Origin of the sequence: Aquimarina addita, from assembly GCF_039539305.1 — a bacterium.
Lineage (GTDB): Bacteria > Bacteroidota > Bacteroidia > Flavobacteriales > Flavobacteriaceae > Aquimarina > Aquimarina addita.
In genome coordinates, this window is the sequence record NZ_BAABCW010000023.1 from 1 (window position 1) to 57,671 (window position 57,671).

44 protein-coding genes and 1 other RNA gene (1 of these 45 running past the window's edge) are annotated in these 57,671 nt (G+C 32.1%); 13 read left to right on the plus strand and 32 right to left on the minus strand.

What is annotated here, in order from left to right; genetic code table 11:
• Positions 1-192 precede the first annotated feature (192 nt).
• Together ABD816_RS19205 and ABD816_RS19210 are read left to right on the plus strand one after the other, a co-directional pair.
• A complete protein-coding gene (locus tag ABD816_RS19205; protein WP_344930165.1) occupies positions 193-351 on the plus strand; it encodes a hypothetical protein in 159 nt (52 codons plus the stop codon).
• Positions 352-435: 84 nt separating this feature from the next.
• Complete coding sequence (locus tag ABD816_RS19210; RefSeq protein ID WP_344930166.1) at positions 436-1,179, plus strand: DUF1266 domain-containing protein; 744 nt, start codon at positions 436-438, stop codon at positions 1,177-1,179.
• A gap of 184 nt (positions 1,180-1,363) precedes the next feature.
• Here ABD816_RS19210 and ABD816_RS19215 read toward each other — a convergent pair whose 3' ends face one another.
• The 13 genes from ABD816_RS19215 to ABD816_RS19275 all read right to left on the minus strand — a co-directional run bounded on the left by ABD816_RS19215 (position 1,364) and on the right by ABD816_RS19275 (position 15,985).
• Positions 1,364-3,310, minus strand: a complete 1,947-nt coding sequence (locus tag ABD816_RS19215) for an endonuclease (protein ID WP_344930168.1) — start codon at positions 3,308-3,310, stop codon at positions 1,364-1,366.
• 184 nt (positions 3,311-3,494) lie between these two features.
• The gene (locus tag ABD816_RS19220; protein WP_344930169.1) at positions 3,495-3,908 is read right to left on the minus strand and encodes a DUF6691 family protein; all 414 of its coding nucleotides are present in this window, start codon (positions 3,906-3,908) and stop codon (positions 3,495-3,497) included.
• 3 nt (positions 3,909-3,911) lie between these two features.
• The gene (locus tag ABD816_RS19225) at positions 3,912-4,469 is read right to left on the minus strand and encodes a YeeE/YedE family protein (protein WP_344930171.1); all 558 of its coding nucleotides are present in this window, start codon (positions 4,467-4,469) and stop codon (positions 3,912-3,914) included.
• A 125-nt stretch (positions 4,470-4,594) separates the two neighbouring features.
• Positions 4,595-5,185 (minus strand): methyltransferase domain-containing protein, encoded by a 591-nt coding sequence (locus ABD816_RS19230; protein WP_344930172.1) that lies wholly within the window; start codon positions 5,183-5,185, stop codon positions 4,595-4,597.
• 54 nt (positions 5,186-5,239) lie between these two features.
• A complete protein-coding gene (locus ABD816_RS19235) occupies positions 5,240-6,649 on the minus strand; it encodes an MBL fold metallo-hydrolase (RefSeq protein ID WP_344930173.1) in 1,410 nt (469 codons plus the stop codon).
• 66 nt (positions 6,650-6,715) lie between these two features.
• Complete coding sequence (locus ABD816_RS19240) at positions 6,716-8,464, minus strand: SulP family inorganic anion transporter (protein WP_344930175.1); 1,749 nt, start codon at positions 8,462-8,464, stop codon at positions 6,716-6,718.
• Between the two features lie 71 nt (positions 8,465-8,535).
• On the minus strand, positions 8,536-9,168 hold the full coding sequence (locus ABD816_RS19245) for a Crp/Fnr family transcriptional regulator (RefSeq protein WP_344930176.1): 633 nt from the start codon (positions 9,166-9,168) through the stop codon (positions 8,536-8,538).
• 116 nt (positions 9,169-9,284) lie between these two features.
• Positions 9,285-10,469: an acetate/propionate family kinase gene (locus ABD816_RS19250; protein WP_344930178.1), complete on the minus strand. Its 1,185-nt coding sequence runs from the start codon at positions 10,467-10,469 to the stop codon at positions 9,285-9,287.
• Positions 10,470-10,745: 276 nt separating this feature from the next.
• Positions 10,746-12,839, minus strand: a complete 2,094-nt coding sequence (gene pta, locus ABD816_RS19255; protein WP_344930180.1) for a phosphate acetyltransferase — start codon at positions 12,837-12,839, stop codon at positions 10,746-10,748.
• Between the two features lie 171 nt (positions 12,840-13,010).
• Positions 13,011-14,240, minus strand: coding sequence for a TlpA family protein disulfide reductase (locus ABD816_RS19260; RefSeq protein ID WP_344930183.1), 1,230 nt, complete (start codon positions 14,238-14,240; stop codon positions 13,011-13,013).
• 90 nt (positions 14,241-14,330) lie between these two features.
• Positions 14,331-14,693, minus strand: coding sequence for a hypothetical protein (locus ABD816_RS19265; RefSeq protein ID WP_344930184.1), 363 nt, complete (start codon positions 14,691-14,693; stop codon positions 14,331-14,333).
• Positions 14,694-14,963: 270 nt separating this feature from the next.
• Positions 14,964-15,701, minus strand: a complete 738-nt coding sequence (locus tag ABD816_RS19270; RefSeq protein WP_344930186.1) for a hypothetical protein — start codon at positions 15,699-15,701, stop codon at positions 14,964-14,966.
• An 80-nt stretch (positions 15,702-15,781) separates the two neighbouring features.
• Positions 15,782-15,985: a hypothetical protein gene (locus ABD816_RS19275; protein ID WP_344930188.1), complete on the minus strand. Its 204-nt coding sequence runs from the start codon at positions 15,983-15,985 to the stop codon at positions 15,782-15,784.
• A gap of 126 nt (positions 15,986-16,111) precedes the next feature.
• On the opposite strand from ABD816_RS19275, the gene pheT reads away from it, so the two are divergent.
• Positions 16,112-18,535: a phenylalanine--tRNA ligase subunit beta gene (gene pheT, locus ABD816_RS19280; RefSeq protein ID WP_344930190.1), complete on the plus strand. Its 2,424-nt coding sequence runs from the start codon at positions 16,112-16,114 to the stop codon at positions 18,533-18,535.
• Positions 18,536-18,641: 106 nt separating this feature from the next.
• Here the strand turns inward: pheT and ABD816_RS19285 are convergent, their stop codons facing one another.
• The 4 genes from ABD816_RS19285 to ABD816_RS19300 all read right to left on the minus strand — a co-directional run bounded on the left by ABD816_RS19285 (position 18,642) and on the right by ABD816_RS19300 (position 22,746).
• Positions 18,642-19,370: a hypothetical protein gene (locus tag ABD816_RS19285; RefSeq protein WP_344930192.1), complete on the minus strand. Its 729-nt coding sequence runs from the start codon at positions 19,368-19,370 to the stop codon at positions 18,642-18,644.
• 1,234 nt (positions 19,371-20,604) lie between these two features.
• Entirely contained in the window at positions 20,605-21,555 is a 951-nt protein-coding gene (locus ABD816_RS19290; RefSeq protein WP_344930194.1) for a Gfo/Idh/MocA family protein, read from the minus strand.
• A gap of 6 nt (positions 21,556-21,561) precedes the next feature.
• Complete coding sequence (locus tag ABD816_RS19295) at positions 21,562-22,137, minus strand: acyltransferase (protein WP_344930196.1); 576 nt, start codon at positions 22,135-22,137, stop codon at positions 21,562-21,564.
• 3 nt (positions 22,138-22,140) lie between these two features.
• Complete coding sequence (locus ABD816_RS19300; protein WP_344930198.1) at positions 22,141-22,746, minus strand: hypothetical protein; 606 nt, start codon at positions 22,744-22,746, stop codon at positions 22,141-22,143.
• Positions 22,747-23,307: 561 nt separating this feature from the next.
• On the opposite strand from ABD816_RS19300, the gene ABD816_RS19305 reads away from it, so the two are divergent.
• The 3 genes from ABD816_RS19305 (at position 23,308) to ABD816_RS19315 (ending at position 27,118) form a co-directional block, all read left to right on the plus strand.
• On the plus strand, positions 23,308-24,027 hold the full coding sequence (locus ABD816_RS19305; protein WP_344930200.1) for a hypothetical protein: 720 nt from the start codon (positions 23,308-23,310) through the stop codon (positions 24,025-24,027).
• 697 nt (positions 24,028-24,724) lie between these two features.
• Positions 24,725-26,584: a PQQ-binding-like beta-propeller repeat protein gene (locus ABD816_RS19310; RefSeq protein WP_344930202.1), complete on the plus strand. Its 1,860-nt coding sequence runs from the start codon at positions 24,725-24,727 to the stop codon at positions 26,582-26,584.
• A gap of 324 nt (positions 26,585-26,908) precedes the next feature.
• The gene (locus ABD816_RS19315; RefSeq protein ID WP_344930204.1) at positions 26,909-27,118 is read left to right on the plus strand and encodes a hypothetical protein; all 210 of its coding nucleotides are present in this window, start codon (positions 26,909-26,911) and stop codon (positions 27,116-27,118) included.
• A gap of 158 nt (positions 27,119-27,276) precedes the next feature.
• On the opposite strand, the gene ABD816_RS19320 is transcribed toward ABD816_RS19315, so the two are convergent.
• Positions 27,277-28,833 carry a GMC oxidoreductase gene (locus ABD816_RS19320; protein ID WP_344930207.1) on the minus strand — a complete coding sequence of 519 codons (1,557 nt, stop codon included), beginning with the start codon at positions 28,831-28,833 and terminating at the stop codon, positions 27,277-27,279.
• Positions 28,834-28,946: 113 nt separating this feature from the next.
• Between ABD816_RS19320 and ABD816_RS19325 the strand changes: the two genes are divergently transcribed.
• Positions 28,947-29,543, plus strand: a complete 597-nt coding sequence (locus tag ABD816_RS19325) for a TetR/AcrR family transcriptional regulator (protein ID WP_344930208.1) — start codon at positions 28,947-28,949, stop codon at positions 29,541-29,543.
• Between the two features lie 90 nt (positions 29,544-29,633).
• On the opposite strand, the gene ABD816_RS19330 is transcribed toward ABD816_RS19325, so the two are convergent.
• The 3 genes from ABD816_RS19330 to ABD816_RS19340 form a co-directional block, all read right to left on the minus strand.
• Positions 29,634-33,116 carry a T9SS type A sorting domain-containing protein gene (locus tag ABD816_RS19330; RefSeq protein WP_344930209.1) on the minus strand — a complete coding sequence of 1,161 codons (3,483 nt, stop codon included), beginning with the start codon at positions 33,114-33,116 and terminating at the stop codon, positions 29,634-29,636.
• Between the two features lie 3 nt (positions 33,117-33,119).
• Positions 33,120-33,566, minus strand: coding sequence for a hypothetical protein (locus ABD816_RS19335; RefSeq protein WP_344930210.1), 447 nt, complete (start codon positions 33,564-33,566; stop codon positions 33,120-33,122).
• A 555-nt stretch (positions 33,567-34,121) separates the two neighbouring features.
• Positions 34,122-35,756: an ABC-F family ATP-binding cassette domain-containing protein gene (locus tag ABD816_RS19340; RefSeq protein WP_344930212.1), complete on the minus strand. Its 1,635-nt coding sequence runs from the start codon at positions 35,754-35,756 to the stop codon at positions 34,122-34,124.
• A 267-nt stretch (positions 35,757-36,023) separates the two neighbouring features.
• Here ABD816_RS19340 and ABD816_RS19345 point away from each other — a divergent pair, with 267 nt between their 5' ends.
• A complete protein-coding gene (locus ABD816_RS19345; RefSeq protein ID WP_344930213.1) occupies positions 36,024-37,475 on the plus strand; it encodes a TlpA family protein disulfide reductase in 1,452 nt (483 codons plus the stop codon).
• A 107-nt stretch (positions 37,476-37,582) separates the two neighbouring features.
• Here the strand turns inward: ABD816_RS19345 and fsa are convergent, their stop codons facing one another.
• Positions 37,583-38,236 (minus strand): fructose-6-phosphate aldolase, encoded by a 654-nt coding sequence (gene fsa, locus ABD816_RS19350; RefSeq protein WP_344930215.1) that lies wholly within the window; start codon positions 38,234-38,236, stop codon positions 37,583-37,585.
• Positions 38,237-38,660: 424 nt separating this feature from the next.
• Here fsa and ABD816_RS19355 point away from each other — a divergent pair, with 424 nt between their 5' ends.
• A complete protein-coding gene (locus ABD816_RS19355) occupies positions 38,661-39,119 on the plus strand; it encodes a hypothetical protein (protein ID WP_344930217.1) in 459 nt (152 codons plus the stop codon).
• A 296-nt stretch (positions 39,120-39,415) separates the two neighbouring features.
• On the opposite strand, the gene ABD816_RS19360 is transcribed toward ABD816_RS19355, so the two are convergent.
• From ABD816_RS19360 to ffs, 3 genes are all read right to left on the minus strand, one after another.
• Positions 39,416-40,237 carry an SDR family oxidoreductase gene (locus tag ABD816_RS19360; protein ID WP_344930220.1) on the minus strand — a complete coding sequence of 274 codons (822 nt, stop codon included), beginning with the start codon at positions 40,235-40,237 and terminating at the stop codon, positions 39,416-39,418.
• A 492-nt stretch (positions 40,238-40,729) separates the two neighbouring features.
• The gene (locus tag ABD816_RS19365; RefSeq protein WP_344930221.1) at positions 40,730-41,608 is read right to left on the minus strand and encodes an MBL fold metallo-hydrolase; all 879 of its coding nucleotides are present in this window, start codon (positions 41,606-41,608) and stop codon (positions 40,730-40,732) included.
• Between the two features lie 41 nt (positions 41,609-41,649).
• Positions 41,650-41,748, minus strand: an RNA gene (gene ffs, locus ABD816_RS19370) — signal recognition particle sRNA small type.
• Positions 41,749-41,836: 88 nt separating this feature from the next.
• Between ffs and ABD816_RS19375 the strand changes: the two genes are divergently transcribed.
• The 3 genes from ABD816_RS19375 to ABD816_RS19385 all read left to right on the plus strand — a co-directional run bounded on the left by ABD816_RS19375 (position 41,837) and on the right by ABD816_RS19385 (position 46,031).
• On the plus strand, positions 41,837-42,892 hold the full coding sequence (locus tag ABD816_RS19375; protein WP_344930222.1) for a glutaminyl-peptide cyclotransferase: 1,056 nt from the start codon (positions 41,837-41,839) through the stop codon (positions 42,890-42,892).
• 336 nt (positions 42,893-43,228) lie between these two features.
• Positions 43,229-45,007, plus strand: coding sequence for a DEAD/DEAH box helicase (locus tag ABD816_RS19380; protein WP_344930224.1), 1,779 nt, complete (start codon positions 43,229-43,231; stop codon positions 45,005-45,007).
• A 247-nt stretch (positions 45,008-45,254) separates the two neighbouring features.
• On the plus strand, positions 45,255-46,031 hold the full coding sequence (locus tag ABD816_RS19385; protein ID WP_344930226.1) for a carboxypeptidase-like regulatory domain-containing protein: 777 nt from the start codon (positions 45,255-45,257) through the stop codon (positions 46,029-46,031).
• Between the two features lie 154 nt (positions 46,032-46,185).
• Here ABD816_RS19385 and ABD816_RS19390 read toward each other — a convergent pair whose 3' ends face one another.
• From ABD816_RS19390 to ABD816_RS19405, 4 genes are all read right to left on the minus strand, one after another.
• A complete protein-coding gene (locus tag ABD816_RS19390; RefSeq protein WP_344930228.1) occupies positions 46,186-46,848 on the minus strand; it encodes a TrmH family RNA methyltransferase in 663 nt (220 codons plus the stop codon).
• Between the two features lie 1,927 nt (positions 46,849-48,775).
• A complete protein-coding gene (locus ABD816_RS19395; protein ID WP_344930229.1) occupies positions 48,776-49,444 on the minus strand; it encodes a response regulator in 669 nt (222 codons plus the stop codon).
• Between the two features lie 11 nt (positions 49,445-49,455).
• Positions 49,456-51,393: a tetratricopeptide repeat-containing sensor histidine kinase gene (locus ABD816_RS19400; RefSeq protein ID WP_344930232.1), complete on the minus strand. Its 1,938-nt coding sequence runs from the start codon at positions 51,391-51,393 to the stop codon at positions 49,456-49,458.
• A 93-nt stretch (positions 51,394-51,486) separates the two neighbouring features.
• The gene (locus ABD816_RS19405; RefSeq protein ID WP_344930233.1) at positions 51,487-51,648 is read right to left on the minus strand and encodes a hypothetical protein; all 162 of its coding nucleotides are present in this window, start codon (positions 51,646-51,648) and stop codon (positions 51,487-51,489) included.
• A gap of 332 nt (positions 51,649-51,980) precedes the next feature.
• Here ABD816_RS19405 and ABD816_RS19410 point away from each other — a divergent pair, with 332 nt between their 5' ends.
• Complete coding sequence (locus tag ABD816_RS19410; protein ID WP_344930235.1) at positions 51,981-52,538, plus strand: hypothetical protein; 558 nt, start codon at positions 51,981-51,983, stop codon at positions 52,536-52,538.
• A 398-nt stretch (positions 52,539-52,936) separates the two neighbouring features.
• On the opposite strand, the gene ABD816_RS19415 is transcribed toward ABD816_RS19410, so the two are convergent.
• The 3 genes from ABD816_RS19415 to ABD816_RS19425 all read right to left on the minus strand — a co-directional run.
• On the minus strand, positions 52,937-54,904 hold the full coding sequence (locus ABD816_RS19415; protein ID WP_344930236.1) for an OmpA family protein: 1,968 nt from the start codon (positions 54,902-54,904) through the stop codon (positions 52,937-52,939).
• A gap of 164 nt (positions 54,905-55,068) precedes the next feature.
• Positions 55,069-56,031 (minus strand): PorP/SprF family type IX secretion system membrane protein, encoded by a 963-nt coding sequence (locus ABD816_RS19420; RefSeq protein WP_344930238.1) that lies wholly within the window; start codon positions 56,029-56,031, stop codon positions 55,069-55,071.
• Between the two features lie 61 nt (positions 56,032-56,092).
• Positions 56,093-57,671: part of a DUF7507 domain-containing protein coding region (locus ABD816_RS19425; protein WP_344930239.1), annotated on the minus strand (this coding region is incomplete at its 5' end). 1,330 nt of the annotated region lie beyond the right edge of the window; the window shows 1,579 of its 2,909 annotated nt.

Genomic DNA, 57,671 nt, shown 5'->3' on the forward strand with positions numbered 1-57,671 from the left:
CAACACCAAAAGAAGACATACTGAAATCGGAAAAGTACCTCCAAATCAAATATTTTATCAAAAACAAATGGCTTCTTAGAAATTAAAAATATCTTTATCCTGTCCTAAGCATTGGGAGTATCATATTCGTTGTAAAACAGTAAATTATTAAATTACTTATTATCCACGATCTAAAATCATAAAAATGATACCATGGCTTTAAAACAAACACACCAAGTATTACTATCTATCGCAACCATTATCAAAGGATGGCTTTCTGGAAGAATAGGTTTTATGTCCCAAATGGGTGCTATAATTAGTGGTATATTATTTTTTGGTGGTTTACTTAGTGGAGGTGGAATTCGGTTTTAATTGTAGTTTTTAAAAATTAATTAATATAATGATAGTTTACTGTACCATAGCAAAGTCTATACTAATCTAACTACATAGAAAATTATGATCAAATTTTTTAAAGAACTAGTATCTTCTTTTAAAGAAGGAATTGCAGAAGCAAAAGAAGAGATTGCTACTGAAGCTACTGAAATTAAAAATTCTAAAAAAAACGACAAGGAACGTATTGAAAAAATAGGATATATTGAGAGTTTTGGAACTGCACTTGGAGCTCCATTTAGAATCATAATTTTTGGAGATTGGTTCACCTTATTTAATAATTCGGATGATGATGACTCATACCCTATTCATCTATATACATTTGGAGCGTATCCAAAATTAGAAGACCATAAAAAAGATTTTACAAAATTTTTAAAACGAGATTTTGGAATTATCGATAATGAAAGTTGTGTAGTAACATTGTCTACATTTTTCAGAATAGGTGTTATAAGTACCGATGAAACTATTTTAAAAAATGTAGCTGTCACTGAAAATATAGATGCAAAAATGTGGGATATGAACAAAAACGGATCAAAAGCCGTTTTAGCAGTAGTTTTGTCTCATATTATTTCTGCATCAACTGATGTCGGTTTCTTGCAAAAAACAGATGCACTTGATCTTATGAAATCTATTATCTTTTTTGTAAAAGAACATTATTCTGATTGGGATAGCTATGCATATGACTTTGCTATAGGAGAATCAAATATTGGATTAAACAATAAAATAGGCAAATCGTATTTAACTAAATATTTAGGTTACTTAAAAGATAAGAAAGGAAGTCCAAGGAAAAATATTATATGGTCAACCTAAAGAAAATTAAAAAAGTATCAAACAAAAAACGATGATGTTAGTTTACTGTGCAGCACAGCACTGATATTCATATAATAGTAGTACAAACAAACCCTCAAATCATCAAGAAAAGAGGGTCTGTTTATTTTTGTATTAAAACATTTCAGTGAAACGGTCTAATATTTTTCACTAATATGATCTGCTTTTATTTTTTAGCAAATTTTTTGGTACTTGTTTTTGTTCCGGTTTTAATCTGTAGAAAGTACATTCCAGAGGCTATATTATCTAATTGTATTGCTTCTTTACTTACAAAACCGCTTTTTACAATTTGCCCCACATGATTTATAATAGTATAACTAGCTTCATCCATAGGCTCTACCATTTGTATTGTAATCACATCAGTCGCTGGGCTAGGATACAATGTGAAATCAAAACCTCTTGAGACAGCTATCTTTGTATCTGTAGTTGCCTGAGTAAATTCTCTAGCTCCAGTACCGATGCAGAAATTTTTACTGTCCTGAGACCCAAAACTTCCACCAGAAGTCAATACGGTACCTGTAGAAGTATCAGATAGCACATACGATCCATTACCATGACTACAGCAAATACCATCACCATAACTATCTCTAAAAACTAACGTATAGCATCCAGCATCCAATGGGCCTGACAAATCGATCGAGGATCCATTAGTCTGATCATCATAACTATCTCCAGAATAAACAACCTGATTGCTATCATCAAGAATTTCCCAACTTGTTTCTGATGCGTACTGATCAAAGGTAATACTAAGTGTAATATTTCCTGGAGTTGATCCACCACCAGTATTTCCGCTAGTAGATAAACTTATATTATCTATAGCCATATCACCTTGCCAGGTGGTACCTGTTACTCCGTTAAAACGTAACTGTATCGTTTCACCAAGATAAGCACCTAAATTAACAGAAGCTGTTTGCCAGGAATTTCCTTTATTTCCAGAAGCGCTCCAGATAGATGTCCAGCTAGTTCCGTTAAGGCTAACCTCTAATGCTAGACTTCCCATCGTAGTAGCGCCATACATATGATAATTAAAAGAAAATGTTGCCTGATTAGCACTTGATAAATTATAACAAGGCGAGTATAAAATTGCTCTTTTACTCGAGTAATTAGGACTGGAAGATTCCATATAGATATAATACGAACCTGCTTCCGCAGCACTAGGTCCTGTGCTAGAAGAAGGGGTACTGCCAGAACGCGTAGCCCAGTTAAAATCATCACCAGAAGAAGCTTGTTTCCATGAACCAAAGGTATTTTCAAAACTTTGACTATAAGGAAACGAACTAATTGTTGTACTACAAAGAGTATTGTTTCCTCCTCCTCCACCAGTGTCTCCAAAAAGATCTTCTGCCTGTGGTCCTCCCCAGATCTGAGTGGCGAATGCAGGATTATCGATAAATGGATTTCTATTACCTTGTATGTTTTCTATAATTGGATTGCGCTGTATTTCTAATGCTGATACAGGATCTTCTGCATTCCATTCTAAAAATAAATCAATCATATCACTATCAGTAGATACAGAACTTCCTACCCCAACATCAATAGGCAAGCAACGGGATCCATATCGTACATACATAAACATCATCATACGTGCAACATCACCTTTCCATTCATCTCCAGGATACCAATATCCTTGTGAAGTAGTACCAGAATTACCGGAACCATCCGCAAATTTACGACTGCCACGAGAAGAATTACGCTGTACATCAGTAGGTCTTAAATGATGAGCATCAGAACCTGGCCCTGTTTCTCCTAAATTGGGATTTCCCAAGGATTTTGGGAAACTATGTTCTCTGTTCCAATCACCATTACTACCACCATTACTGTCTTTATCTCTGCTTCTATCATTGGTGAGATCACTATCTGAACCACCTTCCCAACCATAAAGAAGTATTACATTATTAGCATTAGCAGGATCTGCGTCTGCCACTTTTAATGCATCCCAGACTCCTGGGGTATACGATAGAATTGTAGTTTGTGTATTTGTTACTAATGTGGTTAATTCATTTTTTAACGATTGTCCTGATAAACTTAGATTCGTATCATCATAATAGGAAGGGATTTGTCCGTAACCGATAACAGCGAATCCCATTATCAGTAGTAGTACTAATTTTTTCATGTTGTGAGTTTGTGTAGTTAGTATTATAAACCTCGAAGCTAAAAATTATTTATTAAACTTACTAACGTAAAATGTTATCAAATCATTATTCAATATGTTGATAATCTTAACTTTACACAAAAAAAACATATAAAAAACTGATAAACAGCAATTAACACAAACTATTTGTTGTTAATAAGTTATACTAATGTGGTAACTTACTCTTTAACAAACCATATAGAAAGGTTCCTAGTATAGAAAAGCCTATAACGATAAGAATAGGCAAATATCCTGCGCCTATCAATGTAAACATGGGGCCAGGACAAGCTCCCGCCAATGCCCAACCTAAACCAAAAATAATCCCTCCATACATATATCGGCTAAAACCTTTCATTTTTGGAGTAAACTGGATTTTCTCTCCATAAAAAGATTTTATTTTAAACCTTTTTATCAGTTGTATAATTACTACCCCGATGACTAAGGCAGAACCAATAATTCCATACATATGGAATGCATCAAACTTAAACATTTCATAAATTCGAAACCAGGAGGCTGCTTCTGACTTATACATGGTTATACCAAAAAGTATTCCTATTATTAAATATATAACGGTCCTCATAGTCTAAAAAATTAAAGGAAAAATAAAATGAATCATAGTAAGTCCACCAATAAAAAACCCAATCACAGCGATTAAGGATGGTAGTTGTAGATTGCTTAATCCAGATATGGCATGTCCAGAAGTACATCCTCCTGCATACCTTGCACCAAAACCAACTAAAAGACCACCAATCGCCAAAATAATAATACTTTTAATATCCATAAACGAGCTAGTGTCAAAAAGTTCTGTAGGTAGATATGTACGACCAGCACTAATAAATCCAAGCTTACGTAAGTCTGTTATAGTATCCGATGCAATGGCAACTTCAGTATTAGATGACAAAAACTGAGATCCGATATAACCTCCAATAATTGCTCCGGTAATGACTACCATGTTCCATTTTTGAGATTTCCAGTCAAACTTAAAAAAATCCACTTTAGAACCTGCACCGCACATAGCACACATAGTTCTAAGATTAGAAGACATTCCAAAATTTTTCCCCACCATTATCAATAAAAACATGATAAATGCAATCATAGGACCAGCTATATACCAAGGCCAGGGTTCATATATCCAATTCATTTAATTTATTTTTTAACAAATAAATGACAATAAATAGATATTGTAAGTAACATAAGTTACATAGCATCAGAATATATCAGTATCATTGTTTTTATTATTCATTTTGTAGTAGAAGGTAAATGCACTCATGCTTTTTTAACAAATTGAAAAAAAAGTTCTCTACCCTTTCTACTCGCTATAGAATTAGCAGTTACACTCATTTCTTCTATATTAAAAAATGGAAGAAACAAAGAACGATACACCTCTTCACTACCACCAAAAGGGGGTTTATCTATATTAAGGGGTACATTAAACAGGAGTCCTGCTAATTTCCCGTTTGGATGTAATAAATCATGCATTTTGTGTACATAATTCTCTCTTAATTTTGGATGTAGTGCACAAAAAAAAGTTTGTTCAATAATCAGATCAAAAGAATCATTTAAATTAAAAAAATCTCCTTTTATAAGTTGTTCTGGCGGAAAATCCGGAACTCTTTTTAACAAATTAGCTAAAGGAGTTGGGGCTAAATCTATTACCCATGTATTTTTAAACCCTTGATGATATAGGTATTCTGCTTCGTATGAATTACCTCCTCCCGGTATGAGTATTTTTAATTCTTTATTTTCAATCATATCAATATAGGATCGAATAGGTGGAGATACTTCTCCTAGATCCCATTTACTTGTGTTTTCTATATATCTGTTTTCCCAGTAGTCAGTATCTAGTTTTGTATTCATAATGTACCTTTACTCTATTTTTTCTAATGACATGTTTGCTATGACTTTCCTTTTTTACAAAGTAGTAGGGCAAACAAATGCTGAAACCGGTATTGCTGTTTCCTTAATATCCTTAAAACCTCCCTGGACATCAACAAGATTATGTATACCCCGACTTTTTAAGATAGACGCGGCGATCATACTTCTGTATCCTCCTGCACAGTGTACAAAAAATGGTTCATCATCAGGAAAAGCTCCCAGATGATCATTTAAGAAATCTAAAGGTGTATTAGTCGCACCTATTATATGTTCTGAAAGATATTCACTTTCTTTACGGACATCAAAAACAACTTTTTTTTCTGCATCAAATTCGTTTTCAAATTTAATGGCACTTACAGAACTTACTGTATCATACTCGTTCATCATTTGTTTCCAAGCCTGAAATCCTCCTTCTAAATATCCTAATGTATGATCAAATCCTACTCTGGACAACCTTGTTACTGCTTCTTCCTCTCGTCCCGGGTCTGCTACTAATAAAATTGGTTGTTTAACATCTGCAATCAATGCTCCTACCCAAGGAGCAAAACTACCATCTAGTCCAATAAATATAGATCTGGGAATATGACCCTTTGCAAAATCATCCTGATGACGCACATCAAGAACTACAGCACCAGATTCTGTAGCTACTGCTTCAAATGCCTTTGGGGATAAAGCTCTGGTACCTTTTTTTAATACCTCATCAATATCCTCATACCCTTCTTTATTCATTTTAACATTGAGTGGAAAATATTGAGGTGGTGGCAGTAATCCATCTATTACCTCTGCAACAAACTCATCTTTAGTCATATCAGCGCGTAGCGCATAATTCATTTGTTTTTGATTGCCAAGGCTATCAACCGTTTCTTTCATCATATTTTTACCACAGGCAGATCCTGCTCCATGTGCCGGATATACAATCACATCATCGGCTAGTGGCATTATTTTAGTTCGTAAGCTATCATATAAGTATCCTGCCAAATCTTTTTCTGTCAAAACACCCATTTTCTGAGCTAAATCTGGTCTCCCTACATCTCCAAGAAACAGTGTGTCTCCACTAAAAATAGCATGATCCTTACCGTTTTCATCTCTTAATAGATATGTGGTACTTTCCATCGTGTGGCCTGGTGTGTGCAGTGCTAAAATAGTTACTTTGCCTAACGTAAATTCTTGCTCATCTTCTGCTATAATCGCATCAAAAGATGGGTTAGCATTTGGTCCAAAAATTATAGGAGCTCCCGTTTCTTTTCCTAATGTTACGTGACCACTTACAAAATCCGCGTGAAAATGTGTTTCAAAAATATATTTGATTGTTGCATCATCTCTTTTTGCTCTATCAATATAAGGTTTTATCTCTCTTAATGGGTCAATGATTGCTACTTCGCCTTCGCTTTCTATATAATATGCACCTTGTGCAAGGCAACCCGTATAGATTTGTTCAATGTTCATGTTCGCTTTTTTTAAATTTATTAGTACAAAGATATTCAGAGATCGTTCTATAAACAGTAACTTTTGTTACATAGTCCCTAAATTATTACTATTATTTTTTGATTCTAATGTTATAATTTTTTGCATCTCTGTTTTCTCACCAAAGATACGTGAATACTCATATGCCTCCTCTGTACGTACAAAGAGATTATGAACACCTATACTATCAATCAATCCGCTACTAAATAAAATATCTCTCACCGGACCAATGGCTTCTGCTATCAAAAAACGGAATCCTTTACTTTTTAATTCTTCAATACTTCTTCTCAACATATAAGCACCACTACTATCTATATAATTGATAGATGATGCATTTAGAATAATTGTTTCTAATTTTGTTCCTTTAGCATCAATAAGTTTGTACAACTCTTTTTTGAAAAAGTCTTTGTTTCCAAAAAATAACTGTGCATCAAAACGAATGATCAATACAGTATCATCTGTTTCTACAGTAGCTCTAAATCGTTCCTTGTTTTTAAAATAACTTGTACCACTGATGTTTCCTAATTCAGCTATATGAGGTAAGGATGTTCTATAAATCATTAAAATAATCGAAATTAAAACCCCTATTAAAATTCCTTCTTTAATTCCTATACTAAGTGTAATTATCCAAGTAAACAAAAGTAAAAAAAATTCATCTTTTCTATTTTTATAAAGCTGAATAGGATACTCAATATCTACTAAATTAAAAACAGCTACCATAATGATTGCGGCTAAAACAGCATTTGGTAAATAATAAAATAAAGGTGTTAAGAATAATAAGGTTAAACCTACTAAGATTGCACTAATAATTGGAGCAACTCCAGTTCTTGCACCTGCTTGATCATTAATAGCTGTTCTGGAAAAACCTCCGGTAGTCGGATATGATTGAAATAATGATCCAATAATATTAGATATACCTAGTGCAATTAGTTCCTGATTAGCATCAACTATATAATCATTATGATTCTCTTCTACTGCTTTTGCAACAGAAATTGCCTCCATAAATGCTATAAGAGCTAATGTCAACACAATAGGAACCAATTCTGAAACTCTATCATAAGAAATTGTAGGAATAACAAAACCTGGTAATCCTTTAGGAACAAAACCTACTATTGCAACTCCTGCCTCGTGTATTTCTGTAAAATATACACCTGTTATCCCCAAAATCACAACAACCAATGCCGACGGTATTTTAGAACTTACTTTTTTCAATCCTTTAATTAGAATGATAGCAACCATACCTATCACAACTGTGTAGCTATTGATCTGATCTATACCTGTTAATATATGGCGCAAAAGAACGTGAATCTGATTACTAGATTCAACTTCATAACCCAATACATGTTTTAACTGACTCAAACCAATGATAATTGCAGCTGCAGAAGTAAATCCACTAATCACAGGTTTAGACAAAAAATTAACTAAAAATCCCATTCTAAATATACCCAGTAACAATTGAATACTTCCCATAAAAAGGGCTAAAAAAATAGCCATTAAGATATATTCTTCTATACCTGATATTACTAATGCTCCTAATCCAGATGCAACCAGTAAAGAATCCATTGCTACCGGTCCGACTGCTAATTGTCTTGAGGTACCCATCATTGCATAAACCACCTGCGGTATTAATGATGCGTACAGACCAAAAACGGGAGGCAATCCAGCAATCATAGCATATGCCATACCCTGCGGAATTAGCATAACGCCAACGGTTATTCCTGCCGAAAGATCACCTTGAAAATAAATTTTTTTATAGTCTTTTAACCAACTAAATATAGGGAAATACTGTTTTAACATAGCTTCCTGAATTATTATTGGTAAAGGTATAATTCAATAAAGTAGGAATACGTAACAAGAGTTACACAAACTCATAATTTAATAATACTGATATGGTTTCTATGCAAAGCTATACTTCCAATATTTTCCAATTTTTTAAGTAATCTCGAAATTACGACCCTGGAACTATGTAACTCATCTGCTATTTCCTGATGTGTACTGTAAATAGTATTTTGATTTGTAATTCTTGCTTTCTCCTTTAGATAATTTAAGAGACGTTCATCCATATTACTGAATGCGATACTATCTAGCGTAATAAGTAATTCATTAAAACGATTGTGATAGCTCTCAAACACGAAATTTCGCCAAGTTTTGTATTTAGACGTCCATTCTTCCATTTTTTGGATAGGTACCATGATTAATTTTGTATCCATTTCGGCAATTGCTCTTATTTCACTTTGCGTTTGTCCAAGACAACAAGTTAACGTTACAGAACAAGTTTCTCCTTTTTCTAAATAATATAGAAGAAGTTCATTCCCCTCTTTGTCTTCTCTTAAAACTTTTACGACACCAGAAATTAATAATGGCATACTTCTTACATATGCTCCTATATCTATTAACTTAAACCCAGATGGCACATCTTTATAAATACCTACCTGTACAATTTCATTGATTAAAGCTTCTTCAAAAAGATGCCCGTAAATTAATTTTAGTTCCTGAATCATTTTTTTCTATTTTTATCATCAACAAATAGATTCATCCAAATAGTATTATTTATTATAGCATTATATTATATGAATATAAAATTAATATCAGTAGTTATAATATTACAGAGAGCAACTTATGCTAGTAATTCATAAGATTGTTTTGCTATTTCTAATTCTTCATTAGTAGGAATCACTAAAATTTTCACTTTTGAAGAAGGTATTTCTATAGATCTCATCTCCTTAGTGCGTATACTATTTTTGTGGCTATCTAGTTCTATTCCCATAAATTCTAAATCTTTACAAACCAGTGTTCGCATAGTATCAGAATTCTCTCCTATCCCTGCCGTGAATACGATTGCATCCAGACCGTTCATAATGGCAGCATAAGATCCTATAAATTTCTTGATTCGATATGCATTCATTGCTAGTGCTGATTGGCAATCTTTGTTTCCTTTTTCAGCTTCGGATTCTATGTCACGTAAATCGCTAAATCCAGTCAGTCCCAGCATACCACTTTCTTTTTGTAACAAAGAATTTACTTCGTCTAGAGAATAACCTAAAGATTTTACCATATAAAAAATGACTGCCGGATCTATATCTCCACATCTTGTTCCCATAATGAGTCCATTCATAGGCGCAAAACCTAAACTATGCTCTATACTCCTGCCGTCTTTTACTGCGGTCATACTACAACCATTACCCAAATGAATTGTAATAATTTTAGTCTTTTGTTTTCCTAAAAATTCGATCGCTTTTTCTGAGACATATTTATGACTTGTTCCATGAAAACCATACGCTCTGATATTATTATCTTCCAGAAATGAATTAGCAATAGCATACTTATATGCCTCAACCGGCATAGTCTGATGAAAAGCAGTATCAAAAACTGCTACTTGCCTGGCTTCTGAAAAAATTTCCTCAGATACCAGAATGCCTTGTAGATTAGCTGGGTTGTGTAATGGCGCAAGTGCAGCAAGTTTGTCAATCTTTTCCTTTACTTCTTTATTAATTTCTACAGTAGCGGCAAAAGTACTGCCTCCATGTACCACTCTATGACCAACTACTTCAATCTCTGTAGCGGATTGTATCACTCCTGTAGTAGTATCTAACAGGTACGAAGCGATCAATTGTAATCCTTCTTTATGAGTAGGGATCGCTTCTATTTTTTCAATGTCTTGAGAAGCTGTTTTATAATTTATTTTTGCATTATCTAAACCAATTCGTTCCACCAATCCAGAGCATATCACTTTAGCTTCTGGCATGGTAAATAATTGAAATTTTATAGATGAACTCCCTGAGTTTAATACTAATATTTGCATATTCTATTATATTTTAATGTAGCGTATCGAGTTGTTAGCACAAAACAATGAGTACTGTATAAAAATCTGATACTCAATTCATACAATGTACATTTTTGATATGTATTATTTTTTACGCTGTTTTTTCCTGAACCAGTAAATCTTTCACTTACACTGTTCCTTTATTTCCTATATTCAATTATGAACTATATACTGATTAATTTTTAGATCTGTCTTTTCCTTCCACCACCAGAAACTAATTTCTATCATACTTAGTATTTAAGACTTCATTTTACCTTAAAGTCCTTGTGCCTGTATTGCTGTAATAATTACAGTATTGTATACATCATCTACGGTACATCCTCTACTAAGATCATTTACTGGCTTATTTAATCCTTGTAACATAGGACCTATTGCCAGTGCTCCTGTTTCTCTTTGAACTGCTTTGTAGGTGTTATTTCCCGTATTTAAATCCGGAAAAATCAATACGCTCGCCTGTCCTGCTACATCAGAATCAGGAAGTTTACTTTTGCCTACTCTCATATCTACGGCAGCATCGTATTGTATAGGACCTTCTATTTTAAGTTCAGGGTGTTTCGTTTTTACGATGGTAGTTGCTTCTCTTACAATTTCTACATCTTCACCTTTTCCAGATGTTCCAGAGGAATAGGATAGCATTGCTATTTTAGGTTCAATTCCGAAAGCTGCAGCAGAGGCAGCCGAAGAAATTGCAATCTCTGCTAATTGTGTAGCATTAGGATTAGGGTTAATAGCGCAATCTCCAAACACCGAAACACGGTCGTCCAGACACATAAAAAACACTGAAGATACTACCTTTACTCCTGGTTTGGTTTTAATAAACTGTAATGCGGGTCTTATGGTATGTTGGGTTGTATGTATAGCTCCAGACACCATTCCATCTGCGTGTCCTTTATAAATCATCATGGTTCCAAAATAAGATACATCAGCCATCATATCTCTAGCCATATCCATATTCACATTTTTATGTTTTCTTAATTCATAAAAAGTAGTAACGTAATCTTCATAAAAAGGCGATTCTATTGGTGAAACAACATTCACTTTATCAAAATCAATTAATATACCTAGTTTAGTCGCTTTATTAATAATTTTCTTTTTATCTCCTATTAATGTGATATCAACAACATCAGAGGCTAACAATCTGGAAGTGGCACGTAAAATCCTTTCATCATATCCTTCTGGAAGCACAATATGCTTTTTATGTTCTAAGGCCCTTTTTAATAAGTTATATTGAAACATACTAGGAGTTAGACTATCTGATTTAAAGGTAATCAGTGGATCTAACAGACGATCTTCATTCACATAGTGTTCAAAAGTACTTATTGATGTATTGATTTTCTGAAAATTGTCAGCATAAATTTTTGATTTTATGGCTCCAATCATGTTAACCGCAGCAAATGTTCCTTGTGATACTGATATGATGGGAACAGATAAATAAGCGCCTTCTATTAATTTTAATATTGGCTTTTCTGGTATAATTCCTCCGGTAAGTATAATTCCTGAAATTTTTGGATAATTATCAGATACACTGGCTTGTAATGCACCCAGAATGATATCAGAACGATCTCCTGGTGTAATCACGAGGCTATCATCTTTAAGATGTGTGAGGTAATTATGTAATTGCATAGCACCCACTCCAAAACTTCCAGCCTGATTATTTATAAATTCTTTACCAAAAAGTATTTTACCATCTAATTGCTTTACTATTTCCTTAATAGTAGGATGGATTAAAGAACCTATTTTTGGAATGACAATTTGTTCTACTTTTGTACCAAATTCTTTGGCTAATGTTAGTTTGAGTTCTTTTTCAGCATTGTTTTCTACTTTATTTGCTACGATAGCAACTACTTCTGCATCTCTGCTATAAAATGTATCATAAGCTAACTTTAGATTCCCAGCTAATTCTTCGTTAGTTTTATCAATTCCGCTGGCTACTATAATGGAAGGAATCCCTAAATTTTTAGCGATAATCACATTAATATCAAACTCAATAATACTTCCCTCATCAGAAAAATCTGTTCCTTCTATAAGAATAAAATCAAATTTCTCTTCCAGATTTTTAAATTTTTTGATAATCCCATCAATAATATCTCCTGATCGTCCCTGATTATATTTTTGTAACACTTCACTTCTGGTAAAAGCATAGGTGTTTTTATAGTTTATATCCAGTTCAAAATGTGAGACTACCGTATTAATATGATTATCAATTTTTCCATCTCGTGGATCGTCAATAATTGGTCTAAAGTATCCTACTCTGGCAACTTTACCAAGTAGCATACGCATTAATCCTAAAACAACAATAGACTTACCACTATTAGGTTCGATAGTAGCAATAAAAACAGCTTTACTCATATTTAATAAATATAATAGATTTGGTTTTTAAAAAGTATATGAACTTAATCAATTTAATAATTCATATGCATAGAATGTGCCTCTAATATACAAAGCTTTAAAAAACGAACTACCTTGTTTTTGTAAAAAATCCAAGGAATGTTTTAGAAAATAAGAATATAGTCTAACATCTTATTCTGCAACTAACATAGCTACAAAAGATTCGAATTCTTCTTTGTAATCGATATATTTTTGGCCTGTTGCAGGTCCGTTAAAACCAGTATGAATTTTACGCACTTTTCCTTTTTTATCAATAAAAATAGTAGTGGGATACGATAAAACGTGGTTTAGCATTGGTAATTTTTCTTGTGCTTTTTTCTTATTAGAAGTTCCGTACTGAGCCAGAATTATGGGATACTGTATCTCTAATTTGGATCGTAACTTGTCAATCGCTTTAAAAGCTTTTTCTGGCGTTTTGGCGTATTCAAAAGCAAGGGCTACGAATTCTACATCTGAGGGTTTATTTTTATAATACTCTGTAAAATACTTGGTTTCATCCATGCAATTAGGACACCAGGTTCCCATAACCTGAACAACACATACTTTATTTTTGAATTGGTCATCACTAAGCGATATCAAATCACCTTTTTCGTTCGGAAAACTAAAGGCTAATGAATCATATCCTTTTTTAAGAAAGGTAAGAGAATCTTCTGATGGCAGCTTAAAATTTTCATTACGAACTGCGGTAAAAGGCTCTTTCCAGTGATTCCCAGAATAAAAATTTCCACTCATCGTACTATCGGTTACTGTAGCCTCAAACAAAAATGCGTGGGCACCATCAAAAGTAGATAATTGCAGTTGATTCTTATTCAATACTCCTTCCAGGTATCGATAATCTCCTGTAGTTGTTCTAAAAGTTCCTGTAATTATATTACCATTTTGTTTAAATATACCCTTAGCTATATATCTATCATCATCTGTATCTTCACTAAAAACCGCCTCCCAGTTTCCAGTAATATCAGTAATTGGTTTCGAAATTACATTAAATCTATCCTGCACTCCGTAAGAAGCTGTAAATGGCACCTTGCGATCTACGCTTTCTTTAATAAAACTACCAGAAAAAGTCATTGAATCTTTAAAAGTAGCCGCAATATATCCCTCAAAAACAGGGAAGTGAATAAAAATTGAATCGCCTACAACCCTCACTTGGTCAACATCTATTACTTCTTCTGCATTAAAAACTTTGATGGTTTGATCATCAAAAGCTTCAAATAAAAATGGTAATTCTTCACCATCTTGTAATGCTAACGAAGCTTTCCAAGGACCACTTTTTAAAAATTGTGGAGCTACTTTTGTTTTATTTTCTTTTTTACAAGCTATACATAAGACAAGGCTTATAATAATTATTAGGTATCGTGTCATAATTTGTGCATATAAAAAACTGCTTAGAAGTTTTTTAAACTTACTAAACAGTAATATTCTTTATCGTATTATTTTCACAAACAATATTATTTAATTCTCTGTGACTTTCTTACTTTTTTCGTTTTCTTTTTTATTTGCATAGTTAGCTTTTATTTTTTGCATTCGCTGTGCTCTCTGTCTTTTTGCCTCATCAATTGACATAGAAGCTTTTGCACTACTATTACTCTTATTTCTACTTGTAGCTTTACTATTACTTTGATTTTTTCTTAATACTTCTGATTGGGTGTCCATTTCTGATACCTTAGGGTCAATTTTTACTGCATTAGAAACCTGAGTATTTTGTGCAGTAACCGTAGTGTTATTGGAGTCTTTATATTGCTGAGCATTTAGATTACTAATCATTGCACTCCCTATACAAAAGACGATTAGGAAGGTGTAATATTTTATTTTCATTGGGGTGAAATTTAAATGGTTTTTTCAAAAATACGTAATAATCTTATGAAAGTAGTTTTTTTATGGATTCTATCTATCAATCAAGCCATTTTTAAGAATGAACTACCTCTGCCTAAGGGTACGAGATATTAAAAACAAGACTTCTTCGCTGTAAGAGTCAGGAGACAAGACTTCTTGTACCCAGATTCTATGCCCTATACTCAAGGCTGAGCCTTGAGTAATTCTATTGATAAAAAGCAGTTTAATACTTTTGATTATAACAAGTACTATTTATTGTTCCGGAGGATATATTTTTTCTAATTCATTTTTTCCTGCTTCTACTTTTTGTCTTCCTTCATTTAAAGATGTTTCCATTGATGTAAGTTTTGCCTCTGCTCTTGCTATTTTACCTTCTTTTTCTGCAATCTGTTCTGGAGTAAGCGCATCTTTACCTTGTTTTGCTTTAGCCAATGTCAAACGTTCTTTTGCTGCAGTGATCTTTTCCTTGCTTTTCTTAAGCGTTTGATCTCCTTTATCCAGCCTTGCCTGACTTGCTTGTAATTTAGACTTTGCCTCCACGACTCTCGCTTGTCCATACGCTTTTCCTTCTAGACCATCTTTGTTACTTCCATATGCATTTACTTTTGTATCCTTTTTTAAATTTTCTGCTTTTTCACGACTATTATCTATTGCTTTTTCAACTTTCCCTTCACCTTTAGCCAATCCTTTTTCAGCTTTTTCTTGCGCTTTATCTATCTTATCTACTGCCTTAGTTTGCTCTTTGTTAGCCTTTGTTTCTGCTTTTTCAAGACTTCTTTGAGCTTTATCAGTACCCTTATCTTTCTTGTCTTGTGCTTTTACTTGTAAATCACTAGACTTTTCCTTCGCTTCTTTATGCTTTTCTTTCCCCTTTTCTTTAGCTTTTACCACTTTGTCTTTTGCCTCTTGAGGTGGAACCTGTGCCAAAATAGCTTGAGTATTGAAGGTGAAAAATATCACTAATACTGTCCCTAATCTAATAAACTTCATATCTTAACTTTTAAATAATTTTTAATTGTTTTTCACTACAATTAATAGTCTACGATAACTATCAATTAATAAACTGAAGTTTAAATACTATCTAAATCTTCTAATGACTTTTCCAACTCTTCTGCTTTAGCGTCTATTTCTTCTGAAATTTGATCTAATTCTGACTCAACAGCTTCAATTTTTTCTACAGCTACCTTAGTTTCTTCTTCTTCCTTCTTTTTATCTGTACAAGATATGGCTCCTATCAAAAACAGAAAAAACAATAATTTAATTAATGATTTCATATTAAAATTTAATTTGTTGGTTATTTATATAAATATACAAATTTTTATTTGGGATAAGCTTGATTTCTTGTTTGTCAACTTTAATCAATATAGTATCTTTATCGCCTAATTTCAGAATTATCATCCATGAAAATTTCATATAACTGGCTTAAACAATTTTTAAAGCTAGACTGGGACGTCGAAAAGACAGGAGAATTGCTTACCGATCTAGGGCTAGAAGTAGAAGGAATTGAAACCTATCAAAGTGTTAAGGGAGGGCTCGAAGGAGTACTTGTAGGACAAGTGTTAAGCTGTGATCAACACCCTAATGCTGATAAATTAAAAATTACGAAAGTAGATATTGGACAAGGAGAACCAGTTCAGATTGTATGCGGAGCGCCAAATGTTGCTCAGGGACAAAAAGTTCCCGTGGCGACTATTGGCACTAAACTGTATGATAATGATAAAGAATGGATTATTAAAAAAGGAAAGATTCGTGGAGAAGAAAGCCATGGGATGATCTGTGCAGAAGATGAATTAGGTCTTGGTCATAGTCATGATGGCATTATGGTACTGGATAAAAATATTCCTGTAGGTACTGCCGCTGCTACCATTTTTGATATTGAAAATGACCATGTATTTGATATTGGTCTCACTCCCAATCGAGCTGATGCTATGAGTCATTGGGGTACCGCCAGAGATTTAAAAGCAGGTTTATTACAACAAGATATTAATCTGGAATTAATTACGCCTTCTGTAAGTAATTTTAAAATAGAAAACAGAACAAATACGATAGAAGTACAAGTAGCAAACTCAGAATTGGCACCAAGATACTGTGGTGTAACTATCTCTGGATTAAAAGTAGCTCCCTCCCCTGCCTGGTTACAACACCGACTAAAAGCTATTGGACTTGCTCCAAAAAATAATATAGTAGATGTTACTAATTATGTTTTACATGAATTAGGACAACCTTTACACGCATTTGACCTAGGACAAGTAGAAGGAAATCAAATTAATGTTACGACTGTAAAATCAGGCACTAAATTCGTTACACTAGACGAGGTAGAACGAGAATTACACGAAGAAGATCTAATGATTTGTGATGCAGAAAAACCTTTATGTATTGCAGGAGTTTTTGGCGGAAAAACTTCTGGTGTTACAGAGAATACGACAGCTATCTTTCTGGAAAGTGCCTACTTTAACCCTGTAAGTATCCGTAAAACAGCAAAACGACACGGATTAAATACCGATGCATCTTTTAGATTCGAAAGAGGTATTGATCCTAATATCACCGAGTATGCATTAAAAAGAGCAGCATTACTGATACAAGAGCTAGCAGGTGGTGTTATCACCAACAATATCATAGATTTATTTCCTAAAAAGATTGAAGATGCTCAGGTATTTTTATCTTTTGACAACGCGGCTAAACTAATAGGTGAAAGACTGCCAGAAGATACCATAAAAAGTATTCTTTCTTCTTTGGAGATCAAAGTAAATAGTATTAATGAAAGTGGCATAGGACTTACTATCCCTGCATATCGTAACGATGTGCAAAGAGAAGCTGATGTTATTGAAGAAATCCTAAGAGTATATGGATACAATAATATTGAATTTACTCAGAAACTCAATGCCTCGATCTCTACTATTGATAAGTTTGCAGATCATACGGTACAGAATACAATTGCCAATCAATTAATAGGCAAGGGTTTTAATGAAATACTGGCTAATTCCCTAACATCGCCGGATTACATTGAATTAACCACTCAATTTACCTCAGCTCATAATGTAGAAATGTTAAACCCTCTTAGTAGCGATTTAGCTGTGATGCGTCAATCTTTATTATTTTCGGGTCTTGAAGCTGTTTCTCATAATATAAATCACAAGCGTACCGATCTTACATTTTTTGAATTTGGAAAAACATATCATAATTATGAAAGCGGAAGAATCGAGGACAAACATTTAAGCCTTATTGTTACAGGAAAAAAATCAACTGAGAATTGGAAAATCGAACAACAAAAAGGAGACTTCTTTTTTGTAAAGAGTATTGTTACTTCTATTTTGGAACGACTAGGTCTAAAAAGCTTTAGAACTTTACCTACTAAAAATGATCTCTTTTCTGAAGGAGTTACTTATAGTCTTGGTAAGTTTAAATTAGTAGAGTTTGGTGTCATAAAAAAATCTATATTAAAACACTTTTCAATTTCTCAGGAAGTTTTACATGCTGATTTTAACTGGGATGTAGTTCTGGAATTTGCAAAGAGAAATAAGGTTAAATTCTCAGATATCCCTAAATTCCCAGAAGCCCGTCGAGATTTTGCTTTGCTACTAGATAATGCTGTCTCTTTTGAAGAAATTCATACTATTGCAAAGCAAACTGAAAAAAAATTACTTAAAAACATTAATCTTTTTGATGTATATCAGGGTAAGAAATTACCTGCTGGCAAAAAATCGTATGCAGTAAGTTTCACTATACAGGATGATCATAAAACGCTTACGGATAAACAAATTGATAAAATTATGAATAAATTACAGCACAATTTTGAAACTAAACTAGGAGCAGAATTAAGGTAATATATAATACCTAAAATAATGAAATTAATGAGGTATTAAATTTGACATGGTTACAGTTAATTTATGATTGGAAGAAAGTCAACATTTTTAAAAACACCGTAAGAGATTAATTTGCTTTTATTACATCACTAATCATAGTTTTCATTCTCTGTGCCTGAGTACCTGTAAAATCCTTTCTTAAATAAGGTCTTACTAAACTCATAATATTACCTTCTTCCGGATAATGAAATAATCCTAATGCGTGACCTATTTCATGTGGCGCAGTCGAAGTAAATAAAAACTCATCAGTAATTAACGCTCGTTGGTTTTTACCAATACCTGCAATTGCAATTGTATTTGACCTTTTAATAATAAAGATTGTTAATCTATCTTTTTTATATGAATTTTCAGTTTCTGATAAAAAAGTCTCTGATTCAACATCTCTATTATCTCTTAAGTCAAATAACTCATCATTTACCATTGTATTAATTTGTCCTAATTCAAAACCGATATCTATTCTATGAAAAAACTTACCATTTAAACTTTTTACAAAATCTTGCTCATCTACATTGTACATAGATTTATTAGGACGGTCAGAAGGTACAACATACGTGATATCAATGATTACTTTCTGTGCTGGATTGTCTACAAATACCATTTCCAAGTCCAAATTAAAATCTTCTTCTTCCTCCGAAACGCAAGAAATTAACGTAAAAAGAACGAAAAGAACTTTAAAAGACATCAATAATTTATTTTTTAATAAATAAGACAACTTAGTAACACCCAAAGGGAAAAATAGATTAAAAGTATGTTTTATTTTATTTAATAGTTCTGATGTAGTAAAGATCACTTTCATGGTATTATTTTTTATAAATTAATTGTTATCCAAATACTACCCTTATTAGCTCGCCAAAGTTTTGTCAGGGTAGCATCTTTTTTATATATTCCTTATTATTAGTATGAACGTTTTTACTGACTATTAAATTACAAGCTTGTAATATGCTAATAATCAGTTTGTTTTTGTTAGTTACAATATAGAGGGGAAACCAAAAATTAAATAACTAAAAATCACCAACAGAGCTACTGCAAAACCGTAATGTTATTTTTTACAAGTACAAAAAATTACACTGAAAATACATAAAACTTTAATAGACAGTCACTTACAACTTAATATAACTTGTTTAGATTTAAAATTGTATTTTTATAAATAAGAATATTCTTACATATTTTTTATAAAAAATCATTATTTAAGCTTAAATGTGTACTTTATCGTGTTTTTTATATATTAAGGCTTTGTTAAAAAAATCCGATTACAGAATTTCATACTAAAAAAATTACATTTTTATAAGCTAAAAACTAATTACAAATTGTTGAAACTAAACAAATGTTAATTATTTTATAATACATTTATATCACCATGAATACTTTTAGAATTTTAGAATTATTAAATCCTTTTATAGGTGATTGTTCTTTTTATTCTAATTTTATAAAGAATTAGAACGCTTTCAACTTTATGACAGATAGATCTACTTCTTTTTTAAATACAGTTTATCATAAATAAACTTCCTTGATCCTAGGGTAAAGAGTTATGAAAGACATGACAATTTTATTACAATAATTAGTAAACGAGACTATTTTATTAAGATTCTATACGCTATACTTGAGGCAACGCCTCATAGAGTTCTATTAATTAAATTATGCGCATTTATTGTGAAGATTATTTTCCTATATAAAAATAAGTATTAATATCGTATTTATATCTGTGATGAAATAATATACTATCTACCTGAATCCTACTAATCTTTGCAAAAAAAACATTAACAAGCTTTTACTAAATTTTAGTACAAGACTGGCTTAGCTATGCAAATAAACCATGCAGAAACAGGATAATTGGAATTTTAGAATCACGACTACATCGTAGGTTATAATTCAAATAGGATTTTTTTGTATTCAATCTTTACCCTTTGTTCTTTTTACAGTTTGAGTATCTAGAACTTCTCCAAAAAGAGCGTCAAGGAACGTTATAGATTATATTGGATTAGAAAGATATTGAAAAAACGAAAGGTTTCCCTTAAATCAAAATCAATAAATTATAATTTTTTAGTAAGCAATGGATGATAATCATTCAGCAGCGGTGAGGTTACAGCGTTTCTAATATCATGTACGATTTGTATAGACTGTCTGGAATCTTTTAATCCATACCCCTCTCCTTTTAGTATAGTTTCATAACTTCTAGTATGTAGTTCTGTAAAACCACCACTAAACTCTATTTCTTCGCCATCTACAGTTATGGACCTATAGGTTCGTTTACCTTCTAGCTTTACTTTCTCTGGAATATTATTATAATCGATTGATAGAAACCATCGTACTCTCGCTTTTTCAAACTCTAGATACCCAGAACCAGTATCATTCGTAAGTTTATGAACCTTATTGGTAGTAATCGCTCCAAATACCCAGGATAACATATCATAAAAATGTACTCCTATATTGGTAGCAATACCACCTGATTTAGCTACATCTCCTTTCCAGGAAGTATGATACCAATTACCTCTGGATGTTAAATATGTCAAATCAACATTATATATTTTGTCTTGAGGACCTTCATCCACTCTCTTCTTTAAAGCTATGATACTTTCATGTAATCGAAGTTGTAAAATTGTATTAACACGACTATTGGATTCTTTTTCTATTTCTATCAATTGATCTACATTCCATGGATTAATCACGATAGGTTTTTCACAAATGGCGTGGGCTCCATTTCTCAAAGCCATTCTAATATGAGAGTCGTGAAGATAATTAGGGGTACAGATACTAACGTAATCAAGAGAAATATTTCTTTTTCTCTTGAGTTTTTCAATATGTCTGTCAAATCGTTCAAATTCTACAAAGAAATCAGCATCTGGGAAATAACTATCCATAATACCTACACTATCAAACTTATCTAGTGCGGCAATCAAATTATTGTCGGTATCCTTTATCGCTTTAAGGTGACGAGGAGCAATGTATCCGCCTACACCAATAATCGCAAAGTTTTTATTCATGTATTTTTAAGATTTAGTCACTGTACTATTTTCTATTTTATATGAATCCTTACTCTCAGGACATCGAGCAATGCCTTTTTCATTAAAATTAAGCCGATGTCCATATTCACTTATCCAACCAATTTGTTTTGCTGGGTTACCGACTACAAGAGCATAAGGCAATATTGATTTCGTTACTACAGAACCAGCTCCTATAAAAGCAAATGCTCCTATATTGTGTCCACAAATAATAGTTGCATTCGCACCAATAGTAGCCCCTTTACCGATATGAGTTGTAGCATATTGTTCTTTTCTATTGATAGCACTCCTCGGATTTATTACGTTAGTAAATACACATGATGGTCCTAAAAATACATCATCATCACAGGTTACACCTGTATAGATAGAAACATTATTTTGAATTTTCACATTATTCCCAATAACTACTCTGGGTGAGATTACTACGTTTTGCCCTATATTGCATCGTTCTCCGATAATGGAATAAGGCATGATGTGCGAAAAATGCCATATTTTGGTTCCATTTCCGATTTTACTACCTTCATCAACACAGGCGGTATTATGTGCAAAATAGTTGTGATCCATCTATCAAATACGTGATTTTTTATAAATCCTGATTATAAAACCTATATTAATCTGAATATAATTACTACCTAATTCATTAGTAATTGCACCCGTAGAAAATTTCGAAGTAACCTGGGTGTTAAGACGAAAAATTTCTGTTACATAATAGTTTACTCCAAACCCAACATTAGCTAAGACTGCCCCCGTTCCGTCATAAAAACTTTTTCCTGCACCCATCGCCATATAACCTTCTATAAAAGATCGATTAACATCCACAAAGAAGTTTGTAAAATAAAATTTTACTGACCCATCAAGTGCTATAAAATCAATGTCATTTTCTAATGACCTCCCATTTACCGTTTTACCTTCTAAAAATCGATTCAAATTAGTAGCTACTTCCAAACCAAAATGATCTGCAAATCTTTTCTCTACTGATATTCTGTAAGGATTACTATAATTATAATTGTCTGAAACATTAAAAAGACCTTTCACTCCTCCTCCAGAATCATTAATCGCATTTAATCCAAATCCCAAAATCCAAGGATTATCAGGATCAGAGAAAGATTGAGATTTTACTAATTGACAAGTAAAAATCATTAGTACATAAATAATATAACGGGTAATCCTCATTGCTCACTTTTTTAAGATAACGTATTTAAAACTCTATCTAGTATAACATTTATTAAACAATTGATAACTTCATCACCCCTAATCATCCATAAAACACAAATACTATATTTGTATTAAATGTCTCATACCTTGATATACCTACAAGAGATAAAAAAACTTATAAAATTAATCAGGGAAAATTAACATTTCTAGCTTTTTACTTACATAAAATTATTCCGTACATTAATCTTAAACAACCATCTGTTTTATTAGGTTTCTTCATTTTAAGGTTTCATATTGTAAAGAAAATTCTTCACAAACTCCTTCTCGTGATTTCAACTTTTTTAAATTTCAAAATAGGTCATCTTATCAGAAATAAAAGTAAGAAACAACAACTTTAATAAAGTAAATGTAGCTGTATTATTTTTATCTTTTAAAATTTTAAACATTAATAAATTAAATAATATGGTATTATTTGACACATACCTGCTTATTTTAAATCATTCTAATTAGAAACAACTTTGGTAACCTCTTGCAATACTAATCCTAATTCCTTAATTTAGTGATGCTAAAGAAAGAAAAATGTTACTACCCAGAACTAATATTGAGAAAAAATTAATTAGCTTAAGGAAGAAAAAATCAGAAACTTTTGATTGGAGGAAACAAATTCAATTAATTTTTGAAGTCGAAGAACAAATAAATGATCAAATAGAACGTACATTAAAACAAGGTGAAGCTTCTGATCAAAACGCTTTTATTTTTGACCATTTAGATACAAATAAAATATATCATATTGATCAAATTAAAAAAATCTGTATTGATTATCGATTACGTTTTTTAGATTCTAGATATTTTAAAGGAAAACTCCCGAAAGAAGCTTATACTAAAATTAAGAATTTAGAAAAAAAGCATGAAACTAAACTGACTGGATTTAAAATAATGGCCCCTTCTAAGTTATTTAAATTAGCTAATGCAGATGACCCCCTATTATTTGCACCGATGGGTAATAATTATTTTTATCTTATTCATAAATGGGGTAATGATTTACATCCACTACGCAGATTCACCATGTGGTTTTTTAAAAGTTTTGAAAATCTTACCCTTCTTACATGTATAATTAGTTTATTAGTAACGTTATTAGTTCCTGATGGACTTTTTAGTAAAGAAAATAATACTGCTACCTTTTTTATGGTATTTCTATTTATGTTCAAATCCATCGCTGCAATTGTACTGTTTTACGGGTTTGCACTCGGTAAAAATTTTAATACTGCGATCTGGAATAGTAAGTTTTTTAATGCTTAACTGCTTTTTAAAATTCAAGTATAAATAATTGAAAGAATATTAGATGTATTCTTCGGTTTTTATTGTAAATCCATTCATAAATTATCATTTAAGTGAATTTATCATAATAAAGACTCTTGTTAGTAAATTCATTCTGCTATAAAAAAAATTGGTATGCTTACATCTATCATCATAACTACAATGTGTAGATTCTGAAAAATAAGCCATTGTTAACGAAGCAAAATAATTGAGAGTATTGTTAAAATTATTTCGTTTACACGAATCAAATAAAAGACAGATTCATTCTCTATAGCCTTATAAGCATACTACTCTTGCGGCCTAAATAATATATTAGTATCCCAATAAACTTATATAATTTTTCATAAGTTCTAGAATCAATTACCTTAACTCAAAAATGTGAAATATCAAAAACAAGAACATTTTGCTATAAGAATCAGAAAACAATACCTCTCTATCCAGATTCTATAGATTATATTCATGGCAAAGTCTTGAATAATTCTCCTAATTAAACAAATAATAAAATCTTATAAATAAAATGTTATAAGAATCTTAAATAAAATACTTACAATTAATTATTAAAAAAATGATTTTTTTCAGAAATAGCTATGTTATTAAGTACTGAGCTCCTATTGTTTTATTGATATTTTAATTGCATTTTTGTAAAAATTTGTTAAATACTATAATCTTAAATCGTACTATGAAAAGAATCTACGCATTAGTCCTATGTTTTATAACGACATTCTATTCTATAAATGCTCAAGAAAAATTATGGCAAGTTGACTTAAAAGAAACACTTTCAACAGTGGGATGGATAAAACAATCCAATGACGGCGTTATCATTGCTTCCGGATCTAAAGGTCTTGTTGGACTCAATAATATGACGGGAGAAACCATCTGGCATAATAAAGAATTAAAGGCTATTAATAAGAATACTTTTTTGACTATTGATGGACTTCCTTTATTTTACGTGGAATATGCACCTGTAGCAGGAAAAACCAGGGGGATTATTATTAATTCAAGTAATGGTGACATCTTATATGATACTAAAGATGACGGGTCTAAGATTAAAAACTTTACAGTAATTGCAGATAAGGGAATCATTCTTTTTGAGCTAATAACTGAGAAGGAACGAAACATCATGTCATTTAGTCTTAAGACCTGGGAGAAGAATTGGGTAGCACCTCTGGGTGAATCAAAAGGACTTATGGAGAAATTTGCAGGTGCTTCTTTTATTAATCACGGACCTTACTTTACTAATGATAATAATATTGTCATCGGATTAAAAGATGAAATTTTTGGAATACATACAGAAACCGGCGAAATACAATGGACGCATAAAGCAGATAAACGAATCAAAGCTTTAGTATATTCTGATATTAATAACAGTCTTTATCTGGGCATTAAAAAATCTAAAGTACTTACTGTTTTAGATCCATCTGATGGTAAGGATATTACGCCAGGAAAATTAAAATTAAAGGGAACCTTAATTGATGTAAGACCTTATAACGGTAATTTAATACTTGTCGAGACCGAAGGTTTTAATATCATTGATCCACAAACTAATGAATTTAAATGGAAAAAAAGTTTCAAAATTGATTTTCTTGACGAAGTTATTCCCAATGAAAAAGGGTATATCGCCATAGGTAAAGATGAAAAAGATGGAACCATTGCTCTTGTGGATAAAGAAGGGCAAAAAATTTGGGATAGTAAGGTTAAAGGATATGCATATTATGTAACACCGACCCCTAAAGGTGTGATCTATATTTCAACAGAAAGATCTAATATATTGGATTTTGAAAAAGGAAAAGACGTTTGGGACAAAGATGTAAAATTCAGATCTATTCCTGCAGTTACCTACGATCAACAAGAAGACAAAGTAGTCTTATTTGAAAATAAAAAAGGATATAAATTTGATCTGAATACAGGAGTTATAGAACTTTTTGCTGAAGATATCCAATTAAAAGAGGTTTCAAAAAAGACACCCTTACTGGCTGAATATGTGGATGGAGCAGGATATTTAATTAATGCTGATCAACACATTTCCTTATTATCACCTGAAGGTTCATTAGTATATACTGAATATTACAATCCCGCTAGCTCTATTGGCGGTCTAATGAGTGTTGCACAACTCGGGTTAAGCATCGCAGGAGTAGATTTAGATATAGCTGGAGCGATGGATAATATTGAAACTCTTTCTGCTTTATCCAGTGGTTCTGGTCTACAGACTTCTCAAGATCAAACTGACGGAACTTCTGAAACAAATATTGCTGCAGGATTGTATGTGGGTACCGCTGATAATATGGCAACCGTTTTTGAAGTTACCAAGACCCGCTATACAAATTCTAAATCCATACGTAGCCATAAATTTATTGTTGCTAAGGTAAAAGGTGGTGATGACGGAACTAAGCATTTCATTTATATGATTAATAAAAAAACCGGAGCAATTGATAAACAAATTGAATTATTAGATAAAACACCAAATTATCTTATAGATGAAATTGATACAATAACTTTTATTAATGAAAAAAATCATATCATATCTGCTCATAAATTTTAAGAAAGTATTTTTATGCCAATAACAAGAAGATAACTAAAAACTCATTCTACTTTTGCATAAAATTTAATTTATTAAATTGTCTAAAGAGGTCAGTATATAATTACTGATCTCTTTATGTATACATAATTATCCTTTATATAATAACTACTTAAGTTTTATAAAATAAATCCCTCAAAGTTCTTTAATTTGATCATTCGGGTAACCCGTTGTTAATGATGTCGTAATCTGGCAAACTACTATCTTTTTTAATTTAAATCCATATGATTAGCAATGAAATGAGGTGAAAATCTCTATTTTTACACAAAAGAAAACTAATCAATATCTATGGAAGATAACAAACCTGCATCGAGAAAAAAATGGGATCTTATGATTGGTATAGCACTTATTATATTTGGTAGTTTTAGACTTTATAACCGATTTCAATTAGGAGAGGATTGGGGTTTTAGATCTATTCTTACCATTGTCTTCATAGGATATGGAGGTTTTTTGATTTACAGATATTTTACAAGCCCTGATAAAAGTCAAGAAGAGTAAAGTAATCCATTAAAATGCTCTGGAAGTAAGTGCATTTTTAATTTTGATATAAGTGATATAAGTTGGATTTTTGGCTTAATTTTAAAAGCGATATAATAGTAACTCTCTAGTTTAATTATTATACTATCAGATAAATTAGAACAATAAGAATAAGTTTTTTACTTCTTTTTATCAGGTATCATACTCATCGCTCTTTCTGTAATTGCAGTAATAGACAGCGATGGATTTACACCTGGATTGGATGATATTGCGGCGCCATCACACACTAACATATTCTCATAACCAAATACCTTATTATCTTTATCAATTACTCCCTCTGAGCTATTTGCTCCCATAATTGCTCCACCGAGAATATGTGCTGTAGAAGGAATTCCTGCTAATGGTTCTAAACCAAAAACGGTTTCTTTTCCCTTTACTAATTGCGCATACCTTCTTGCTAATTTTAAAGATTTTGAGATAAAAGCACTGGGCTTTTTACCCGCTGACATAGATGAATTCATAAATCCAAAAGAATTTATTTTAAACCTAAGCGTACTATCTAGCGTCTGCATAAACAATAAAATAGCCGTACTTTTACTCCAATCTTTTACTGTGTATAATCGAATATAAGCTAAGGGTTGTTTAAACAAACTGACTACCATCATAATTACCCTAATGATCATATTCTTACCGTGTATTAATGGAAGATGTGATAAACGCCAGAATCCAGAACCTTTTGCATAGCGTACTATTTCTAAATGACTATTAGGATCTGTATGAAGTATGGATCCGATAGCAACTCCTTGAGACATATCTTTTGTTCCACTAGTATTAGTGACACTTATAAGGCTTTCATTATTTGTACGTATATCAAAACCTAATTTGTCTGAAAGTTTGGGAAGTGATTTTCTCTTTAATTTTAATAATAGTTTAACCGTGCCTAATACTCCTCCAGAAAAAACAACTCCTTTTGTTCGTACACTCCTCTTTGATTTAAAAAAACCAGTTGCTGATTTGTAAGATACCCTATAACCGTCATCCGTTTTAGCTACATCATAAACTTCATTTTCTGCTATTATTTCTACTCCTAATTTCTGTGCAAAATACAAGTAATTTTTATCTAATGTGTTTTTTGCACCTACCCTACACCCTGTCATGCATCCACCACAAAAATTACATCCGGTTCTTTCTGGTCCCTCTCCATCAAAATAAGGGTCAGAAACCTTTTTTTCCGGAACTCCAAAAAATACTGCTACATCTGTTTCAGAAAAATTATTATCAATTCCCATGAGGGAAGCTAATTCTTGTAAAGCCTTATCTCCTTCAAAAAGTTTTGGGTTTTTCTGTGCTCCTAGCATGCTTAGAGCAGTTTGATAATGAGGAGCTAGTTCTGTTTGCCAATCCATAAGATTCTTCCAACTACCAGAAACAAAAAAATCTCTTTTTGGTATCGGTAACGTATTAGCATATACCAATGAACCTCCACCAACACCAGTACCTGAAAGCACTACCACATGTTTAAAAAAAGATACCTTCATTATACCAAACCATCTTAAAAAAGGAACCCATAACCATTTACGAAGATTCCAATTAGATTTCGGAAAATCTTTTGATTGGTACCATTTTCCTTTTTCAATTACTAACACCTTATACCCTTTTTCAGAAAGCCTTAACGCACTCACAGATCCTCCAAAACCGCTACCCACAATTACATAATCATATTCAGTATCTTTCATGTTTATTAGCGTATAACAGGTATATGGATAGTAATTTACATACTATTTTAAAGATTACTCTAAAAATCGTACTATTTAACCAAAAATAGTTTGATTATATTAAATTAGCAAATATGGGCAGAAAGTCTAATGACAAGAATAGAAAACCAAAGACTATAAAAGTTGAACAATGGACACAAGCTTTGTTACCTAAAATTAGAAAAACGGAACTCAAAAATATCACTATGGATGAGCTCGCTATACTAATGAATAAGAGTAAATCTACAATTTATGAGTACTTTGCTACAAAGGAAGAAATTTTTGAATATATAACCCAGATAAGAATAGATCGACTTAAAGCGTATAAAAAGGAGATGTATGGTAAAACCCTGCCACCTCATAATCATGAAGCATTATCTCTGATTCTTACCGAAGGCGTAAAAGATATTTCGCCATTCTATCTCAAACAACTACAATTATATTATCCTTCTGCCTGGGATATCGTAAAAGCATTTTTGCATGATTTACTGAATGATCTAAGAAATTTCTATGCTTCTGGTATTCATAAAGGTATCTTCAAAAAAACATCACCTGAGCTTCTAACGAAACTCGATGAATATTTTATAATGCAACTAATTACAGATCATCATTTTTTTAACAGTAATCAAAAAACTCTGGCCTCTATAATCAAAGATTATATTGCATTAAGATTTGAAGGTTTATATAAATAATCCTGTGACAAAAAAAAGCTGTCTGAAAAATCAGACAGCTTTACAAAACTTTAATACATAGTAATTCTAAAAAACTACCAGATCATTAGATTATTTAATTATGATTTTCTGCGTTTCTGTTTGCGCATCAAACTCTAGATTTACAAGATACATTCCTTTTCTAAGTGAACCTAAATTAATGCTTTGTTGAGAATTGCTGGCAACATCCATTTTAGTTTCAAAAACTTGTGCTCCATTAAGTGCATATACACTGATAGAAGCATTATTGATCGCTGCACCAGAACTTATATTAATTGTACCATCAGATATCGTTGGATAAATCGAGATTCCAGCTACCTCCAATTCATTATCTTCTATAGATAATGTAGGTGATTCTAGATTAACAGAACGAAGTGCCCACCCAAAAGAATTAAAAACTGGATCAGAAACTAGTCTAAAACGAACCGCTACTACATCCCCTTCATTAAAAAACTCTAATAAATCAATAGTTTGTTCTTTAAACAAATCATCATTGATTGATGGTGCAGGATCAGAATTAAATAGATCAGTCCATTCCGTAAAACGCTCTGCATCATAGGTATCTAGACGAGTCCAGTTCGCCAAGTCTGTAGATGCTTCTACTGCAACAAAATCATAAAACGAACCAGGTGTAGCATCGAATTCTGTAATTGCTACATCCTCATACGTAAAGACTCTAGAAGAAGATGTTATAGTAATAGGCTGCTTTAGTACTGTTCTGTACTCCGTATTATCTAGATATGGGTGATCAGCATTATTCAAAACAGCTTGCCCTACTGTTGCACCAATATCATCAATAAGAAACTCATCACCAAATGTATACACATCTGCTGGTTCAAAAACATCTATAGAAAGGGTAGCTTCAGGTTCATTAAAATCTATAATATCAATAGTAGCTGATGTTACAATAGATTCTTGACCATCAGTAGTTATTAGTTGGAAACCAACTACGTGTTCACCTTCTGGTAAATTCTCAAACACATAAGAAAACTCAGTAGCGGTTGCCACATTATCTGTAATTTGATCAACTTCAGTTTCGTCTAGAAACACATTAATAGTCTCTATATTATCATCGCTATCCTGGACATATGTGATTACTGCATTTTGATTATCTATTGCTTCCTGGAAGGCGCTCACGATTGTTGGTGGAGCAAAATAAGCTGGTGGTTCATATCCTGATAATTCTTCTATAGTAGCGGTCCAAACTCCTCTACCATGTGTTGCCATGACGACTTCATCATTAACAATTTTCATTTGCCATACTGATACCGCTGGCATACCAGCTAATAATGCCCAGTTAAGACCTCCATCAAGAGTTTGAAAAACTCCAATATCAGTACCTACCCAAAGTATATTTTCATCATAGGGCATCTCGATCAAACTGTGAATAGACACATCTGGAAATCCTCTATCTTCTCCTGTAGAAAAACCTGATATATCAACCCAGGTTTGCCCAAGATCTTCAGTTTTAAGAACTTTAGCAGCTCCCTGTCCGGAAAATAAAACATATGCTCTATTTTCATCAATTAAAGAAGTTTCTACACCTGAAATAAAGTAATTATGACTTCCAGGATTTGACTCATCAGTAAAGACAGCAGTAGGAGCATAAGATTGACCGTTATCTTGAGAAACCTGCATAACAAAAGAACCAGACTCTGTCATAGCATTTCCTGCCCAAACAATATCAGGATTTGCAGTCGATACAGAAACATCTAATGCACTGGATGTACCTACAGAAAAATTATCAGGAATTGATGTTAATTCCCAGGTTCTACCAAAATCAATGGATCTCCATACTCCACTAACTGAAGGACTAAAAACAACATCCGGATTGTTATTAGCATTTGCTATTTTAGAATAAAAGGGAGAGGTTCCTGATCCTGACTCACCATGGCGTGCATTATAACCAGCACCATTTTCATAACCAACAAAACCATTATATTGAGATCCTCCGATAAATTTATTTGGATCATCATAGTTCCATAATACTTCAAAACCGTCTCCACCTATAATATAGGTGTATGCTGTTTCTTCTGTGGCATTATCACCGGTTAAAGAAATCCAAGTTCCATTATCCTGTGCACCCGCTGTATAATCATCAACACCATTACGTTTATCTGCTCCATAAAATTGAGTACAATTAAGACCTGAAGCAGCCTCTGACCAATCGTTTAGTGTAGTTCCTGGGTCCGTTAGATAATCGGTAGCGTAGATACCTCCGTCATTTGCCAAGATTAATTTAAAAGTATTATCACTTGTCTGCGAAGTTTCTGGTATAAAAGCTAATCCATGTTGATCCACGTGCACATAATCATTTAATTCACCATTATATCCCGCAGCAATTGGAGTAAAGTTATATTCTAATGCGGCTTCTTCACCTGAGATAACGACTTTATGCATTACAACACCTCCTACATAACAAATATTTTCGTCATAAGGATGTGCCATCATTACATTATCATACCATCCCTGACCCGTTATTAAGTTTCCTGTTCCAGGTTCTCCATTATATCCTACTAAGGTAAATGTAGCTCCTGCATCATTAGAAACGTATAAATCTGTATTCACTTCTGTAGTTGCTGCTCCACCAGCAGTATATACACCTGCAAAAATTCTATTCGAATTTGCTGGAGACACATCTATCTCAAAACGCTGATGATCAGCATTATAATCATCTTTATTAAAAACTAAGTTCCAGGTTAGACCTCCATCTGTACTTTTTATGATACCGATACTATCAACTCCTCCGTATAATATAGAAAAATTAGTTGGATCTTGTTTTAAATCTTGTACATTACCTCCTGTATATGTATTTTGCCATGTAAGACCTCCATCTGTAGTTACATATATACCATTCTCACTAGCTACTATCAAATTATTCTCATCAGCTGGATTTATGGCTAGCCTACCAATACCTCCAAAATCTTTGGTATTATTAAGGTATTCCCAGCTACTTCCTGCATTCGTACTTTTAAGAACTCCAATTCCTCCTATAGCATCAAGATTCCCAAATGGCTCTCCTGTACCTACGTATAAAGTAAGAGGATTATTGGCACTTACAACCACAGTAGATGTAGATAAACTAGGAACCCTAAAATCTGTAAGATTTTCCCAAGTAACACCAGCATCTCTGGTCACCCATATTCCACCACCTACAGTACCCACATACCAGGTATCTTTATCATCTGGCGCTACAGCGATACCACGAATCCTTCCTGGCACATTGACTGGTCCTCTTTCTGTAAACTCAAGAACACTACTACTTCGTTTTTGAGAGCTCGCAGGGTTTTTGATCGCTTTTTGATACTCTGCCATCAAGAAACCATCTTCGTAAGTTGACTTTTCAGCACCAATAGGTTTCATCAAATTAGCCGTATACTCGGCCATAATCTCTATTCCCTTTTTTTTGTTGTGATCTTTCTTAGTTTTTTTCTTTTTTACAACTTCAATGTTTTTAATAGAAGTCGCTTCTTGTTTTACACTATTATCACAGGAGGAGTAAAATACCACCAATGCAATGAATAGTAATTGTTTAAAATAAAAATTGTGTTTCATGAATTAGCCTTTTAATTTAATTATTTGAGTTTGCGTTTGGATTTTTGTTTGTGAAATTTCTTCTGGGTTTTCTGATGTCGGCTTTTGCTCCATACCCACATATGGAATAAGTTTTAACGAAGATTGATCGTTCCATTCTACACCTTCTCCCCTAAAAGAATCTTTTTTAATTATTTCTTTAGTAGCAGTATCGTACACTGTGTACTCAAAATGAGAAGCAGGGTCGCCAACCTTTATAAATCTTTTAAGAACAAGTTCCATTGATTTATCAGCGTTCATCTTTCTTGTAATAGAACTTTTATCTACCATGGGTTGTATTGGATACATTTCTTCTTTTGCTGTACTTACTGTTTCTGCATCTATAGTACTCTTATCTACAGATTTACACTGAATGGATAAAGATATTAAACATATAAAAACAAAAAATACAGTACTTTTTATCTGTAACATTGTATTAAAAATTATTTTAGTTTGGTAAATACTTAGTAGTATGTATACAAACTGGTGACTGTTATAGTAGGTAGGTGTTTTGGGGTAATGATTGATTTAAAAAATCAGGTCGTAAATGTAGCAATTTAATACAATTCAAACGCCATCAAATATATAAAAATGACTATCAAAAAATAGAGTATCAGCAATTTAGCTTTCACAAAAGCGTTAAAAATAAAGTTAAAAATTCATAAAATACTTTATTTTTTTGCGAATAAAAGTGGTGCTTATTTTAAATCATAAAGTTTTTAACCAAAATTGTGTTAAAAAAATAATTTAATCGTAAAACCGTAAATTATAGGTGGTCAACCAATAAAAACACTGCCTAAATTAGATATTTAACGCAAAAAATGAGTTTTATCCCTTTTTGTTACTATACAAAAGAAATAAAACTCAAATAAAAGTGATTTCATTTTATAGCGAAGTATAAATAATAATCTTAAATCACATATTTTTTGTGAGATTTAAAAATAGAATAACATCAGAACAATCATTTAAATACTTTCCAACTTAATCCTATGAAGTTTTGACTGTATACATCTTATCACGAAGTTCTTTAATCTTAGCATCGCTCATATACTCATCAAAAGTAGTATAGCGATCTATCACTCCATTAGGAGTTAATTCAATCACTCGGTTAGCAACCGTTTGTGCGAATTCATGATCGTGTGTGGTAAATAATATGGTTCCTTTAAAATTCTTTAGTGAATTATTAAATGCAGTTATCGATTCCAAATCAAGGTGATTAGTGGGTTCATCTAACATCAACACATTTGCTCTGGTCATCATCATTCTGGATAACATACATCTTACTTTTTCTCCTCCGGACAATACATTGGATTTTTTTAATGCTTCCTCACCACTAAAAATCATTTTACCCAGAAATCCTCTGATATAAACTTCCTCGCGTTCTTCTTCCGTTTTGGCCCATTGGCGTAACCAATCAACCAGGCTTAGCTCGTTCTGAAAATACTCACTATTATCAGCAGGTAAATAAGATTGTGTAGTAGTAATCCCCCAAGCAAATGTACCTGCATCTGCCTTTTTCTTCTCATTAAGGATTTGATAAAAAGCCGTAGTCGCTCTGGAATCTTTTGAAAATACAACTACCTTATCTCCTTTAGCTAAATTAATATCCACATTTCTAAACAATAAATCCCCTTCTTCTTCCTGACTTGCTGCTAGTCCTTCTACATTAAGAATTTGATCTCCCGCTTCTCTATCCCTTTCAAAAATAATAGCAGGATATCTACGACTAGACGGTTTAATATCTTCTATATTAAGCTTTTCTATCATTTTCTTACGAGAAGTTGCTTGTTTTGATTTTGCTACATTAGCGCTAAAACGAGCAATAAACTCCTGTAATTCTTTCTTCTTTTCTTCTGATTTTTTATTCTGCTGTGCACGTTGTTTTGCAGCTAACTGAGAAGACTCATACCAAAAAGTATAATTACCGCTATAATGATTAATTTTAGAAAAATCTATATCAGAAATATGAGTACATACAGAATCTAAAAAGTGTCGGTCATGAGATACTACGATTACAGTATTATCAAAATTTGCAAGGAAATTTTCTAGCCATGAGATTGTTTCATAATCCAAATCGTTGGTAGGCTCATCCATAATAAGCACATCTGGTTTACCAAACAAACACTGAGCGATCAGGACACGTACTCGTTGTTTCGTATCTAAATCAGCCATTTTAGTATAATGAAGATCTTCTTTTATTCCTAAGTTAGAAAGCATAGTTGCGGCTTCGCTATCTGCATTCCACCCATTCATTTCTTCAAATTGTACTTGAAGCTCCCCTATCTTTTCAGCATTTTCATCCGTATAATCAGCATATAATGCATCAATTTCTTTTTTAATCCCATACAAAATTTTATTCCCCATCACTACTGTCTCTAGCACTGTATATTCGTCATATGCATAGTGATCCTGTTCTAATACAGACATTCTCTTACCAGCCTCTAAATGAACATGTCCGGAAGTAGGCTCTAAGTTTCCTGCAAGAATTTTCAGGAATGTTGATTTACCAGCACCATTGGCTCCGATAATACCATAACAATTACCTTGTACAAAACTCGTATTAACGTCATCAAATAGAACGCGTTTACCAAATTGAACAGAAAGATTAGAAACTGATAGCATAACTTAAAAATTGTAGTAATTGAAAATTTCGGCAAAAGTAGAAAAATCGATTCAGAACAAGAAACATTATAATACAATTTTAAGACCCCAATTATTGATTAACTTTTAAAATTTATAGGCATCTGTTGAATTAATATGTTGTAAGCATAAAAGCCTATAATTTCTTCCAATTGACAAAACCCATCATAATTAACATGCCCTTAACAATCCTTATAGTACAATCCTTTTATTTTTGAATCGCTGTACGTTAAATAACAGTTTCCCATAATGTATTACTTTAGAATAAAATTTCTTTTTTTTTGTATACTTATTACACTCTTTAACTCTTGTGATGTTACTAAAAAAAATAAAAATAGAGAAGACACATATTTTGGAGGTGAAATTGTAAACCCAAACACCAATTATGTAGTGCTATCTAAAGGAGATAGTTATGGTGATACTATTTATTTAAATAAAGACAATAAATTCTTATACAAAGTCAAGGGTTTTAAAAATGGACTTTATTCCTTCAGGCATAGTCCGGAGACACAGTTGATACTTTTAGAGAAGGGTGATAGCACATTAATTAGACTCAATACTTTAGAGTTTGATGAATCGTTAGTTTTTACAGGAGAAAGTGCCAGGAAAAATAATTTTCTCATTGATGTTTTTTTACAAAATGAAAAAGAACGAGATCTTTTAGAAAAAGGAGGATTTAATATATCTCCTGATCATTTTGTGAGATCACAAGATTCTTTATTCGATAAAAAATTATTTGATTTCAATAACCTAACTAAGAAATACAAGTTAAGCGATTTAACAAAAAAGATATGTCTTGCCAGTATTAGTTATGATTTTTATGCTCGACGAGAAATGTACGCATACAGATACCAGAATTTTAGAATGTACAAAAAGGAGTTAAACAAAGAGCTACCTACATCTTTTTTTAACTACAGAAATAGTATTAATTTTAATGATGATGACTTAAAAAGATTGTACTCTTATAATAGATTTCTTAATCATTATTTTATCAATACATCATTCACCAATTACAGTAAGAAAGGTTTAAACACTAAAGATCTTATAGGTAATACAATTTTTAAACTTAACCTTATAGACAGCACCATACATCATTCATACATCAAAAATAATTTACTAAGAGGTGTTACTACAAATTTTATATTAGATCATAGAAACGATTATTTATCTCAAAAAATACTAGATCATTATTTATCAATAAGCTCTCATGAAAAATTTCAGCAGGAATTGATCAAACTAGCAAAAGCAACATCCAGATTAAAACCCAAAAATATAATCCCGGATCAGGAACTTATAGCTTCTGATGGAGAAAACCTATACTTATCTACTCTTTTTGAAAAACCTTTTACAGCGTTATATTTTTGGTCTACAGAGAGAAAAGATCATTATGTAAAAGCGCATAAAAAAGCCTCTTATTTAAGTAAACGGTATCCAGAAATTGAATTTATTGCAATCAACACAGATGATAATCAATCCGAAAACTGGATAAAGACCATCAAAAGAAATAAGTATAACCTTAATCGGGAATATGAATTTAAATTTCCTAAATGCTCATCAGAAGAATTAGTATTACAATACAGAAATAAAGTTATATTGATAAATAAAGATGGCGAAATAATAACACCAAACGCTGATCTTTTCTCTCCGGCTTTTGAAAGACAACTTAGAATTTACAATCAGATGATTGAGAAGAAAAACTAAGCTAAAGTTAAAAGTTACAACAGTAAAGTATAAAAAAGAATCAATTAAGAAGAGTACAAAAATGCCTAACCTTTAGCTAGATTCTTATACTCTCCCCGATTACACTTTTAATTACCTTTTTTATAATCAGCCAAAAACTTTGCTAATCCTATATCTGTCAATGGGTGCTTTAATAAGCCCTCAATTGAAGAAAGAGGCCCGGTCATAACATCAGCTCCAATTTTTGCACAATCAATCACGTGCATTGTGTGCCGTACAGATGCTGCTAGAATTTCTGTTTCAAAACCATAGTTATCATAAACCAATCTGATTTCTGCAATTAGATTAAGCCCATTTGTTGATATATCATCTAACCTACCAATAAATGGAGATACATACGTAGCTCCGGCTTTTGCCGCTAACAAAGCTTGCCCTACTGAGAAAACCAACGTACAATTCGTTTTAATCCCTTGATCGCTAAAATACTTTATTGCTTTCACACCCTCTTTAATCATTGGTACTTTTACAATAATTTGGTCATGAAGTTTTGCCAACTCTTCACCCTCTTTTACCATTCCTTCAAAATCCGTAGCAATTACTTCTGCACTTACATCACCTGTTACAATATCGCATATTTTTTTGTAATGCTCGATAATATTATCTTTTCCCGTGATACCTTCTTTAGCCATTAATGATGGATTAGTAGTTACTCCATCCAGTACCCCTAAGTCCTGCGCTTCCTTAATCTGATCAAGGTTAGCAGTATCAATAAAAAATTTCATATGGTTGTGTTTAGATTTATTATTCTTTTTTTGAGATTGCAAATATAAAGAATATAGGTTTGGCGAATACGCCTTACTTACTAAATTAGCAATATGAATTATTTGCAATCACTCCACATCAACAAAATCTAATAAAATCAGAATGAATTACCTCGACCCAAAAGTATGTGGAATAAAAACAAGATCGAATTATTACAAGAATCAGAAAATAAAATTCTTTTATCCTGATGCTATACACTACACTCCAGATAAAGCTTTAATGATTTTTAGTAAATAGAAATATAATAATACAACAACAAGCTCAGAACCAAAAGGTTTAAATAAATATGTAAATTATCTTGTAACGTTTTACTTATACAGGACACATATTTATATAAATACTAATCAACCTAGTGCAAAAGCACTAAAATAAAAACACTGAATTATGAGGAAATCAATTACAATTTTCATTTTACCACTTTTAATTATAGCTTGCAGCGCCTTGACAGGAGAAGAAATTGCCAGACTTTCTATCAACAAATTAAGCTCAGAAAATAACTTAATTATCAAAGAAGCAACTCTAGACCTTAAAAAAGGCGATGAAATTGCAATTTGGTCTGATATGGACTATTCTTATGAAGGAGACTCTTCCTTATTATTTAAAATTGAGATTTTAAAAGATGGTGTATCTCTAGAATCCTTTGTAATTGATCCAACCGATAAGAATATTACGATTAATGAGGTTACAACCTCAGTTTTTAACAAAACAAACTCAAGCTTTTCAGGCAAAAATTCTGAAATTGAAATTGAAGAAGATGGAACCTATACTTTTAAAGGATTTCTCTTTACTGAATACAACTCCAATTTAGAAATTAATAAAGCCGAAATTGTTTTAAAAAGGTAAAAAAACTCTGCTATAATGTTTATTTAAGAAAATAGTAACTATATCTGTAATAATCATACTAACTGTGCTTGTAACAATCTCCGCAATTAGTTTTGAATATCTAAGCTACTATTCAAGAATAATTCTCGGCATACTTACAATGTGGCAGGCTTCATAACAGATAGTCAAAACCTATCAATTCATAAAGCTGATAGTACTTAGAATTATATAGTAATTATTTGAAAAACAGATAGCGTAAAACGAAGTTATCTGTTTGTCAGTTCAAAAACCAGACCTAATACATTAATGCATCAGGACTATAATTTATAGTGATTCATTAGTAGTTTTTCATAGACAGTATCTGGCAAAACTCGCTTCAAAACTATTGAAAATTTTTGCATAAATTCTCCCACCTTGTAATGAACTTTAGGCTTTTTCTTGTGTATAATTTTATAAATAACTTTAGCCATCTCTTCTGGATCTTTACCAGCATCCACATGGGCATCCATTAAAGCAAGTGTATTTCCGTAAGAAGTTTCATAAGGAGAGTTTTCGATTATAGGGGCGTGATACCTACCTGCTGCAATATTCGTTGCAAAATCACCTGGAGCTACATTTGTCATTTCAATATTAAATGCTTTTAACTCCATCCTCCAAGCTTCTGTAGTTAACTCTAATGCAGCCTTAGACGCGCTATAAATACCACGGTATGGTAACCCCATGTATCCTGCAATAGATGTTATATTAATAATCAGCCCATTACCCTGACTCCTCATTAAAGGAAGTACTGCTTTAGTAACATTGATAGGACCAAAATAATTTGTAGTAAAGTTTCCTATGATTTCTTCTTCAGGAATTTCTTCAATAGGTCCCGTAATACCAGCACCAGCATTGTTAATGAGAACATCTAATTTCCCATGTTTTTTTTCTATACAAGCCACAGCTGATTGAATACTACTTTTATCAGCAACATCTAATTGCAATAATGTAAAATCTTTAAAATCTACAAATCGAGAAGGGTTTCTGCTCGTACCATATACAATAAAACCTCGTTTTGAAAGAAATAACCCTATAGATTTTCCGATTCCGGAAGAACCCCCGGTGATTAAAACCACCTTAGAATTTTGATTTGCATCCATATCATTCTATATAAAAATGTATTGCAGAAGATAAGCACTACATTTTGATTAATTAGTAAGTCAAATTTATATAATTTGCTTTTATTTCAATTGCAATTCACAATTCTCTTTTACGCCATCTATATCCGTCCTACCATTGCTTTAAAATTGTCAACATCATTATTTTAATTAAAAAATTGCCGACATATTTTCTGCATACTTTATACTTTGCTAACTTAATAATAGTGTCAAATAAAACCTTAATCTTTGGGTTTCACTTGTTAAATTTATCTATAATTTATCTATATACACCGATTTTTTTAAACCCGGATTTAGTAATTCAACAGAATTTGATGTTTTCTGATAATTCTTAAAATAAAATAAATTCTCTAAAAAGAATTTTTGTTGATTCTTAATCTTTTTCTTGCTCTGATTCAAATTTCCATTTCAATTATTAATAACCCTACGAATCCTAAACTTTTAACATATATCTTTTAGTCAGAAAGTATGAAACTATTTATTAATAGGTTCACCTCCTAAAATATCTCTACCTATTTTTCCTGGTAATATTCTATATACAGGAATAGTAATATCATGTTTACCACACAGTCTTTTAATATTAGCATCTATTTGATCTTGTGAATACCTGGAAGAAAAGTGACCTAGAATCAAAACTTCTATATTAATTTTAGAAACCATCATCATTACTTCTTCTAATGTGCTATGCTTATTTCCGTGAGGATTAATTTCTCTTTGATTTTCATCTTCTAAAAAGGTGGCCTCATGAATGAGTATTTTAGTATTATTCCAGCGATTGTAATCTTCTACTGGTGTATCTCCAGAATACCCTAATAATGTAGTTTTCTGCTCAAAAGTAATTTCTTCTCTACCTACTTTTTCTATCAAATCTTTTATCTCTTTACCAGATAATTGTGTATAATCAGGTTTCAATTTTCTTTTTACCTGAACCACCTTATAGCTCAAACTCTTAGAAATACCAGCTTTGGCTTCCACGTGAGTATTTCTAATAGGCTCTATCCGCATATCATCTCTTATGGATATACCAGAGGTTTCTGTAATTGGGTTCCATATTGCACCGCTTACATGAGGATCAAATAAAGTAGCGAATTTTTCTATTGCAGGAAATGAACCGCAATCTTTTGGATAATAAATAATTGGAAATCCTGGTCTTGCATTGAGTTGGTTTAATTGAAACAACCCCATCAGATGATCCCTGTCAGCGTGTGACACTAATACATGTTTAATCTTTCTGCTTTTTTGTAGAATCCCGCTAGTTACTCCTTCACCTGCATCTAGTAACAAACCTAATTCTTCTACAAAATACCAGGTAGAAAATAGTGCTGTAGAATACCCCGTAATCGTTAATCGCATGACAAAAAAGAAAATGTTTTGAGGAAAATATAAGACACAAAAAAAGGCAAGCTACCTACATCACACTGCTACAACCATCTACCTTTGCTGCGTTCCCGCCCTGGAGGATTCAACAGGAGCTAGTTGTGTAGGACTTGCCGGGTGCAAATATACGATCTTTAATAGATAATACAATGATTTTTTAAACCCAATTAAAATAAATATCTTGCTTAAAATTTTATCGATATCATGAAAAAACGCAACCTATTCATCATCATAACCTTATGTTCCTTTATGTATTCTTGCGGAAGCAATTCTGATACAAAAAAAAATCACTTTTCGATAAAAACGAACAATGATCAAACCAAATTTAAGCTTACTGAAACAGTAAAAGCTACCATTCATAACCCAAAAAAACATACGATTGATTCTGTAGCATACTTTCTAAATGACAAGAGATCCATCACATCCACTGATTTCTCATATGAAGAAAAACTAGATTCAGAAAAATTAGGAAGCCAAATATTAAAAGCTATTATTTATTATGATGGTACTCAAGCAGAAGTGTCTAAAAAGCTAACTTTTCTTAATAATCAATCACCAAAACTATATAAATATAAAATAATTGCAACACATCCTCACGACCAGAAAGCATTTACCCAAGGACTGGAATTCATCGGTGATACACTTTATGAAAGTACCGGATCTGGTAAAGGAGGGATCTCTTCATTAAGAAAAACTGATTATACTACGGGAGAAGTTCTGATTAAAAAAGAAATTGGTAAAGAACATTTTGGTGAAGGAATTACAATTCTGGATGATAAAATATTACAATTAACCTGGCAATCTAAAGAAGGATTTGTCTACGACCTTAAAACTCTAGAAAAGACAGGTAGCTTTGCCTACAATAAAAGTAAAGAAGGTTGGGGATTATGTAATGATGGAGTGCATATATATAAAAGTGATGGTACCGAAAAAATCTGGATTCTTGACCAAAAAACATATGCAGAAAAAGATTATATTGAAATTACTACAAATAAAAAAGTAAAATCAAAATTTAACGAATTAGAATGGATTGATGGTAAAATCTACGCTAATACATGGCAAAAAGATGGCATTGCAATTATTAATCCTAAAAACGGAGCACTGGAAGCAGTCATCGATTTATCTGGATTAAGACAAAAAGTGACACAGCATGAGAATCTGGATGTACTTAATGGTATCGCTTATAAAAAAAATACAAAACAACTTTTTGTAACAGGCAAAAACTGGGATACACTTTTTGAAATCGAAATTTTAAAATAACAATCATCTATCCCGACGCATCAAAGAAGTAACACTTAAGATCCAGCTAACAAAGTAGCACTTGTACTAGGCACTATAAGACATTTATAACAAAAATTAAGATCAACAATGTATTGAATGTTTTACTAAGTACCTATCAAGCAGTTTTATTTTAGAATAAGAATCTATTATTGTTTTACCAAAATTCAATAATGTAAGCAACCTAAGAAGGTTATAATTAATATTAATCACTGTTTTAACAAGGATGTTATTAAATAAGTAAAACCCTACAATAAGCTAACGGGATATTATAAAAGAAAGATTTTAAACCGTACCTTTGCAGCTTATTTGATTTATATGAACAAATTTGAAGCGTTGGGCTTAGGTGAAGCCATCGTAAAGGCGGTGAATGAAATGGGGTTCGAAGCTCCTAGTGAGGTACAAGAAAAAGCAATTCCTATATTGCTAAATGAAGACACAGATATTGTTGCACTGGCACAAACCGGAACGGGAAAGACAGCTGCGTTTGGTTTTCCATTAATAGAAAAAATTGATAGCAATAGTAGAGTGACGCAAGGGTTGATACTCTCTCCTACTCGTGAGCTTTGCTTACAGATTACTAATGAGATTAAAAATTACTCTAAATTTATTCCATCATTGCGTACTGTAGCTGTGTATGGTGGAGCAAGTATCCACGATCAAGCTAAAGAAATTAAACGAGGGGCGCAAGTTATTGTTGCTACTCCAGGACGTATGCAGGATATGATCAACAGAAAAATGGTTGATATTTCTAATATAGATTATTGTATCCTGGATGAAGCTGATGAAATGCTTAATATGGGGTTTTATGAAGATATAAATGCAATATTATCGCATACACCCCAAGAAAAAAATACTTGGTTATTCTCCGCAACAATGCCGAGAGAAGTTTCTACGATAGCTAAACGTTTTATGCATGATCCTGTAGAAATTACTGTAGGACATAAAAATACGGGGTCAGAAAATGTTTCTCACGAATATTATGTGGTAAATTCCAGAGATAGGTATGCTGCATTAAAACGATTATCTGATGCTAATCCAGATATCTTTTCAGTGATATTCTGTCGTACTAAAAGAGATACTCAGAAAGTAGCAGAAAACCTTATTGAAGATGGATATAATGCTGCTGCATTACATGGGGATTTGAGTCAAAACCAAAGAGATTTGGTTATGAAAAGTTTTAGAAACCGACAAATACAGATGCTTGTTGCAACTGATGTAGCTGCTCGTGGAATCGATGTAAATGATATCACCCACGTTATCAACTACCAATTACCTGATGAAATAGAAACGTACACTCATAGAAGTGGTAGAACAGGACGCGCAGGTAAAAACGGAGTTTCTATGGTCATTGTTTCTAAAAGTGAAATAAGAAAAATTAGATCTGTAGAAAGAATTATAAAACAAAAATTTGAAGAAAAAGAAATACCTAGCGGTGAAGAAATTTGTCAAGTACAACTATTTCATTTAGCTAATGATATAGCAAAAGCTGAAATAAATCACGAAATCGATGGTTACTTACCTGCCATTAATGAGGTGATGGAAGAATTTACAAAAGAAGAATTAATTAAAAAATTCTTTTCTGTTGAGTTTTCACGTTTTCATAACTATTACAAGAATGCTAAAGATCTCAATGCAGTTTCTGCAGATCGTGGTCGTGATTATAGTAGTAATGGAAGTAGCACACGATACTTTATCAATATTGGAGAAAAAGATGGGTATGATTGGATGACTCTTAAGGACTTTCTTAAAGATACTCTTAATCTGGGTAGAGATGCAGTGAGCCGTGTAGATGTGAAAGATAGTTTCTCTTTTTTTAACACAGAGAGTGAACATCAGGAAAAAATCCTTTCTATTTTTGAAGACTTTAGAATTGAAGGAAGGAAAGTCAATATTGAAATATCCAAGGATTCCGGTCGTAGCCGAGGAGGCAGAGGACGCGGTCGTGATGGTGGAGGTTTTAAAGGAAAACGCAGAAGTGATGGTTTTAAACCGAAAAGAAAAGCTGGTCGTGGCGGTAGTGGAGGCAATAGAGATGATCGTGGAAGCAGTAGTAATGGAAGAAGAGATAGAAGAAAACGTAGCGATCGCAAATAAGTTCTCTTAACACATCAAAAATGATTTAGATTGTTTTATTTTTTGTTACATTTCCATAAATAAATCGTTATTAATAGAGAAACACTATTTTTCTAATAACAAATAGTTGAAATCTTTTTTGAACTAAAGTATGTAAATTAAAAATTTGTTGTGCATATTGTCAGATCATACTATTTTTTAGATCAAAAAAGATTAGAAACTAACGCATTAACCTATGTAATTAATTTAAATGCAAAACATAGCCTAAATGAATAGATTATTATTTTACATAACACTTTTTATTGGTATTGCATCCTATGCACAAGATGTTGATGAAAATACGGAAGAAGAAACAGTATCAGGAAAAATAATAAATGCTGCTAATGATGTAAAGTTAGAAAGTGTTCATATCGTAAACTTGAGTCAAGTAATAGGTACAGTTACAAATAATGAAGGTAATTTTGAAATTAAAGCAAAGGTAAATGATACGTTATATTTTACTTACATTGGGTTTAAACCATTAAAAGTCAGAGTAACTAATGACTGGAAAAAATTTGGAGAAGTAAAAATTAAAATGACAGAAATTGGGATTGCATTAGAAGAAGTTGTAGTTGCCGATGTACGATTAACAGGATATCTAGAAATTGACGCAAAGAATATCCCTATCTATAATAATTACAGGTATAGTATCTCTGGGCTTAATACTGCTTACGAAGGCGGTAGCAGACAACCGGGAGCAGTAGACAAAGTACTGGGCGCCATTTTTAATCCTGCAGATTTTCTCTATAACATGTTTGGGAAACGATCTAATGAGTTAAGGAAGCTCCGTAAAATGAAAAAAGATGATGAAATCAGAAATCTTTTAGAAACCAAATTTGATCGAGCTACACTTATGGCATTATTGCAGGTTGAGCGATTGGATATTGATGAAATCCTTAGAAATTGTAACTATTCTACTGATTTTATAAAGTTTGCTAATGATCTTCAGATTCTTGATGCAATCAGTGAGTGTTATGAACAGTACAAAACTTTAAATCGCAAATAATTTTCCTCAACATATCTGGTATGTTGATAATTAATTATGATGGTATTTAAAGAACTATCTTAATAAAGATAGCTAATAATTAAAACCATCAATAATTACGACAAAAACGTAAAAACACCCATAACCGCTGTTTAATCGTTTTTTTTTACTATTCTCACTTCAGTTCATTCTTCTCGTATCTGGCAATGATTTTCTCATGACTTTTTACCACCTTTTTTGTCCAATTCATTCTTATATGTAATTTTTCTTCTTCTGATAATCCCCATAGAATTGTAGAATTTCGTAATACAGAAGTTACGTGTTGTAGTATAATTGCTGCAGATACAGAAATATTAAGACTTTCTGTAAAACCTACCATAGGAATATGCAATTTAGTATCTGCAGCGGATAGCACGAGATCACTTAACCCCTGTTGCTCTTGTCCGAAAAAAAATGCTGAAGGTTTACTATAATCAAAATTCATGAGGGCAACAGAGTCATCATGTGGAGTAGTAGCTACAATTTGATATCCTTTTTTTCTCAATTCATGAATACAATCCTCTGTAGATTTGTATCTATTTATATCCACCCATTTCTGAGCACCCATAGCTATCTCCCTATCGATTCGTTTTGCGTTTATTTCCTCTATTACATGTACATTCTGAATGCCAAAAACATCACAGCTACGAATAACCGCACTCGTATTATGTAATTGATAAACATCTTCGATCGCTACCGTAAAATGATTCGTTCGTTTTTCTATTAAAGTATGAAATAATTGTAAGCGCCTCGGTGTCAGAAAAGATTCTAAATAGCCAAGTAATTTTGTGTCAATCATAGAATACAAAAATACGAAAGCTTCTATTAGAAAAACAAAATACTAAGGTATCTTCCGATTTGTTATCGCTTATTTTTTTTAGATAACGAATTACTTTGACTCATAGGTACAAGATATCAATAACTAGACCGCTTCCCTACAAGAATCAGGAAACAAGACTCATTTATTGAGATTCTATGTACTACATTTAAGCCAGAACTTCCAGAGTTATACTGATTAAAACTTAACACACCTATTTAAATAGTACCATCATATGAAAAAACAGCATCAACACATCCCCTTTTCTTTTAATGAATCCATCTAAGATACACATAAGAATAAAACTAAAAGCATTATATTCAATTCTCTATAAACACCTCTCTGTTTCATATTTATAAAAGTTTTAAAAAATAGTAACTTCACAAAATAACGAAAACATCAAAGACTAGCCATTGTTAAAAAAAACTTCAAAACTTGTAAAAACCGATCTGAATGGCTAATTTTGAGTTGTATTTTCAAAAAACTTAGGCTTTTCCACCATTAAAATATTCAATCCCATTTTTTAATAGTTGATTTTTATAAAATTAATTGTTATCCAGACCCTGCTCTTGTTAGCTCGCCAAAAGTTTTTACGATTGCAGGGTTTTTAGTTATTGTATTTCAGGATTTACAGTGATCCTATTAAACGTAAAATACCCATCAAGAGATATTCTTATAAAACATCTATATTTCACCTTAATTTTACAAACTCTAATTTTAACAGCTTTATATCAGCTCGAAGAAAGTGCTTTAAAATAAAAGAAACCTCCCTATCGTTACCCGCGATATAGGAGGCTTATACTGATTAATTACAAAAATGTAATAAAAATTGTTATTTGTGTTCTTATTACCATCATCATATAAAATAAAAACTATACATTATTTGAAATTAAATCAGCCCTTATACATATATTTTAAAATTTTTTTTTAAATCATTTAACTACTTATAGCAATATACCAAACTATAAAAAAATCAAATTTAATAGGTTTCAACTACCAAATTACTCATATCCATTAAAAAAACTAAAAGCAGTTTCTTACTAAACGTTTACACTTTATAAATATTATTATCCAGACCCTAGTTTAATATCACTCGCCAAAATTTTATAAAAAAGAGACATATCTACGATCTTAATAATCAAACTAATAACTATCAACAAACATCAAATTTTTACATTATTATAACCTTTACAAAAATAATCTTCACTTGTAAAATTATAAAATCATAGAAAAAATTATTTTTTTAACTATTTCAGTTTGAAAATTTAAGTTTAAAAAAAGTCTAATTCTATATTTCGAAGTTAAGGAAAAATTCCCTAACAATGGATACTTTCTAACCACATAATTATTATGGATTTCCATAACTTAATGGTCGAACCCCATTTTGCTACTATTTAACATGAAAAAGTTAATGTTTATCGCATTTACATTATAATCATCGATCATAAGTTTTAATTTACATCTACTCAAAGGAATAAGCTATAAATATATTATTTTAAACATAATATATATGAATTTATTTTCAATCATAAAAGATTTGACTACTAATAAAAATCGACAATCCAGTTTAAAAAATTGTAGCAATATTTGTTAAAGATATAATTTGACAATAAATAATAATTTATGTACAAAAAAGAAATCCCCCAATAACTACCCCATAGCCATCGAGAGATTTCACGTAAACATAGTGTCCTTAAGTATACAAGTAAGGTGCACTATTATCAATCATATGTTTATGACATAAATCTTATTTACACTTAAAAATTTTAATGATTTTGATAAGCTGTCTATCTTGATAGAATTGTTAGAATACCTTGTATCATTTATCAGCGCCAAATGTAATATAAACATAATTCAATCCCTTACGGTAAACCGTAAGGGATTGAATTAAATAAGTTGTATGGACTTATTATAATAAGCCTAAATCTTTGGTCATAGATATTAAATGAACAGCATTCTTAGCTTTAAAATTAAATTTTAACGCATTGAGTCGCTTTTCTATAGAACTGGTACTGCTAGGTGATATTCTTTGTTTCTTGAAATAAACACCAATCTCTTCCTGGGTAAGACCTTTTGCCAGATGTTTTAATAATAAAACATCATAGTCCTTAAGTTCAAAACTGTTATTTTTATTTATTGAACTTGCTAGTGCGGGAGATAGGTAGGAGTTGTCATTAAACACCTCTCTAACAGATTGAATTAATTCATTTAATCCGTTACGTCCTTTATTTACGAAAGCATTAATTTGATAATCTGCAAAAAAAGATTTGATTTTAGCTGGTCTATCTTCCATAGAATACATAATAATTTTTGTATCTTCTTTTATTTCTTTAACTGCTTTAATAAGTTCAACTCCAGAGGTGAGTTCCCGATCCCTATGACTATCTTTAAAAGAAAGATCAGTGATGAGAAGCTCAAAAGGCTTTCCATCTTTAAATGCTTTTCTAAACTTTAAATAAGCTTCATCACAATATTGTGATTGCTGTATTTCTTTAATTCCTGATCTTTCTTCCAGAATCTGCGCAATTCCGTGACTAATACTTCCTAGATCCTCCGCTAACAAAATTTTCCTAAACATATCTTATACTATTAGTTCAAAAAACGTATTTTGGCTTTAAAGCCTTTTTCTTTTTCTGAATCAAAGATAAATATTCCTCCTATAGCTTTTATACGGTTTTCCACATTATGAAGTCCGTTACTATAAAAAGAAGAGTCTATTGTAACGCCTACCCCATTATCTGAGTAATTGATTTTCAAGTGTTTACTTGTTTTTTTAAAAGTAAGTGCCACTAATTGAGCATGGCTATGTTTTCGCATATTAATCATCAGTTCCTGTAATACTCTATATACGATAATCTTCTTTTCTGATGTTATCGATTGCCAGTTAATATCTTGTAGTCCTCTTATGATTACTCTGGTAGAATCAGATCCATAACTATTTAGCATACTACTAAATTCGGTTGCGTATTCATATCCGGTATTAATGCGATTATATTCTCTGGAGATATCACGAGTCCTAAGATAAATATCCTCTAATTTATCCACTAACGTAACATCCTGATTACTTGCCTGTAATAACATCATTATATTATATACATCATTCCCTAATTCGTCGTGTAACTTTTTAGAAATTCGAATCTCCGTATTATGTACTTCTTTAATTTTTTCTCTCTTATGCTTCTGTCTGAGAAAATCAACAATAAAAATGATAATGAGTATTAAAATTATTCCGAGTGCTATATACAGCACTCTTTCTTGTTGCTTTTTTGCCGTTTCTGCTTTTAAGATTAAATTTTCATTTATAAGTTTATCATTTTCATATTTAGTAACCGCATACACTTCCCGGTTTTTTCGATTCATTTCTCGTAATTCATCGTACGTTTCTTTAAAAAGGATTCCTTCTTCTTTTGTATTTTCTTTGAGATGTAAAATAAAACCGAGTGCTTCTAAAATAGAGGTTAAACTTTGTTGACTTTTTGCATGCTGCAAAGCATTTTCTGCATACATCAATGATTGATTTTTATCCCTATCAAAAAAATACTCAGTGAGATGCATATTACTGGCAATAAGACCTCGGCTATCCCCTATATCCTCCCTTATCCGTAAAGATTCCAGAAATAACTGTAGGGATTTCTCATTTTGTTTATCATTTAACCATTTAATATGTCCTTGATTATCCAGAACTCTGGCATAACGTCTTTTATTATTTTTTATCAGTGGATCTGAGACAAGTCTTGATATTATCGTTAATGCTTCTTGATACTGTTTCTTATCTGCTAGAATATTTGCTTTAGTATTTTCTAAACTTTTGATTCTTTGAGGAACAGAATCTGTAGCCAGATGCAAAGCTATCTCTACATATTTAAGTGCTTCATCATAATCCTTTTGTTCTCTGTATGCAACAGATAGAATATGATACAATCCGAAAATAGGTTTTAAATCTGATGTCCCCTCTAAGAATTTAACACCATCAATCGCAGTAGTTTTACACCCAGAAAAGTCTCCCAAAGTTTCCTGAATACTTGCCATATAAAGCAAATTCTCTCCTGCTTCAATGCTATCTCCTCTTATTCTGGAAATTTTATAAGCTTCATTAAAATATTGGAACGCTTCAGTTAATTCTTTATTTCTTTTAGAGTAAGAGCCTAATTTTTTCAAAGCCTTTTTTATATAAATAGTATCCTTATTGAGCTTAGCAATATTGTATAATTTATAAGAATATACAATCGCACTATCATATTGTCTAATTCGCCCTAAAAGCAGCGTCTTTTGCATCAATCCATTATATTTTAATGAATCCTGACGGTATAAAAAAACTTCATCCAGAAAAAGATTTATATGACCTAGTCTTTCTTCTATGGATAATGATTTATTTTTGCTCAACTCATACATTTTGGATAATCCATCCATTTTTTCCTGAGATAAAACTGAACGGGAAACTGTTTGACTATATGTACTAGTCCGTATCCAAAAGAACATGCATATAAGTGAAAGAATAAAAGGGAAATCTACTCGCCAAAGTTTCATTCCCCAAAATTAATAATTTATACCATTTATCCCCTTAATTTACCATAAAATAAATCAAGAGGATAAAAAAAAATTTATAATATATTTAACTCATTAATTCCCTCCTTCATCTTCTGGCTCATATTCTCCATCTTCTCCGGTTGTTTTGAATTCTTCAAGTTGGATTTCTTCAGTATCTGTTATGTTATCTGTGGTACAGGAAATAAAATTAGCACCCATAAACAGAACGATTAATGTATAATAAATAGTTTTCATAATTTTTTTGTTTTTTTAAAATTGAACATAGGAATGACGTGTCGATTTTCACGAGATATTTCAGTTATCGTGGACTGAATCAGACCTTTTAATTTGTTGGAAAGTAGAAATCGTTTGTCATCAGTTATTGGTACTTTCCGATTGACAATAAATTGGTGACATTGTGGATTTCCGTAAAAAATAGCTCCATACATTCGTTATGTTAGCAAAGTATAACGGGAACTAATTGCTGGGATAAAATTAGGGAGATTACTCACCTTATTACATAGATGATTCCAAAGATTCCTAAGATTCCCTGTAACCCCAAAAGATTCCTATAATTCCAAAACATTATGAAACTAAAAACAAGTCTTACGTATCGAAATGACATTCTTGAAAAGTACCACAGAGAGAAAGGAGGAGAGATGAGTAGCTATTTGCTTGAGCCTACCCGAAAACAAATAAAGGAAGCTTGCATTTGGTTATTGAATCGAAGAAATGAGAAATACGACGATAGTATTTTAAATCGATTTTTTAAATTTAAAGAGGGAGATAATAAATTGTCTGTAATTGAGGAAATGAAATCAGACAAATTTAGACCAATTGTCAATTTTCTAATAGGAGAAACAAAGTCAACTAGTCCTGCTAACCTAGAACTAATAAGCTGGCTTATTGATTTCAATCCCAGACCATTGTGTGTTTACCTAAGATCAGATGAAATTTCTGATGAAAAAAAAACAACCAAAAATAGTATAGGGAAAAAGAATATTTTTGATGAAAACTATTATCCAGTAGAACATATAGTTGAGATTCCCGAAACAAAAGTGATTCATGGAAACAATAAGAGCATTACCATTATTTCACAGATAAACCCCAATCTCAAAATTACTACTATAGTGACTTCCATATAGTGCTAACAATAGTTCTTCTCTTTTAACCCCAAATTTCGATGTAATAACCAACTTGTAATTGTTTTTAGTACACTCCAATTACATCGAAATACTTATATCCAAAATTGACAAAGTACGTCAACCGTATTATAATAAAATACTCAAAAACAAATTGATGATCTGTAATATAAATAGAACGATAAGGATTAAAGTGATTACTATCTTTATACTTCATACACCCCATTAGTATACATCACTGTGTGCTAACTAGATCTCCACGATCTAGGTTAGCGTTTTTATTTATAATATATCTTTCCCTAAAATCCATATTAATTTTAAAGAAACGTAATTATCTTGTTTCTATATTAATGATTCTACATATAGCATAATTTGTAGAAAATTATTTTAATTGCCTTAGCTTATTCCACTACAATAAACTCACTTCTTCTATTTGCTTGATGTTGCGCTTCAGAACATTTAACATTATTACTACAATCATTTATTAACGTTGTTTCTCCATACCCTCGACCTGTAATACGGGCTCTGTCAATCCCTCCTTTTTCTCTAATATATTTCATTGTACTTTGTGCTCTACGCTCGCTGAGTAACATATTATAATCATCACTAGATCTACTATCCGTATGAGATCGGACATCAATCTTTAATTTTGGATATTCTTTCATTACAGCAATGATCTTTTGCAATTCAATTTCTGCATCTGGTCTTATAAATGATTTATTGAGATCAAAATAGATAATTTGCAATCTTAATATCTTTGCTAAATCATCTCCAGGATTGATTTCTTGACTTTCTATCCCTCCTTTTCCTAATTGAATCGGCAATTCATGCGTATATTCGAATACTGTATGGGTAGTTAAAGGGGCTTCCGTAGGGCTATAATCTGTTTTAATAGCTCTTACGATATAAGAATACTCACATTCTACATCAAAGTTGTAACTCCCATCTGCATCTGTAGTAGTCCTTTGTAATTCCTGATTATTACTATCCATTAGTATTACCTCTGTATCAGGTAACACCTCACGAGTATAAGAATCAGTCACTACTCCTTTTACATATTGATTACAACTAGTAATTAATTCTTCTGTTTGCTTAAAACTATATATATCATCATTCCCTTTTCCACCAAATCTATTACTTGAAAAATACCCAATTTTGGTCTGCTCATTTAGGACAAAGGTGAAATCATCTTCAGGGCTATTAACAGGTTTACCTACATTATATGCCAGAGAAAAGCCTGTATCTTCTGGCACAGCTACAAAAACATCAAGCCCCCCTAACCCGATATGACCATCACTAGCAAAATAGAGTCTGCCAGAATCACTTATATATGGAAACGTTTCTCTTCCTTCTGTATTAATTTTATCCCCTAGATTCACCGGATTTCCAAAACTTCCATCCTCATTCACATCAACGACATATAAATCAGATTGCCCTGCACTATCAGGCATATCACTGGCAAAATATAATTTCTTTCCATCCTCTGATAGTGCCGGATGCGCAACAGAATATTCATTACTATTAAAAGGTAATTCTTCAATATCAATCCACTTTTCGCCATCCAATGTTGCACGATATAATTTTAAAAGTACTGTTCCGTTAGTATTAGAACCAAGTTTTTTTTCTGTAAAATTATTTCTTGTAAAATATACCGTTTTTCCATCTTTGCTAAATGAAGTAGAAGATTCATGAAAACGGGTATTAATCTTACCTCTTAATCTTTTAGGACTTTTTAAAATTCCATTTTCCTCTATTAAATCTGATGCATAAAGGTCCAAAAAAGGCATCTCGTTCCATTCGTGGATAGTTTTAGTCATCCCACCATTTATGGGACGCGAAGAGGCAAAAACAATCTTTCCTTGATGATTAAAACTGGGAGCATAATCAGAATACCTAGAATTCATTCCTAATTTCAAAAGTCTGAACTTACCAGATTGCATTTCTATAAAACGAAGATAATCTTTTGTACTCACAAAAAAAGCTGCCCTTTGATCATTATTTGATACATTATTAAATTGCTCCATTATTTTGTCTGCTTCCTTATAGCGTTGAACTCCTTTTAAGCTTTGAGAGTATCTAAAAAGATATTCAGGGTCAATGGTATCAGTATAGTTGTTTACAAGCTGCTCATACCATTTTACGGACTCTTCTAATTCTGCATTAAAATAATATGAGTCTCCTAATTTACTATAAAGATCGGCTGATGAATATCCACTATTTGCTACATCTAAATAAATCTTACGGGCATCAACGAATGCGTATTTATCAAAATTTTCGTTTGCTTTTTCTAAACGTTTTTCTTGTGCTAAAGCCGTAACACATATAAATACGCCTAATGATATATTTAAAAAGTAATTTTTAAAACTCATAATTCATTATTTTTTTAATCCTCAATATAAACGGAACTTCTTTTTTATTTATATACAATCAGCTATACTAAATAATATAAGTTTCTGTCGTATGAGAGAAAGTAACTTTATAATAAAAATTTATGTATCTATAGTTTCAATTCTTAGTCGAAGTGAAATATTTATTAGAAAAATCTAGGAGTAAGCATACGATTGTATTTTCTAAATAACTCAAAACGAAGCATTACCTCATAACTACCATCATTAAATTGAGTATTTCCTAATTCTGTAGTTTCTCTATCATATGCAAACCCCATCATGAGGGAATCAGAAACCTGAAAACCTACCATACCACTAAAAGCGGCACTCCATCGATACGCGGCACCTAGTCGCAAACGATCGTATAATAAGAAGTTAGCAGATACATCTACTTGTAATGGAGCTCCAAAAACTAATTTACTCAAAACTGCTGGTTTAAACTTAACAGAATCGCTAAGATCAAAAACATATCCGGTGATTAGATAATAATTAATACGTTCTTCTGCAATAAAAGTAGATGAGTTATCACTATCTACGGTTGCACTCTCATCAAAATGATTTGTTTCTAAAAGGTTAGGTGCACTTAATCCTAAATAAAATTTATCAGAATGATAATACACACCTACCCCAACATTAGGGCTAAATTTATTATCTATGTTACCGCTTTCAAAAACAACATCACCAGTCTCAAATTGAGATAATTTCTGAAAGTCTACATTTAATAAATGCCCACCTGCTTTTAACCCAAAACTGAGCTTTCCTTGTACTGAAATAGGAATAGTATAAGAAAAATCAATATCAAAATATGTCTCATCCGTAGGACCTATCTCATCATGTATGATAGACAACCCTAATCCCACTTTATTATTATCACCGATAGGTGTATTTAATGTCAGCGTTTGAGTTCTAGGAGCCCCGTCTAATCCTACCCACTGACTTCGATGTAACCCCGTTATACTCATAACACCACGACTGCCTGCATAGCCTGGGTTTATACTGATTGTATTGAACATGTACTGGGTATATTGAGCATCCTGCTGGGCTTGAATATTTTCAATACCAAAACTAAAAACAATGACTAGAAGTAGCTGTACGTATATTTTTTTCATTTGTTCTATTTTAAATGAACCCGCGAATGTATAACCCACGGGTATTTTACTTAGATCTTTTTTATCTATTGATGTATAAGTACCCTGCTCTGTTTTTTAATTCACCACTATCCAGTGTATATTCTAAAACATAGTAATACGTTCCTGTAGGTAACTCATCAGTTTCTTCTATGGTAAGTCTACCATTAGAAATACCCCTGAAAAAGTTATCATCTCTACCATAATTACTTGTACTAAAAACTTTGACACCCCATCGATTATAGATCTCTAAGGTATTTTCAAAATTTTCTATACCGCTGATTGTAAACACGTCATTCATACCATCACCATTTGGTGAGAAACCTGAATAAATCTGAATACCATCCTCTAAGTCAGGATCTATAGGACTATTTGGTTCTAAATAATCAGGAGTACCATCACCATTCGTATCTAAAGCATCATCAGGATTACCATCTCCGTTCTGATCAGGATTCTCGTCTGCAGTTTCTATAGTATCTCCATCATCATCTATATCTAAATAATCGGGAATACTATCACAATTATTATCAATAGCGCAATCTGTATTCTGAGTGTCTCCTGTATTAGGATTTCCGTCTCCATCTGGATCCGGACCTTCAAATATGGTATCTACTCCATCACCATCATCATCTGTATCCAGATAATCAGGGATTCCATCACTATCACTATCCTGATCTATCGGATTATCATTTCCATCATAATCTTCATAAACGGTATCAACGCTATCACCATCATCATCCATATCCAGATAATCAGGGATTCCATCACCATCAGTATCTTGGGTATCTCCTGTATCGGGATTTCCGTCTCCATCCGGATTTGGGTTCTCATCAGAAGTTAAAATAGAATCTCCATCATCATCTACATCCTGAAAATCATCTATTCCGTCACCATCAGTATCTAAAAGGCTATAATTGACAGTTCCTCCATCTGGATCTTCCTGAACGATATCAGGAATTCCATCTAGTCCAAATGGTCCATCTAACATTCCATCATTATCCAAGTCCAGCATCCCATGTCCGGATTCTGCAACATCATTTACTCCATCCCCATCTGCATCCAGATCCTGGCTATCAATAATTCCATCACCATCGGTATCTAACGTAGGATCTCCGTTCTGCTCTTCTACATCGGTAATTCCATCATTATCATCATCTAAATCATCTACATTAGGAATCCCATCGCCATCGGTATCTAATAAACTAACTGTAGGGTCGTCAGGATCACCATCAAGATCAGCGTCATTATCTGTAGGATTATTGGGATCATCAGAGGTTTCTGTAATAGAGACACTTCCTGGAGCGTCTGCATCTACTATAGCTACATTAACTACCTGTCCACTTACAATATCCGATATTGTTACGATATGTTCTGCAATAACAGTGGTACTTTCACCTGGCATTAAATCAGGTATAGGTGTACCACTAATAATAGTTGCATTATCATCGGTCAGAATAAGGTTGGTAAGATTTACATTTCCATCATTTGTAATCTCAATAGTATATGTTATTACATCTCCAATTTCAGAGAATGCAGGCGTATCAGCTGCTTTAGTTACCAGTAGAGATGGGTTCATATTAACCATTACTATAGTAGGATCATCTGGTGTAAGTGTTGATGGA

What these genes read in the sequence shown, in the direction of transcription:
- ABD816_RS19290 (WP_344930194.1), bottom strand. Translation starts at nt 21,555, where the DNA reads ATGAATAAAAACTTTGCGATTATTGGTGTAGGCGGATACATTGCTCCT.
- ABD816_RS19315 (WP_344930204.1), top strand. Translation starts at nt 26,909, where the DNA reads ATGGAAGATAACAAACCTGCATCGAGAAAAAAATGGGATCTTATGATT.
- ABD816_RS19265 (WP_344930184.1), bottom strand. Translation starts at nt 14,693, where the DNA reads ATGAAAATAAAATATTACACCTTCCTAATCGTCTTTTGTATAGGGAGT.
- ABD816_RS19410 (WP_344930235.1), top strand. Translation starts at nt 51,981, where the DNA reads ATGAAACTAAAAACAAGTCTTACGTATCGAAATGACATTCTTGAAAAG.
- ABD816_RS19325 (WP_344930208.1), top strand. Translation starts at nt 28,947, where the DNA reads ATGGGCAGAAAGTCTAATGACAAGAATAGAAAACCAAAGACTATAAAA.
- ABD816_RS19340 (WP_344930212.1), bottom strand. Translation starts at nt 35,756, where the DNA reads ATGCTATCAGTTTCTAATCTTTCTGTTCAATTTGGTAAACGCGTTCTA.
- ABD816_RS19270 (WP_344930186.1), bottom strand. Translation starts at nt 15,701, where the DNA reads ATGAAGTTTATTAGATTAGGGACAGTATTAGTGATATTTTTCACCTTC.
- ABD816_RS19420 (WP_344930238.1), bottom strand. Translation starts at nt 56,031, where the DNA reads ATGAAAAAAATATACGTACAGCTACTTCTAGTCATTGTTTTTAGTTTT.
- ABD816_RS19390 (WP_344930228.1), bottom strand. Translation starts at nt 46,848, where the DNA reads ATGATTGACACAAAATTACTTGGCTATTTAGAATCTTTTCTGACACCG.
- ABD816_RS19415 (WP_344930236.1), bottom strand. Translation starts at nt 54,904, where the DNA reads ATGAGTTTTAAAAATTACTTTTTAAATATATCATTAGGCGTATTTATA.
- ABD816_RS19360 (WP_344930220.1), bottom strand. Translation starts at nt 40,237, where the DNA reads ATGGATGCAAATCAAAATTCTAAGGTGGTTTTAATCACCGGGGGTTCT.
- ABD816_RS19400 (WP_344930232.1), bottom strand. Translation starts at nt 51,393, where the DNA reads ATGAAACTTTGGCGAGTAGATTTCCCTTTTATTCTTTCACTTATATGC.
- ABD816_RS19240 (WP_344930175.1), bottom strand. Translation starts at nt 8,464, where the DNA reads ATGTTAAAACAGTATTTCCCTATATTTAGTTGGTTAAAAGACTATAAA.
- ABD816_RS19310 (WP_344930202.1), top strand. Translation starts at nt 24,725, where the DNA reads ATGAAAAGAATCTACGCATTAGTCCTATGTTTTATAACGACATTCTAT.
- ABD816_RS19230 (WP_344930172.1), bottom strand. Translation starts at nt 5,185, where the DNA reads ATGAATACAAAACTAGATACTGACTACTGGGAAAACAGATATATAGAA.
- ABD816_RS19405 (WP_344930233.1), bottom strand. Translation starts at nt 51,648, where the DNA reads ATGAAAACTATTTATTATACATTAATCGTTCTGTTTATGGGTGCTAAT.
- ABD816_RS19260 (WP_344930183.1), bottom strand. Translation starts at nt 14,240, where the DNA reads ATGACACGATACCTAATAATTATTATAAGCCTTGTCTTATGTATAGCT.
- ABD816_RS19235 (WP_344930173.1), bottom strand. Translation starts at nt 6,649, where the DNA reads ATGAACATTGAACAAATCTATACGGGTTGCCTTGCACAAGGTGCATAT.
- ABD816_RS19300 (WP_344930198.1), bottom strand. Translation starts at nt 22,746, where the DNA reads ATGAGGATTACCCGTTATATTATTTATGTACTAATGATTTTTACTTGT.
- ABD816_RS19335 (WP_344930210.1), bottom strand. Translation starts at nt 33,566, where the DNA reads ATGTTACAGATAAAAAGTACTGTATTTTTTGTTTTTATATGTTTAATA.
- ABD816_RS19210 (WP_344930166.1), top strand. Translation starts at nt 436, where the DNA reads ATGATCAAATTTTTTAAAGAACTAGTATCTTCTTTTAAAGAAGGAATT.
- ABD816_RS19345 (WP_344930213.1), top strand. Translation starts at nt 36,024, where the DNA reads ATGTATTACTTTAGAATAAAATTTCTTTTTTTTTGTATACTTATTACA.
- ABD816_RS19225 (WP_344930171.1), bottom strand. Translation starts at nt 4,469, where the DNA reads ATGAATTGGATATATGAACCCTGGCCTTGGTATATAGCTGGTCCTATG.
- ABD816_RS19220 (WP_344930169.1), bottom strand. Translation starts at nt 3,908, where the DNA reads ATGAGGACCGTTATATATTTAATAATAGGAATACTTTTTGGTATAACC.
- ABD816_RS19320 (WP_344930207.1), bottom strand. Translation starts at nt 28,833, where the DNA reads ATGAAAGATACTGAATATGATTATGTAATTGTGGGTAGCGGTTTTGGA.
- ABD816_RS19295 (WP_344930196.1), bottom strand. Translation starts at nt 22,137, where the DNA reads ATGGATCACAACTATTTTGCACATAATACCGCCTGTGTTGATGAAGGT.
- ABD816_RS19215 (WP_344930168.1), bottom strand. Translation starts at nt 3,310, where the DNA reads ATGAAAAAATTAGTACTACTACTGATAATGGGATTCGCTGTTATCGGT.
- ABD816_RS19355 (WP_344930217.1), top strand. Translation starts at nt 38,661, where the DNA reads ATGAGGAAATCAATTACAATTTTCATTTTACCACTTTTAATTATAGCT.
- ABD816_RS19380 (WP_344930224.1), top strand. Translation starts at nt 43,229, where the DNA reads ATGAACAAATTTGAAGCGTTGGGCTTAGGTGAAGCCATCGTAAAGGCG.
- pheT (WP_344930190.1), top strand. Translation starts at nt 16,112, where the DNA reads ATGAAAATTTCATATAACTGGCTTAAACAATTTTTAAAGCTAGACTGG.
- ABD816_RS19395 (WP_344930229.1), bottom strand. Translation starts at nt 49,444, where the DNA reads ATGTTTAGGAAAATTTTGTTAGCGGAGGATCTAGGAAGTATTAGTCAC.
- ABD816_RS19365 (WP_344930221.1), bottom strand. Translation starts at nt 41,608, where the DNA reads ATGCGATTAACGATTACGGGGTATTCTACAGCACTATTTTCTACCTGG.
- ABD816_RS19205 (WP_344930165.1), top strand. Translation starts at nt 193, where the DNA reads ATGGCTTTAAAACAAACACACCAAGTATTACTATCTATCGCAACCATT.
- ABD816_RS19305 (WP_344930200.1), top strand. Translation starts at nt 23,308, where the DNA reads ATGTTACTACCCAGAACTAATATTGAGAAAAAATTAATTAGCTTAAGG.
- ABD816_RS19275 (WP_344930188.1), bottom strand. Translation starts at nt 15,985, where the DNA reads ATGAAATCATTAATTAAATTATTGTTTTTTCTGTTTTTGATAGGAGCC.
- ABD816_RS19330 (WP_344930209.1), bottom strand. Translation starts at nt 33,116, where the DNA reads ATGAAACACAATTTTTATTTTAAACAATTACTATTCATTGCATTGGTG.
- ABD816_RS19285 (WP_344930192.1), bottom strand. Translation starts at nt 19,370, where the DNA reads ATGAAAGTGATCTTTACTACATCAGAACTATTAAATAAAATAAAACAT.
- pta (WP_344930180.1), bottom strand. Translation starts at nt 12,839, where the DNA reads ATGAGTAAAGCTGTTTTTATTGCTACTATCGAACCTAATAGTGGTAAG.
- ABD816_RS19245 (WP_344930176.1), bottom strand. Translation starts at nt 9,168, where the DNA reads ATGATTCAGGAACTAAAATTAATTTACGGGCATCTTTTTGAAGAAGCT.
- ABD816_RS19375 (WP_344930222.1), top strand. Translation starts at nt 41,837, where the DNA reads ATGAAAAAACGCAACCTATTCATCATCATAACCTTATGTTCCTTTATG.
- fsa (WP_344930215.1), bottom strand. Translation starts at nt 38,236, where the DNA reads ATGAAATTTTTTATTGATACTGCTAACCTTGATCAGATTAAGGAAGCG.
- ABD816_RS19250 (WP_344930178.1), bottom strand. Translation starts at nt 10,469, where the DNA reads ATGCAAATATTAGTATTAAACTCAGGGAGTTCATCTATAAAATTTCAA.
- ABD816_RS19385 (WP_344930226.1), top strand. Translation starts at nt 45,255, where the DNA reads ATGAATAGATTATTATTTTACATAACACTTTTTATTGGTATTGCATCC.